Genomic DNA, 57,671 nt, shown 5'->3' with positions numbered 1-57,671 from the left:
AACGATATGTACGAATACCCAGCTCCTTCATCAGCCGGATATCCTCTTCGTAGCGATGATAGCTGTCACAGGCTACATTCCCGTTATCTCCGTTGAACACCTTGCCAGGCGTATGGGCAAAGGTATCCCAGATGGACAAACCTCTTCCCTCCTCCTCATAGGCCCCCTCGATTTGATAGGCTGCTGTTGCCGTCCCCCACATAAAGTCCTGCGGAAATTGAAAAATGGTCATATTTGCTCTTCCTCTCCATCAATAATAATCGTTTGTCTGTCCGTTATTTCCTGCTCTTTGGTAAAATTCCATGACAAAATGAATCCTCCATGCTTCGGATCAGGCTGAGCCTGCCGAGCATCTGCGCTAAACGGATGAGCACTGCGAATCGTGCAGCGTCCCGTCGGGGCGGATGCGGTAAGTTCCGCGCGGACGAGCCGGGAACCGGACCATTCCATGCCAACCGTCATCCCGCCATGCCCCCGCAATCCGCTGACCCGCCCCTCAGGCCATGCAGAAGGCAGGGCAGGCAGCAAGGTCAGCTCACCCGGACGGCTTTGTAGCAGCATTTCCGCGATACCCGCCGTCGCTCCGAAGTTGCCGTCGATCTGAAAAGGCGGATGAGCGTCGAATAAATTGGGGTAGGTCGAGCGCGACAGCAACGTGCGAACATACCGATGCGCTGCTTCGCCATCCTCCAACCGCGCGTACAGGTTAATCAACCAGGCGCAGCTCCAGCCGGTATGACCTCCGCCATGATCGAGCCGTCGGCGCAGAGATATGCGGGCCGCCTCCGCCAGCTCCGGGGTATCGCGAACATGAATTTGTCGGCCAGGGTACAATCCATACAGATGCGAAACATGTCGATGTCCCGGCTCCGCTTCCTCAAAATCGGCAAACCATTCCTGTAACTGACCGTGACGACCGATCTGATAAGGCAGCAGGCGTTGCAGCGTTTCTTCACAGCGGTTGCGGAACTCATCGTCTAATTCCAGCAGCTCCGCAGCCTGAATGCAATTGCTCAGCAACTCCCGAATTAACGTCATATCCATCGTGGAGCCCATGGATATACTGCAATCCTCTCCGTCCGGAGTTTTAAATTTGTTTTCAGGTGATGTAGACGGAGAGGTCACTAGCCAGCCATCCGGGCCTTCCACGAGCCAATCCATACAAAAGGCGGCTGCTCCCTTCATCAGCGGATAAGCTTGCTCAGCCAAATAAGCCATATCCTGAGTAAACAGATAACGTTCCCATAAATGGGCGGTTAGCCAGACACCCCCGAGCGGCCAAAAGGCCCAACTGGCATGGCCGCCTGACGGTCCGGCATACCTCCACACATCTACATTGTGATGGGCCGACCAGCCTTGCGCACCATAATGGATCGAAGCAACTCTGCGTCCCGTACGGCTGACTTCTCCAATCATGTGCAGCAAGGGTTCATGGCACTCAGCAAGATTGCATATTTCCGCCGGCCAATAGTTCATCTGGGTATTAATGTTAGTTGTATAATTGCTGTTCCACGGCGGCTGCACCCGGTCATTCCAGATACCCTGAAGATTGGCGGGCTGACTGCCTGAACGCGAACTTGCTATCAGTAAGTAGCGTCCATACTGAAACAACAGCACCTCCAAATCCGGGTCCGTCTGACCTTCGCGGTACTGCTCCAATCGCAAGTCAGTCGGAATTTGTCTTTTTGTCATTCGATCCGTCCCGATATCATTCCCAAGCTCTAACTCAACGCGGCCAAATAGTCCCCGATGATCTTGCTCATGCCGTCGCTTCACCTGCTCGTATCCAAGCGAGACTGCTTTATCCAAAGTAACTTGGCATACGCCTGTCGGTTCCGCTGCATCACTGTCCGGTTTAGTATCAAATCTCCGGAATCCGGTAGCTGCGGCTAAATACACCGTGAGTTTATCCGCACCCGATACACTCAGCACTCCGTCAGCATCCTCTGTCAGCGTCCCCCCCTCGGGGATAACCCGCGCCTGAACCGCAAAGGCCATCCCCAATTCATCCTCGTAAACAACCGACTGCGGATGATCCCCGCGATAATTTGACTCCACATGGCTGGGCGCTCGTCCGGTTAACGTAATTACGTCCCTCGTTGATTCATTAGATGGGCCATCTTCCTTGTGACTATCCCACGGGGATGAATCACCAAAATGTGCATCCTCGCCAGCCTCGGTTTCACAAGGATGCGGTGTAGTTATACGCACGATTGCATTGATCTTTCCAGGCCTATCCGCAGTCAGCGATACCATAATAATTCCATCTGGTGCACTGGCGATGACTTCACGAGTATAACGGATACCCCCGTTATGAAAAATGACCGCAGCCGTTCCGGTGGTCAAATCCAATTCGCGTTCATACTCCACAATTTCCCCAAGTTCCTGCTGTGTAATCCACAAATCTCCCAAAGGCTGATAAGCCTCCGTATCCCGCCCCAGCATATTCGTATTGATCAGATGCTCAGCATCCTTGTATTTTCCGTCCGCAATCAGTTCCCTGACGGGCTTCAAATATCTCAATGCATTATACTGAACGCCATCCCTGGGAAATCCGGACCAGAGCGTATCCTCGTTTAATTGCAAACGCTCCTCCCCGATCCCGCCAAAAACTATCGCGCCCAGCCTCCCATTGCCGACAGGCAATGCTTCCTCCCACACCTTAGCAGGCTGGCGATACCATAAACGCAGGGATTTATGCTTTTCGCGTTGTCTCACATCGAACCCTCCCCCATTGAGATCAAACAGAGCGCCAATCCCGTATGAACCACAAGGACAAGCGCTCCGTCATTCCGACAACCCATCATTTTGTTGCGCCTCGTTAAGTCAGCTCGCTATTTAGAAGCCTTGCCGCTCCACAATTCCACTCTGTCCTTCACCAATTGAGTATATTGTTGCTCCATTTGTACCGCTCCGGCGGCATCCAGCTCTTTAATCATGTTGTCGTATATCGTATCAAAATTGGAAGCCGGAGCTAAAATAGCTTCCGGTATACGTTTGCGGATAATATCTGTCGTTTTTTTGAAGGTGACGTTATAGTTGGATTCATTGTCTGTCGTCAGGTTATAGGCTGCGCCCCAAGGCTTTACATCAAATTTTTTCTTGTCCGGGAACAGTTCTTTCCACGTTTTTACGCCATACGCTTTAAGTGATTCTTTCTCCGGCTCCGAATAAGCCGCGATAATTTGCTCCGGGAATTTGGCAGTGTAGTAGTTACCCGTAGGGTCCTTCACTCCGTCGCCATAGTGTCCGCTGAGTAACGTGTACAATTCTATTCCAGTGGATTTATTGAAGTTGGTTGCATTATTCGTTTTTTGCTCCAATACATCAGCCGGGATGACGCGTTTGCCGTCTTTGGTCTCATAATGCTTGCCTTCGATGCCCCAGTTCACTAGCACCTGTCCTTCATCGGATGCTAAATAATCAAGGAATTTAATAGCCCGCACCGGGTCCTTGCAATTTTCCGTAATACCTACACCATAACCGGACGTGAAACCCGTATCCTGAAAAGAACGATCCTTGTATTCCTCGGAAAGTGTAACTGGAAAATGGGCGTAACTGGAATCGGCCTTGCCTGACGCTTTTAACGCATTTTCAGCATCCTGGTAACCCCACTCCTGGTCGATCAGACCGAGGACACGACCGCTGGCAATTTTGGATTTGTATTGATCACTTTTTTGCACAAACGAATCTTTATCCAGCAACCCTTCATTGTACATGTGGTTCAACCAACGGAAATATTCCTTTTCTTCTGGACGTTTATAATGAAGTTGGGCTTCAAATGTTTTGGGATCAATAAAATATTCACCATCATCCGGCGCTCCAGTCGTCTGGAAGGCAGGATTCGTTACGGTAATCATAATTCTCCAGTCGTCTGCATCCAGCGTGAGAGGGATCGTTTTTTTGCCATTGATCGTCGGATGCTTGGCTACATAGGTTTTGAGTACGTTTTCATAATCCTGTAGCGTTCTTACCTTTGGATAACCTAACTCCTTGAGCACCTTATGCTGAATTTCAAATCCCCCCGTCGCGTCAAAACTCTCCTGTCCCACACCTGCATACGTAGGAAGGACATAGATGGATTGATCTTTATTACTGTATTTCAAACGATCCATATAGGGTCCGTATAGCTTTTTGAGATTGGGTGCGTGATCATTAATCAGATCTGTCAGATCAATCATGGCCCCCGCATCCACGAGCTTGCTGATATTCGCTTTAGGAGAAACCAAGTCCGGGTATTCTCCACTTGCTGCCATCAAAGCAATTCGGTCATCTCCACCTCCGCCGCTGACATCAAATTCCGCATTCAAGGTTACACCTGTTTTCTTGGTGATTTCCTTGCCTATTTCATCCTTCATTCCATTCCATTGCGGGCTTGTATCTGCTCCGAAGAAGCTAAACGTAATCGGGTCTGTGCCGCTGGATGTACCTTCCTTTGCTGCTTTATCGCTTCCCCCACAACCTGCGAGTGTGGTAAGTGACACCGCGAGCAAGGGAATCAGTGCAAATCTAGACCAGTGTTTTTTCATGTATAAATCCTCCTATATTCATATGATGACTTAGCCTGCAAATAACTGTTGCTTTACACTCAGGATTCTGGCTTTTATGATTTCACCGCTCCCAGCGTCATCCCGCCTACAAAATACTTTTGCAGGAACGGATATACCATCAGAATGGGAAGTGTAACCGTAATTGTAATTGCCATTTTAATCGACTCTGGTGAAATTTGAGCCATTTGCTTAGCCATATCGTTACTATTCGCCATACTGGAGCCGCCTTGCTGCGTACTTTGCAGTATCTTCATCAGCTCATACTGCAGCGTCGTCCATTGTGGCGCCCCACCATTATACAAATACGTATCAAACCAAGCATTCCACTGACCTACTGCCAAAAAAAGAGCAATCGTTGCCAATACTGGTTTGCACAGCGGCAAAATGATTTTCCAATAAATTGTAAAATCATTCGCACCATCCAGCTTGGCAGACTCCTGTAGCGCATACGGCAAACCATCCATAAAGGAACGAATGACAAACACGTTAAATGCGCTAATTAAGCCTGGAAAAATGTACACCCAAAATGAACCCAGCAGATGCAGATCCCGCATCAAAATAAACACGGGCACCATCCCGCCGGAAAAATACATCGTCAACGCCAAAAACGTAGAAATAAACTTACGAGCGCGAAACTCGACCCGACTCAATGTAAAAGCAAGCATAGACGCGCATATCAATCCGAGTACCGTCCCGACCAATGTACGAAGAATAGATATTTGCAGACCCTGAAGAAGGCCATCGTACTGGAAAATTGTTTTGTAATTTTCAAGCGTAAATTGGCGGGGCCATATATAAATACCGCCGCGAACCGTGTCCGTTGAATTGTTCAGGGAAATCGCAAGTACGTTCAGAAACGGGTACAGCGTCAACACCACGATTAGAGCCATGAGGATATAGTTGAACAGGTCAAACAGCTTTTCAGACCGAGTAGCATTAAATGCCTTATTCGTCATTTTGCTTCTCCCTCCCTACATGATGCTTTCTTTGGTCAGTTTTTTGAATATACCGTTCGCCGTAAACAACAGCAGAATGCTGACCAGTGAGTTGAAAATACCAATTGCCGTCCCGTAAGAGAAGCGGCCCAAATTAATCCCGTAATTCAGCGCATACAGATCCAGCACCTCGGAATAATCCGTCACGAGACTATTGCCAAGCAAGAACTGCTTCTCAAAACCGTTGCTCACCAAATGTCCAATCGCCATAATGAACAGAACAGCAATCGTCGAACGGATACCTGGCAGCGTAATATGCCACATCTGTCTCCAGCGGCTCGCCCCGTCCACACGCGAGGCTTCATACTGCTCCTGGTCAATTCCGGTAATGGCGGCTAAATAAATAATCGTATTCCAGCCTGTCTCTTTCCATATATCGGAAGCGGTTACAATGTACCAGAACCAGCTCCCCTTCGCCATGAACTGAATCGGCTCATCCACAATATGAAGCGCTATCAATAAATCATTAACAATTCCTCCGTCAATGGACAGCATTTTCGTAACCAATCCGGCGACAACCACCCAGGATACAAAATGCGGGAGGTAGGATATCGTCTGCACAAATCGTTTGAACAGCATCCCCCGTAGCTCATTTAGCAGAATGGCAAAAAAGATCGGTACAACAAAACCAAATACAATACCCATCAGGCTCATCGCCAGCGTATTGCGTAATACAAGATAAAATCGTTCATCCTGAAATAGCTCAATAAAGTTATTCAGCCCTACCCATTTCTGGTCCGAAAAAGATTTGGCCGGCTTATAATTTTGAAACGCCATCGTCCAGCCCCACAGCGGAAGATAACTGAAAACAAACACCCATATGACGAAAGGAATGGACATAAAATAAAGGTACTTTTGTTGCTTTACACTGTCCCACAAGCCTTTTTCTCCACGCCCGCGCTTCGGCCCGCGTACCTTGCGCAGTCTGCCCCGGTTAGACTCAGGAATCGTAGCACCAGCATTGGAAGCGGTTTCAGTTGATGATTCCATAGCAAGCTCCTCCTTGTATATAGTTACTATTATCATACTTTGCTAGCTTGAAAGCGGATACCCAACGAATTAGGAGAAAAATCAGTTCAAAATTAGATATATGGGGAGGGAGTTGAAAATTACGTTCGTGCCACTACGTATGCGGATGGTGCTTCCCATCGCTGTTGCTTGTACAGCACCATTCCGCCTGCTCCGTTTTCCGTGTGAATTTTCAAGTTAAATTATAGAATACAAAAAGACCAGCAATGTAAGCTGGTCAAACCTCTCAATCATATTCTGCAACTAATTGGCGGGTGTACAGATGTCTGTCGGGAGCAAACAGTTCCTCCTTTACAAACTCGTCCACCAAACGGCCTTCGTGCATGACTAGCACCCGGTCACACATATATTGCACCACAGGTAGGTCGTGGGAAATAAACAGATACGAAAATCCCAGCCTCCCCTGCAACTCCTTGAGCAAGTTTAGCATTTCTGACTGAATTAAGGTATCCAGGCTGGATGTTGGTTCATCCATAATAATGAGTGCAGGCTCCACGCTGATAGCTCTTGCCATGCAAAGCCGTTGCTTTTGTCCACCGCTGATTTCATGAGGATATCTATCCAGCAATCCAGGTGATAAGCCCACAAATTCCAGCAATTTCACTGCTATTTCTCTTCTGTCTGAACCACAGTCTTTCAAAAAAGATGGAACCTTTCGTTCCAGTTGATCCAGTGGCTCCATGACGGATTCCAGTAAACGAAACCTTGGATTTAGCGCCGCAGAGGGATTTTGAAATACGGCCTGCATCTGTCCTTTATAACGTTTTAACGACTGCCTGTTGCCTGCTTGAACGGGTGTTCCCTGAAACCGGATTGTTCCTCGATCTATAGCTTGCATAAGCATAATACAGCGTGCCAAGGTGCTTTTTCCACTGCCGCTTTCTCCGATCAGCCCCACACATTCACCCGCTCGAATCGTCAACGATACCCCGCCAAGCACTTGTCCCTTTTTGCGGTAAGATTTATGAAGGTCCTGCACGACTAAAAGTTCAGGTTCAAGTATCTGGTTCATAAAGATGTTACCGCCCTCTCTATATGGACTCATGCACGGATTTCATTGATGGGCGCAAGGATGGAATAGCTTCAATCAGCCTTCGGGTGTAGGGCTGTTTCGGGTTGTTCAACAATGGCAATGTGTTCCCCGTTTCCATAAGCTGGCCTTCACGCATCACAGTGACTTGATCGGCGTAGCGCTTGACGTTTCTCAGGTCATGCGAGATGAACAAAATGCAGCATTGGGTGCGTTCTTTTAGCTCTGAAATGATCCGTAAAATTTCGTTGGCATTCGTTTGATCCAATGCTGTCGTAGGCTCGTCCATAATCAGCAGTTTGGATTCCAGCATGATGGCTACCGCAAGCGATATTCTTTGTAGCTGCCCACCGCTGAGCTGAAATGGATAACGGTTGTATATTTCTTTCGTTAATCGAACGTGTTCGAGGACTTGCTTGATGCGCTCTTTTCGGCTTTTGCGTTCTAACACATGATGTGCTTTTAGCGTTTCGTCCATTTGTTTGCCTATGGTGATAAACGGCGTAAACACGCTGGCATAGTCCTGAAAAACATAAGCGATTTCCTGCCCGCGAAGGCGTTCTCTTTCTTTCTTGGACAGGGTGAGTAACGAGCGCCCGCACAATTCGATCTTACCGGATTCTACCCAAACCGTTGCAGGAAGCAGATCGCCAATCGACAGCGAGGTCATACTTTTTCCACTACCGCTTTCACCAATCAGCGCATGGCACTGTCCCGCACTAATGGATATATGAAGATCACGTACAATCAAGCCTTGCTCGGACTTCAAATGCAGTCCGGTTATTTCCAGAATATTCATCATTTCATTTCCCCCGTGGCCTTAGTTCAAGACTGTCCCGTAGCTGATCCCCAATCAGATTGGATAAAAGAACGAACAGCATAATGGCTACACCCGGAATGACCATCGCCAGCGGAGAACTGTGAAAATAGGCCCGTCCCTCATTCAGCATCGCTCCCCATTCGGGGATAGGCGGCTGTAGCCCAAGTCCAATATAGGATAGAGCCGCGATCATTAAAATGATTTTACCCAAATCCAGTGTGGCTACGACCACAATTTCTCTGAAAGCCGCTGGGAGCAAATGCCGGATGACCAATCGAATCGTTGGTACCCCGCTCAAGCGGGCACTGCAGATATAATCCTTCTTTTTTTCTGCCATCAGGCTGATTCTCACCAGACGAGCATATGCCACCCATTTTACCGATACAATCGCAATCATCAGGTTGACGACACCCGGCCCGAGCAAGCCCGTCAGTACAATCGCAATCAAGTAATCGGGAAAAGCCAGAATGGAATCCGACACCCGCATGAACAATCGGTCTACCCCTTTTCCCATAACCCCTGCGATTACCCCGGCAGGAATGCCAATACCAAGAGACAGAAGCAAAATCAATAAGCTTGTTCCAACCGTATTTCTGCCTCCGTATACCACCCGTGACATTAAATCTCTGCCCAAACCATCCGTACCCAGCCAATGCTCGGCGCTTGGGGATTGAAGCCTACGAGTGAGCAAAACGAGCAACGGATCATTTTTCATAAACTCAGGCAGGATGAACAGTGCAGCTATTCCACCTATAAACAACCATAAAGGAAGTCGGGATGTACTCAATGTCCTCCCTCCTTCAAGCGGATTTCAGGGTTCACGTATCCCACCGTTACATCCGTCATCACGTGAAGCAGCATAATGACAGCACCCATAAATAAAATGTATCCCTGAATCATCGGGTAATCCCGGTTATGAATAGCTTCTACAATAAACTTTCCCAGACCCGGATAGGCGAATATCGTTTCTACCACGACACTTCCCCCCAGCAAGTTTCCCACACTGACGCCAAACATGGTCATTACTGGAGTCAGGCTATGGCGACACGCATGCAACCAAAAAATACGCTGCCTTCCAATCCCTCTGGACCTTGCACCCAGAATAAAATCCTGACTCAAGCTGTTTAACAGGCTGGAACGAATAAGACGTACATATACCGCAGCCATCGTAAGTCCCAGTGTCAGCGAAGGAAGCACCAGATGCATCAAAGTACCGTTCCCCATGGCTGGAAAGATCGACCACCTTACCGAAAACCCCTCAATAAGTAAAAGTCCTAGCCAAAAGCTGGGAATCGATGCTCCCATGATCGCGAGCACCCGGCTGACTCGATCAATCCACTTCTTGGGATATAAAGCTGAACAAGCGCCCAACGGTACTGCAACTCCGATCAACACCACAATGGAGGTAAACGTCAGAAGAAGCGTCGCTGGCATCCTCGTCCATATTTCTTCTATGACCGGACGATGTGTCATGTAGGAAGCTCCCAAATCCAAACGAATGAATTTCGAGAGCCATTCCCCATATTGCACGATAACCGGCTCATTCAGCCCCATGATCTCCCTTTGAATTTCCACTTGCTCATTCGTAAGCGCCACATCATCCACACGCAGCAGTTGTCGGACAGCGTCTCCCGGAGCAAGCTTGATTCCCGCGAAGCTGATGAGCGACAGAAGAAAAATAAACAGGAAAAACTCGATCAGCCTTTTCCCAAGCATTTGAATCATTTGGCTTCAACATCCAACTGGTTGGTAAGGATGTAATATTCGCTTTTGCTGGTAACCCAGTTTTTCACACGGTCTTTGTATACAACCAGCGTGTTCGGATGCACCAGATAGGAATAGTACGTCTGCTCATGAATTCTCGTGAGCGCTTGAGATATTAGTTCATCCCGTTTTGCTGTATCTACGGTTTGATCTAACTGGTAAATCAATTTATTTAACGACTCATCGTTTATTTTTCCATAATTCAGCGTTCCATCTGGCAAAAACGATACATTCAAAAAGTAGCTGGCATCACCGCGAGGCGCAATCAACGGACTGTACATACCGAGATCCCAAGTCGTATCGTTCATCAAATAGTCTTCGTAATTTTCAACCTGCTCAATTTGCAGCGTAATGCCCAATTGCTTGGCTTCCGATTGCAAAGCTTGTGAGAAGATTGGGAACTCGGCTCTGGATGCATAAGTCACCAGCTTTAAGGTTAACGGCTTCCCGTTTTGCGTTACTTTGCCATTGTCCACCTGAAATCCGGCTTCCTTAAACCACTTGAGCGCTTCTTCAGCCCCGGTTTTGCGGGTTGGATATTCCGGTACAAACGGGAAATCCGGTAAAAATGGACCTTGCGCCACTGTAGCCTGTCCGCCCATAATAGCGTCCTTCAGCTCCTCGCGGTTAACCAAAGCATCAAATGCCTTACGCAAATTCGCATTTTGGAACAAAGGCCTTTTCGTGTTAAAAATCAACTCATGTGTACGCAAGCTAACCACTGAATCCAGCTTGAGCTGGTTGTCTTGCTTCATTTTGTCCATGCTTTCAACAGGTGGGCGATAGACGATATCTGCATCACCGGATAAAATGGCGGATAAACGTGCATTCGCATCCTCGTTAAAAGCAAAAACCGCCCGATCCAGCTTGGCCGCCCCACTCCAATATGCATCATAGCGGGTAAGCTTTAATGATGTGCCTGCGGTGAAGGATTCTACTTGGAAAGGCCCTGTACCGATTGGCTTTTTATCCGGATCGGCTGCTTCTGTATCCAGAATGGCTGTATTGGGATGAACCAGTTCGGATGGGAACTGAGGGAATGGTTCTTCCGTCACCACATGCAGCGTTTGACCGGAGGCTTTCATGAATTTAATTCGCAATACCTGCTTAACCCCCGGATTCAGCTCTATTGAGCGTTCCAACGATTGCTTAACCGTCTCTGCGGTGAGTTTTTTTCCGTTTTGAAAGGTTACACCGTCACGAATCTGAAACTCCCAGTTTTGCCCGTCTTTACTCGACCATTGGGTAGCCAGCCATGGCTGGATTTTTACGTTCTCGTCCAGTTTAACCAACGTTTCTACGACATCTGCTCTTAACGGAGTATAATCCAGACCGGGATCAACGGTCTGACTAGCAAAGTTAAACAGAAAGGTCAGCTCTTTCTTTGGCTGCTGTGTTGCTTGCGTTGAACCCTCTTGAGGGCCAGAACAAGCAGCCAGTAAGACTACGGTCAAAAGCATACATACCATTGGGATAAACCTGTGTTTATTCATATTTCCCCTTCATTTCTCTATCGTTTCCTTCCATCTTACCTACCTTTGGCTTGTCATGACCTGGCCCACTTGAGCCATATATGCCTTATAACCTTGAACATTTTGTGACTATTATTATAGATACCTTGTATTAAGGCAAAAAAAATAGCCTCCCGGCAAAAATGTGCTGGAAAGCTGGTATTGATTTATTTTACCGTGATCGTCCCATAGAACATGTACATACCGCAGTTATACTCATATACACCCGGTTTCAGGTCCTTGACAGTAAAATAGTTATTTTCGTGGTCCATAAAGACGTCCATTCCAAGCTTCAACGATTGTACTTCATCTATGCAAGTAAAGGATGTCGATCTCTTAAAATTAATTTTAGTCGGGACACCAGCTTTTATTTCAATATTTTTAGGATAAAAACCGTCTCCCTCTACATTGACCGTAGCAATTTCATACTTGGCTTTGTCCGGCTCTTCTTGAACGGTTTTAGGTTGGCTAGCCGGAAACGACGACACGCTCCCCTGAAAATAAAACAAGACAAACCCGCCCACGATCAGCGCTACAAAGCCAATCAGCATCAAGTGCCAATGCTTAGAGATAAATGTTTTCATTCAGATCATTCCCCTCCAGTTGACCGTTCATGTGAAGCACGCCAACTCTAACCAGTATACAAAAGTTAATCAAAATTTAAAATACCTCATTCGAGCTATATTTTGAACTAAATGGTGTCAAAAAAACAAAGAGGCTTATGACCTGAATTTAGGATCATCAGGAACAAGCCCCATTTCCAATGCATATCTCGTCAGTTGTACACGGTTCTGTACATGCAGCTTCTGCAAAATATTTTTCAAATGGTTTTTTACTGTGTACTCGGAAATACCGTACTTTTCGGCGATTTCCTTGTTCGTCCACCCTGCGGCCACCCCATATAAAATATCCTGCTCTCTTGAGGTAAGACGGACCTGTGGTTCCTTTTTCGCTGTTATGGTGACGTCTTTCAAGATTTGAAAAGCCAGTTCCCGGCTCAGTGGTGCTTCCTCATTCACAATAGAATGCAGGTATTCCAGCCATGTGGAGGGCGCTATATTTTTTAACAGGTAGCCTTGGGCCCCCCGTTTCAAAGCTTCAAGCAGATGAATCATATCATCCGACACGGTAATCATCACTATTTTGACATATGGAAACATGAGCTTAATCCGCTGTGTAGCCTCCAGCCCGTCCATTCCAGGCATCGAAATATCCATCAGGATCAAATCTGGAAGCCACTGCTCGGTAAACTCAATTGCTTTTTCGCCGTTGTCCACCATCCCGATGATTTCAAAGCTTTGATCCATGGACAATATTTCACAGATGGCCTCGCGAGCATGAGCAGAATCGTCTACGACCAGTACACGGGTATGCGTCATTTATGTTCTCCCTCTTTGGTTATTTCCACCATGGTATACGAAGAATCCGACAGAAGCTGCAACGTCCAGTTCATATCTCCCGCTCTTTCCTTCATGATATTCAGGCCGTATCGGTCTTTAAACCGAAAAGGATCGGTCGTAAAACCTTTGCCATTATCCTTGACGATGACTTTCCAATAATCGTGGTCACCTTCTCCAATAATCCAGCCTTTGGAAGCCCCTGCGTGCTTTTCAATATTGACAACTGCCTCACGAATGCAGGCCAGAAGCTCTACTTTCTCTTTTGGAGTCAGCGCATCGTCGGGAATGTTCCACCGAATATCTACGTACACAGGAATTTCGTGAATCATTTGTTGCACCTTATAGTCCATAGATTCGTTGGTTGACTGCGTCTCGTCGATGGTCGGATCAAATCTTAAATTGGCAATCGCCTGACGAACATAACGGTTTACTTCGTGGACGGTCTTTCTGACTTTATAAATATCCTGACGATACTGCTCCTGATCTTGGTTATGCTCCAGGCGATCCATTTTGACGGACAATAAAAAAAGTGATTGGGCAATCCCGTCATGCAGCTCCCTGGCAAGATCCTCTCTGGCTTCAAGGGCTGCCTTGGCCGCGCGTTCGTGTTGCAACTCCATCTGAATACGTTCCAGCATATGAAAAAGCTTGGTCAACAGCGTCACACTGACCAAATACAAGATGACCGGAGTCAGCCAGTTTCCCAGATCCATGGATATATAGGGGAGCAAGAACTGGTGTCTTACATATTCCCAGGCTCCAACCGTTAGTGTAGGTACAAATAGGATAATCCATTTAATTTGATTATACGTCATAAGGGCCTCCTTGCAGCAGCACGAAACTTGCACTAACCGAGCAGATCAGTGGTCCAAAGCGTTCCGAGTGTCTTTATGCCTCCAAGCATAACTTTTTTGCTGATTCGGAACAAGATCAATCCTACAGCGGATAGAGAAGGAAAAAAGCCAGCATATATCCATGCCGACTCCAATGTGTATGTTCATTTTACCGAAGCCTGATCTTCTCTATTTCTTTACAGACCGGGATGATCCAGCTCATACAGGTTGCGGTATCGGGGTTGCTCCTGCCAGAGCTGCTCGTGACTGCCTCGCATGGATATGCCACCCTGCTCCATAAAGATCACCTCGTCCATATGCTCCATTCCGGTCAGATGATGTGTAATCCAGATGAGCGTTTTGCCCTCCAGCACACGAAACATCGTCTGCATCAGTTCCTGCTCTGTCAGCGGATCGAGTCCTACGGTTGGTTCATCCAGCAGAACAATGGGGTGATTCTGAAGCAAAATCCGCGCCAGTGCAATTCGCTGTCTTTCTCCACCGGAAAAGCGTAGGCCCGTTTCCTGCATCCGAGTGTCATAGCCATCTGGCAAGGAATCAATCAGCGTTCCCAGACCCACCTGCTGCGTTACTGCACGAACCTCTTCCAACGTAGCATCGGGCCGCGCCAACCGAATATTGTTCGCTACCGTTGTATCGAACAAATACGGTTGCTGGTTTAACACTGCAAACAGGCTGGAATACGCCCCGCCTGTATACACGGGCGCACCTGCGACAGTGACGCTCCCTTCATCCGGCTGCAATGCACCCTGAATCAGATTCAGCAGGGTGGACTTACCCGCACCGCTACGACCAAGCAGTGCAACCTTACCCCCTTGCGGCACACGCAGGAAAATATCGCGCACGCTCCATTCTTGCGTTGCTGTATAGCGGTAGCTCACGTTGTTCAGCAGCAGTTCACCTGCGTTGCCCGATCGCTGGGCGGTAACATGTTCCGCCTCTATTTTATCTACTATGCCTCCTGCTGCTTGCCGCCCTGTATGCACAGAAGCCGAGGTCGAAAACGGTACAGATGCGGCAGTTGTAGGTGTATGTTTTTCCGAATCTTTCAACCGTCGTAGTGAATCTTGATACTCCGGCGCATGGACCACCGCTTCTCCAGCGCGGACGAAGGCATCCAGCAATGGAAAAGCAACAAGCGCAAAGGACGCCAGCCATGTTGCCTCTATGCGGTTCTCTGCTACCAGCCCTCCAGCCCATATGGTCATCATCACAATTCCGCCACCTACGACGCACTGTGCGATCCAATGAGAGCGCCATTCGCTTCGCCGAAGTGAATTTTCTACTACAGCAGCCTTGTTTTGCCGTTGGGTGAAGGAAGCCAGAAAATGTCCAGTCCGACCGCTCAGCACCAGATCACTCATGCCGAACAATGCATCGGTCAGCTCCTGATAGGCTGTGCTCCGTTCCTGCTTGAACGTTCGTCGTTTAGCGAGCGAGGTCCACAGCGAGATGGCCGGGGCGATAAAAAGTAAAAATCCGCAATACAGTGCCATCATCAAGGCAAAGGTTCCGTCCATCCATCCGAGTGCTGAAATCCCCAGAGCATAGATGAGCAACGCCGATATCGCAGGCAGAACCAGCTTCAAATATATGTTTTGAAGCTGCTCAATATCCTCCGCCAGCAAACCCAACAGATCCCCTGTGCGAAACTTGCTTCGAATCATAAGCGCTTGCGGTTCTACTGCCCGATACAGCCGCACCCGCATACGGGACACGAGACGCAGCGCGGCATCATGCCCCACCAACCGTTCCAGATACTGAATGACCGCTTTACTAAAACCAAACGTTCGTACAAGCACAATCGGAACGTACACCATCAATATATTTTCCGGTTTTAAAGCCGAACGGGTAATCAGGTGACCGGACGTAAAGAGCAATGCGCCTGCACATCCAATTGCCAGAGCGCCCAATAGCGCCGCAGCCAGAAAGGCCCAAAAATATTGTCTCAAATAAAATACAAACCAGCCTTGGCCGCTATTGTCCGTGGCTCTCATATCTTCCGTCCCCTCCTTCCGTCATTCCCGTCAGCAAACGGTAATATCCTCCCTTACGGGCAACCAGTTGCTTATGTGATCCTGCTTCCTCCAGACGACCTTGATTCATCATCCAGACACAGTCCATATCCGGCATCCAATGGAGTCGATGAGTCGCGAGAAACACTCTTTTATGTTGCAAAACAGATAAAATCGTCTGTTTTAGCTCCCATTCCGTCTCGATATCCAAATGTGCAGTCGGCTCGTCCAGCAAAATAACCGGACGATTACTCAGCAAAGCACGCGCCAACGCTATCCGCTGCGCCTGTCCTCCACTCAGCGTCCGGCCCGCTTCACCAATCGGCTCATCCAATCCATTCGGAAGACCATCCACCAGCTCACGCAGTCCAACCGCGTCAATCGCCCATTCCACTTGCTCGTTGGATGCCTCCGGTTCATAAAACCGGATATTATCCGCCAAGGAAGCGCTGAACAGGTACGGATGCTGCGGAATATAGGCAATATGTCGCTGCCATTCGGCTTTGGTATCACCAGCCAATGCCCACCCATTCACGTTCAGCTCACCCGACGTCGGTTCAGCGAAGCCTCCAAGCAAACTGAGCAGCGTTGTTTTGCCTGCACCGCTGGCTCCGACGATGCCGATCATATTCATATGCGACTCAACACTCGCGGATATGTGGTCAAGTCGTGCGGAACCGTCCTCATTAAGAAGGCATATATCCGATAGCCTGATCGTATCCTGTCCTGTGATATTTAGGGCATTGCCGTCACCCTTAGCATTGTCTGTGCGGCCACTCCCCGTAAGGATATCCACGGAATCTGTTTGCTGAGCCGCTTCATTCTCTGTACCGCGAATGGAGCGCATCGCGCCCCAAGCCTCCTTGCCATCCAGTGAGGCATGATAGTCCGATCCCAACTGGCGTACAGGCATAAAATATTCCGGTGCCAAAATCAGTACCGCAAGTGCCGCTTCCAGTCCCACCGATCCGCTAATCAGACGCAAGCCCAAGCCTACCGCCACAAAAGCGACCGACAGCATACTAAAAAAATCGAGCGCAAAGGAGGACAGGAACGCGACCCGCAGTGTACGCATCGTAGCCGTGCGGTACTGGTCGCTGACCTTCCCGACCGTTTCTCCATGCTCCCGGCTACGGCCCAAAAACCGTAGCGTCTGTAGGCCGCGCAACGAATCCGTGAAATGATGCGACAATAGGCGATAGGAGCGCCACTGTTTATCTGCCTGCTTCCGCGCCGCCAAGCCCAGCAGGATAAAGAAGCCAATCAGGATGGGCATCGTAGCCGTCAAAATCACACCTGAAATTACATCCAATGTGAAAACAGACACGAGCACAAGTATCGTCACACACATCATGTCAATCATACGAGGAATGGACAGTTCCAAATACGTGCGAAAACGATCCACTCCATCCAGCGCCAACGTCACCAGCTTGCCGCTGCCTTCCTTGGCAGCAAAAACAGGTCCTCGCTCGAACAAACGAGCAAGCAGACGCTCCCGCAAGGAAGCGCCTGATGCTTCGGCAAAGCGGCCTGCTGTCCGGCGTTGCAGCCAGATCATCGTATGCCTCGCCGCAAAAGCCGCGAAAAACAACGCCAGTGACGGCCAAGCCATCACCAGCGGATGTTTATCAAATAAAATCGTTATAGCCTTCGCCAAAAAGATCGCTTGCACAATCACAGCGGCCCCCTGGGCCAGGGAAAGGGCGGCCAGCAGCAGCATTACCGGCCGAATGCCCTTTAATCCAAACCATGCTTTATCCATTAGTATTCCAAATGGTCCTTTTCACTGAGACGCTTATGGAAAACAAAGTAGCTCCACGCCTGATAAGCCAGCACAAAGGGTAAAAGCGTTGCTGCAACAATCGTCATGGCTTTCAGGGTGTAATGACTGGAGCTTGCATTATATATCGTCAAATCAAATGCACTGTTGATCGAGCTCACCATAAATCTCGGGAACAAGCCGACGAACAACGAAACGAATGTCAGCAAAATGATAGCTCCCGTCATCCCGAAGGCCCAACCTTCGCGGCGTTGTTTCAGGAAATACCATGACAGCACATAGGCGACGATCCCCACTGCAACTGCAGCGTACATATAAGGGCCACGACGTGCGAATAAGTCTGTTGCAAAATAAGTCCATACCACCATACCCGCGAGCAAAACACCTAATATCGGAAGAAATTTTGACGCAATCACACGAGCACGATCCCGTACTTCTCCAATCGTCCGCAGAGAAATAAACGTTAGCCCATGCATCAGGCACATCCCAACCACGGTCAGTCCAATCCATACCGTATATCCGTTAAACACATCGGAGAATCCGGCTTTCAAGTCCATGTTTTGCTGAATAGGTACACCCTTTACCAAAGCCGCAAAAGCCATACCGAACAGCATCGGCGGCAGAAAGCTACCCATCAGAATGCAGGCATCCCACGTCCCTGTCCACCATTTCCCTTCTGCCTTACCCCGGAACTCAAAGGAAACTCCGCGTAAAATCAAACCAAGCAGAATAAATACAAATACTAGATAATATCCGCTGAACATGGTCGCATACCAGTGCGGGAAAGCCGCGAACATCGCACCTGCTGCTGTGATCAACCATACTTCGTTAGCATCCCAGAATGGACCAATCGTATTGATCATCAAGCGTTTTTGCTGATCATTACGCGGTACCAGACCTGTAGCCATACCCACGCCAAAATCAAAGCCCTCCAGGAAGAAGAAGCCGGTAAACAGCACAGCAATTAATAAGAACCACAAATCATTTAACGACATTGGTGTCACCCCCTTGAGCAAATGGATCATGGATTACCGTTTCCTGATGTGGTTCGATATCCGGACCTTTGCGAGCCGTACGGACAAACAGGAACGTCAGCACACCCGTTAAAATTAAATACAATGCGGTAAACGAGATCAGTGAGAACAGCACTTCCCCTGCCACAACGGTAGGCGAAACGGAATCTTTGGTTTGAAGTAAACCAAAGACCGTCCAAGGCTGACGCCCCACTTCTGTCATGATCCAACCCGCAGTATTTCCAATGAATGGAAGAGATATACCGAGCATCATCAACCGGAAGAACCAACGATGCGAACCCTCCAATTTTTTACGGAATGTCAGATAGGCTCCATACAAAGCAAGTACAATCATGGCACATCCGGCTGCAATCATAATGCGGAAGCTCCAAAATGTAGTACGTACCGGCGGAATATAATTACCGGGGCCGTAGGCTTTTTCGTATTGTGCCTGAAGCTCATTCATCCCCAGTACCGCGCCGGACAGCTTATTATAGGACAGCAAACTGAGCGCATAAGGAACCTTAAATTCAAAGCTGTTTTCTTTCTTTTCAGGGTCAATGCCTGCAATAACTGTCCAAGGGGCCGGGTCACTACTGTTTTCCCATAACCCTTCACTGGCAGCCATTTTCATTGGCTGTGTTTCCACCAAATATTGAGCCTGTCCGTGACCAAACATCGGGATTAACATCGAACTAATCAATGCAACAATAATACTTACTTTGAAAGAAGGCTTGAAAAAGTCCAGATTCTTTTTGTGCATCAGCTTCCATGCACTAATACCTGCCACGAGAAAAGCCCCTGTCGCAATAGCTGCAAACAATGTATGTGGAAACTCCCATAACAGTTGTTCGTTCGTCAACAGAGCGAAAAAATCTTTCATTTCTGCGCGACCGTTATGAATCTCGTATCCTACCGGACGCTGCATGAATGAGTTGGCTGCCAAAATCCACAGGGCGGACAGCATCGTACCAATGGATACCAGCCACATACAGGTTAAATGGACTGCTTTGGACAGCCGTTCCCAGCCGAATACCCACAATCCGATAAAGGTTGATTCCAGGAAAAAGGCAAGCAGTGCCTCAATCGCCAGCGGCGTACCGAACACATCACCGACAAAACGGGAGAAGTCAGACCAGTTCATCCCGAACTGGAACTCCTGCAAAATCCCGGTGACCACGCCTACTGCAAAGTTAATCAGCAAAAAAGTTCCCCAGAATTGAGCCATTTTTTTGTATAAATCATTTTTTTTGATTACATACATGGTCTCCATAATTGCCACCAGCAACGACAATCCAATGGAGATCGGCACATAAACAAAGTGAAGAATTGTTGTGGTTGCAAACTGCAACCGTGCCAATTCTAATACGTCCATGATGTTATTCCTCCCCCTGCGCTTCTCTTAAGAATGAATGTTAATAATTGGATTCTGAAGCCTCCCTTCATCCTTGTGATAGTATTCACATTATTACATATGGAACGATCACTTTTTATGAATAGCCCCCTCAGGCATCTTCATTACGGAATCTCATGATCCGGCTTCAGAATATCATCATTATATAGAATAGGTTTGAATGAAATAGAATCGAAAGTGTGAACATCGTGTCAAAGCTGTGTCGTAATGATGGCGAATTTATGAAAACAACTCAAATCTTCTAGTTAGTGTGACATTTTCGATTGATCTGTCTGATTTTTTTCCAAGCAAAAAGCCTCTCTTCGTCCGGAGACTTTTGCTCCGACATCCGCAAGAGAGACTTCATCAATTTAACCCACGGGAATCCATCAACTGCCATCCGTCCCTCTGTTCTTCTGAACCCGACTACGATAAGAGGAAGGCGACATCCCCGCATATTTTTTGAATTTGCCGTGAAAATAATCGGCATTGGCATATCCGACACGTCCTGCCACCTGATGCACCCTGATTCCCTGTGCAAGCAATTCCCTTGCCCGCTCGATCCTCACCTTGTCCAGATAGGCGTTAAAAGCTTCGCCCGTATGGCTTTTGAACAATTTGCCCAAATAGCCGCTGTTGTAATTAAACATATCCGCCAACAGCTCCAAGCGCAAATTCTCATCATAATGACTATGAATGAAATCAATCAATTGTTTCATGATCGTTTCCTTACCACCTGGATCGGTCTGACCAATCCATTGCAGCACATGCTCCATTGACCGATCCACCAGCTCTCCCAAGGTTGAATAGGCATATACATCCGTAATCAAGCGGGAATGCTCTTCCAGCACCGTACGGCTCTGTTCCTGTCCAGCCGCATACTTGTTCAGCGCCAAGGTAAATGTCTGTGCAAACGCCGCCTTGATTTCAGCCTCTGAACGATAGAGCTGTGGAAATTGGACCTCCATTTCCTTCAATACACGTATTGCAGCTTCACGATTGGACATATCCAGCGCGTAGTACAGCTTCTCTGCATAACGCATGGGGTCTGATGCTTTGTCAGTCGTTTCGCACATTTCCTCGTCCGAAGTTTCCAAATCGTGCAGGTCACTGGTAAGCATCACCCTTTCCGCCCGGAAAAGAAAAGTACGCTCCAGTAGACGCAGCGCCTGTTCAAAAGAACTCGAAATATCATGAAGTCTCTCCACCGGATCACCAGCAGCTACGTATATTTTCGTTGCCCACGGCTTTAGCGCCTGTCGCCAGGAAGCCAGCAATCGAACAGCATTTTCTTCTGTGTCCACCGTGGAGGGAAGTAGCAAGCCTGTATATATTCCTGCCTCGAATACAATCCCCCTGCCCTGCTCCCCGCACATTTCCGTTAGCCGCAGCTTTGCTGCCGACTGCCGAGCTTGCCGATCCCAGTCGGGTATCCGAAGATCCAGCAGTACGACCTGATAGCTTCTCCAATCCAAAGAGGGTGGCGCCGGATGCTGGCCATGATGTTCAGCTTGCTCCGTTCCTCCGTGGAGAGGGTCGCTGTGTTCCAATGCACCACGATTAGCCCGATCTTCCTGAACCGGAAACAGCAGGATTTCGATCCAATCGCTCTCATGGGCAGGCGGGTTCCCCCACTTGCCGTCTTCTTTTTCGCTCTCAATGCTTCGCCTTACCCGTTTCAGCTCTGTCGTCATTTCTTCTTCGTCCACAGGCTTCAATAAATAACCATCCACGCCAAAGCCCATCGCCTGCCGCGCATAATCAAAGTCCGCATATCCACTTAAAATGAGAAAATGAAAAGGCTCGCCGTTCATTTCGCGTATGCTCCGTATGACCTCCAGCCCGCTCATCCCCGGCATACGAATATCAACAATGACCAGCTCCGGCCGGTGCTCCTTAAATTTATCCAATGCCTCGCGCCCGTTCCCTGCGGTATCTACAATATGAAAGCCGCAGTCTCTCCAATCAATAATGGAGGTTAATCCTTCACGAATCGCAGGCTCATCATCCACAATCATCGCTTTATACATTCGACCCCTCCTCCTTGGGTATTGAAAAGGTTACGGTTGTTCCTGCCTGCGGTACGCTCTCCATGTGCAGACCACAATGTTCACCATACATCAGCGTCAGACGCTGGTGAACATTGCGCAGACCAATACTGCTCCCTTCCGGCTCTTCCGTGCCTGTGATACGGTCAAGCAGACGGGCCAACTGTTCTGCCTCCATGCCAACTCCATCGTCGGCTACTTTTATTTGCAACTCTCGCAGCTCCATCGAAATATCGACTTTCACGGTAACCGGTTCTTCCTTGTTTTCCAGGCCATGAATAACTGCGTTCTCCACCAGCGGCTGTATAATTAATGGAGGAATGGACATTTCCTCAGCGCTTTCTGCCAGATTCACTTCATAGACCAAACGATTTCCAAACCGAAACTGCTGAATTTGTAAATAGGATCGCACCATATCCAGTTCCTGACGCACTGTCGTTTTACCGCTGCCAATCTCCAGATTCCGCCGCATCAATCGGCCAAGCAAACGCACCGTCGTTGCAATCTCGGCTTCCCCGTTCAGATGCGCCTTCATTCGAATAGACTCCAGCGCATTAAACAGGAAGTGCGGGTTAATCTGACTGGCCATCATTTTCAGCTTGATATCCTTTTGTGCCATTTCGAGCCTGTTGTTTTTCTCACTCGCTTCATACACTTGCCCCATCAACTGGCGGATGCTGGCAACCATATAGTTGAAGCGACGGGACAAGTCCCCGATTTCGTCCATCCCCTCCACGCTCGACACGACATGGAAATCCCCTGCAGCCACCTTACCCAGCTCATAACTCAATCGCTGTAGCCGTTTGGTGATCAGCCAGGAAATCATCGTAATCAGAATCAAAGCCATGACCAGCACCGCAAGAACACACAATGCGCCGATCAAGCTGATTCGGTTCGCTCCCTGTACAATGTGTTCCGTCGAAAACACTGAAATAATCGTCAATCCGCTCACACTTGAGGCTGGCAGCAGCTCATCCACAATAATGTTCGAGGATTTCCCGTTTATTTTTGCTTCATATATCCCCTTACCCCTACCCTGTACATCAAAGCCCAAATGCAAATCCGTCAATGTTTGACCCACGGACTGTGTATGGGTAGCCGCGACCACAATTCCGTTACGATCCACAATCAACGTTTCAAACGGCTCCTTGCTGAGCATATGGTTCAGCTCCGTCTGACTCAGTGCAATCATCAGAACTCCCTTGGTATTGTATTCGGGAAAGGGAATTTGCCTCACCAGACTCAGCCGATTAACCGGGTTGTCCTCTTTATCCTGAATATAAAACCAGTTAATCGCCGTCCCCTTCAAGGCCGTCTCGAACCACTTCTGCTGCTCAATGCCAGAATCTACAGGGACAAATTCCAGATTATTAACAAGCGTCGGATTATACGAATAAAACCGGATGGTCGCAATCTCTCTATACTGCTGTACATACTCATTAAAGTCTTTGTATTGATGATACGCATTCATCAGCTCTACCATGCCCGAATAACGGCGATTCGCCATCTCCCTCAGCCTTTTATCGAACATCAGCCCATTTGAAATATCCGTGGGTACGCGCAGTAAATTCGCAGTCTGGCTCTTGATCTTTTCCACATTGTTCACCGTTTGGGCAATCGCACTGTCCAAAGCCTGCTCCCGCAAATAAAACGTGACACAGCCGCCCACCACCAGCACCGGGATCATGACAATCAGCACGTAGGAGAACAGCAGCTTATTTCGCATACGCATATTATTCATCAGATGTCGAACTCCACGATACATGCCATCCCCCCGTTAGATAAGCGCTTACATTAATATGTATTACTTACTCACCGCATCACGATATACATGATTTCAGTTTAAAGCTTCGCAACATCTATATCTATATTTTTTGCAAAATAAAAATGTGGCGAACGGAGTCACCACACTTTACGGATCATGAACTATTCACGCACAAAAGGTTCGATATGCACACCCTGCGGCAGCTTTTGAGGATCGTCCGGGTTAATACGGTCATAGAACATAATGCCATCCAAATGGTCCATCTCGTGCTGTACCACAATCGCCGGATAGCCTTTGAAAGTCAGCAGTTCCTGCGTTCCGTCCGGCAAATTGGCCTTAATGCGAATTTTTTCATAACGCGGGACATATCCGGGTATGTAACGATCCACTGACAAGCAGCCTTCGCCCTGTTCCAAATAAATCATGGACGTCGAGTGGCTGACCAGCTTCGGATTAAACAGCGCATACTCAACCGTTTTGTCTCCATCCTGATAATAGACAGCACACATTCTTTTGTTCAGACCTACCTGATTGGCTGATAATCCCACACCCGGACGCAGATCATAACGGGTTGCCAGCTCTTCATTTTGACTATTTTTCAGATAATCCATCATCCACCGCATCTGTTGAAGATCCTCTTCACGCAGCGGCAAGCATACCGGATCAACCTTCGTACGCAAAATCGGTTCCCCTTCGCGCACGATATCCTTCGTGAGAAGCATGTCCATTGGTTGATTGCTCATTCGTCAGCCTCGATTCTACTGCAAGTTTTATCCCATAAATTATATCTATTCATGAAATGAATTGTCAAAAAGATAAACAAGAAAAGAGACTTACATATCACACTAAGTGATTTGTAAGTCTCCTGATCTATGACAGCCATACAAGCCCTGCTATAAATAAGTCGATACCAAAGAACTGAATGGGCACAATAACGATAATGCGCCCCTCCGACCATGTAGTGGCTTTTTTCTTAATCCAATAGCTCGAACGCAGCTTCCTGGACGTCTCTTGAATTAGTGCCGATCCATACTTTAAAATCTCCAGATTCTGCCTGAAAGGAGCCATCCGAAGTGTTGAATTTCAAATCATCCTCTGTAATGGTGAATATAACCTGCTGACTTTCACCCGCAGTCAGGGAAATCCGCTTAAAACCTTTAAGCTCTTTTACAGGCCTTACGACACTGCCGACCAAATCCCGAATGTACATCTGTACAATTTCTTCCCCGCAGTATTCGCCTGTATTAGTAACGGTGACACTCGCTGTGATACTACCTCCGCGATGTAGATGCTCGGAATTAAGGACTACTTCAGAATATTTAAAAGTCGTGTAGCTCAAGCCATATCCGAAAGGATATAAAGGCTCATTGGACGCATCCAAATATTTTGAAGCATATTTTCCTTTTCGTTCTGTAGCAGGTCTACCGGTATTGTAGTGATTATAATAAATCGGAATTTGCCCCTCATTATACGGAAAACTCATGGTGAGCTTGCCAGACGGGGTATAGTCTCCATACAATACATCGGCGATGGCATGTCCAGCCTGTGAACCGAGGTACCATGTCTCGACGATGGCATCCATATGCGTCTCAAACCAGTCTAACAACACAGGACGACCATTTGTAAGTACCAATACCGTCGGTTTGCCCAGCTTTACGATTTCTTGAGCTAGCTCCAGTTGTGCTTCTGGCAGCGAAATTTTCGTTTTGGAAGCCGCTTCGCCGGAATGCTCGCTTTCCTCACCGAGAGCCAAAACGATGACATCGCTATAAGCAGCGGCTTCAAGCGCTTCGGTAATTCCACCCTCAATTTTATGTTCAACGGCACAGCCTGCCACCACTGTAACAGAATCGTTCGCCGCAAGCTTGGATAATACCCCTTCCAGCAGACTTACCGTTTGTTCTCCATAATTGGAGAATTGCCAGGAGCCCAACAAATCTTTACTTAGGGCAAACGGTCCAATTAAAGCGAGCTTTTGACCCGTCTTCTGTAAAGGCAGCACTTGTTTGTTTTTTAACAGCACAATGGACTTTCTCGCCAACGATCGGCTCTCCTCCAAATGTGCTTGAGACATGTATAGCCGTTCAGCCTCTTCCGGCCGAATGTAACGATACGGATCGTCCATAATTCCAATCTTGTATTTATAAGTAAGGATTCTGCTTACTGCTGCATTGATATGTTCTTCCGAAACCTGGCCTTCTGCCACCAGTTCAGGCAAAAACTTGGCATACATCTGTGTGACCATTTCGATGTCCAGCGTAGCATCCAGAGCTTGCTTGGCGGCTTGCTTGTTATCTTTGGCAACCCCGTGGACTGCAAGCTCCGAGATGGAACCATAGTCGGAAATAACCATGCCCTCAAAACCAAGCTCTTTTCTTAATAGCGTATTTAATATCTGTTTATTTCCGGCAATCGGTATGCCATTATACGTGTTAAACGAGTTCATAACAGAGCCTGCGCCAGCAGCTAATCCAGCCTCAAAAGGAGGAAGATAGGTCTCTCTTAACCGCTGTTCCGATATATCTACCGTATTGTAATCTCGACCACCCTCAACAGCACCGTATGCGATGAAATGCTTGAGGCAGGCAATGATAGAGTCCCTGTCGGATAAATCTTCGCCCTGGAAGCCTTCGACCTGAGCTTTGGCTATTTGTGAGCCCAAATAGGGATCTTCGCCCGCCCCTTCTACTACACGGCCCCAACGAGGGTCGCGCGTAATATCCACCATGGGTCCATGGTTATAGGTCACGCCGGAGGCCGAGGCTTCCTTCGCTGAAATCGCAGTCGCCCGTTTGATCGCCTCCAAATCCCAGCTACAGGACCAAGCCAAGGGAACCGGAAAAATCGTTTGATAACCATGAATAACATCGGCATTGAAAAACAGCGGAATTTTCAGGCGTGATTTCTCTACTGCAATTTTTTGCAGTTCATACACCTTGTTCATATCAAAGGCTCCAAGGATGGAGCCTACTTTACCTTCTTCCACCAGTTTCTGCGGTGTGTCTGAAATGACCGTGTTGCCAAAGGAAAAAGCTGAGGCTACCGTTTGGCTCATTTGGCCGATTTTTTCTTCTAACGTCATTCGGTCTAGCCATTCCTTAACGGCTGCATCAATTTCCGCAGCACTTCTCTGAACGGGTTCGGAGTGTTTTTCTTCCTTAATTTTCTGTTTGAGTCCTTCGAGCAACGAGGGTCCTTCCCCTACAGTTCCCGCCAGTTTGATGCTTCCTAACTTGGGAAAATCAATAGAACCGCTGCATTTTTCCGCCTCAAAGCCCAGTTCCAAGGTCACTTCTTTGCCAGCCAGCAGAGCAGACCGTCCGACGGCCTTCAACTTTCTCTGATCCACCGAAACTTTAAAGAACTCCACGTTAAAGTTCATAGGCTCCATTTTCATATTTACGGTATAGCCATGGTCGTTGATAATTCTAAAAATGAACTTCATATTCAATACATCAGTTTGTACAATACAGTTCCAAATTCCTAACATATTCAGGCTGCACCTCCCAATTCTTCCTTCTTCGCGTGCTTATCAAGTGACTTGAAGAAAGGATAATAAGTAGCAAGAGATATGAGGATCAAAAATACCTGAAACAAAGCAACCCTCCAGCCACCGGACATAAAACCGTTAATAATAGGTGGAAGACCCAAAGGTACTTGCAGTCCCAGACGAGGCAATACATCCATCGTAGTTAGGAAGTAGGCCAGTGTGTAACTGATGATTGGACTGACGATGAAAGGAATCGCCAATACCGGGTTTAAAATAATCGGAGCACCAAAAATGGTCGGTTCACTGATCCCAAATATAGCCGATGGAAAAGCAATCTTGCCCAACGCTTTATAACGTTCACTTTTAGCCACAACCAGAAGAATAGCCAGTCCAATCGAACAGCCTGCTCCAATTCCGTACACAAACATGAAGTTCATGCCCACAATGTTCGGAAGAGGTTGTCCTGCGGAGTAGGCGGACAAATTCTGTAAATCCAAGGCCATAAAGATGGGCATCATCACCGACAAACAAACCATTCCTCCGTGAATCCCTACGACCCACAAGATTTGACTCAAAAGCCCGATCGTCAGAATAAAAGCCCAATACGTTCCTCCCAGATTTTGAAGAGGGGTCTGCAGGAGATGATAAACAAAGTTATGAATATTTCCATAGGAAGTTACATTGAACAAGCCATTAATACACAAATCAACCGCGATAATCACGAGTCCCGGGATCAGCCCGGCAAAAGATTTTGCAACGGACGGTGGAACGCCATCCGGCATCTTAATGGATATTCCCTTTTTAAGAAGCAAAGCATATAATCTGCCTACCATTAAACCCATAATAATAGATATAAATAATCCGGTTGCTCCCAGCCACTGAAACGGTAAGGAAAATGCTCCATCCTTACTCATATCCAATGGAGTGACGACTAAAAAGCTCAGCAAGGCCAGTATGCCTGCATTCAGTCCGTCTTGCTTATAATTTTTGGACATGCTGTATGCAATACTAAATACGGCATAGAGAGCGATCATGTCTGTAGTCAACTTGGTCGCCAACTGAAGGTAATTTTTCAATCCCGTGTCTGTAATAAAGCTTTGATAGGCATCTATGGGTAGGGCATTAACTAACGCCGCAATGGAGCCTACGAAAATAATCGGCATCGTCCCCATTAAGCCCTTGGAAATAGCATCGAAGTATTTATTATCTTGTAATACTCCCGCAAATTGCTGTAGTTTTTCAGTGAAGGACTCTATTGAAATTGCCATATGGCTGCGCCTTCTTTCTCGATGTTTGTATATTTTTAATGGTGCAATTCATAAAATACTTCAATTAATTCCTCAATTAAATCAATGGTTAATAAAGAGTTCATTAAATGATCCTGTGCATGTACAACCAGCAGATTCATTTCCAGCTTTTGATCGTCGGCTTCCTGCTGCATCAGCTTGGTCTGCACTTTATGTGCTTGAACCGATTCCTTGGAGGCTTCCTTAATCAGTGCTCTGGCTTGTTCAAAATTCCGTTTTCTCACTTCACCGAGTGCGGAAAATGCCTTTTTGTTGGCTTCGCCGGAGTGTAGAATAATTCCCATAATATGTTGTTCTGTCTCTGTCTCCATATTCCATCCCTCTTCTTTCTTTTTTATTTCTCACATATTTGGATCATAAATTGTTTTTATGAACTAACTCAATTGCAAACTCAACTACTTTTTTTCCGTTACCCATTCCGTAATCCAGAGAATTAATGACAGCAATCGGCTTACCGTAAGAACCGTACTCCTTCTCGACTCCCTTGAGCTTGTGGCTCACCTGCGGTCCCAATAAAACCACATTAAAGTTGTTAATGTAATCAGATAACTCTCCAATCGGATGAGCCTCAATGACCCAATCCTGTTGATCTGGCTCAAGGGACTTTTTCATTTTGCTGACCAATATACTGGTAGACATTCCTGCGGCACAAACTAATAAAATATTCATAATAAACGATCTCCTTTTATATTAAATTTGCCATAAAAGCCTGAAAATTTTCCGCGCTTGTGAGCGCTTTGACATGGTCTGTTTCCAAAATTCGTTCAATCATGCTGTACAATCGGTTCAGCTCTTCTTTTTCCTTCGGATTAATGGCCACCAGCATCACCAGTTTGATTTTTCTGCCTTCATGCTTGATCGGCTCCTCCAGCACCCCTACCGAAATAGCTGTTTTGGTGGAGATATAATCCATCGCATGTGGCAGAGCAATTAAATTTGCCAAAACAGTGGACTGCATCTGCTCCCGCTCAATGACAGATTGATAGAACTCTTCACCATCGCTAATCATGTGCTGCTCTAGCAAATTTGCTGTTAATGTACGTAGAACTTGAAAGTAATCACCCGGCTGTCTAACGTATTCAAATAATCCCTCGCTGAAAAAAGAATGGCCGTTCCCTGATTCGTGACTGTTCTGGCTGTGAATACGAATAGGACTTTGTAAATATTTCTCGATTTTATTCAGGTCTGACCGGTTCAGCAACGGATTGACCTGCAACACAGGAATGCTTGTGTCCGCTTCTATGGGTACCGTAGTCACTATAAAATCAACCTGCCCCAAGTCCCCATTCAATACCTGTTCAAGCTGATACATAGAGTACCATCCCAAAATGTTCAGCCGTTCACCATAATAGGACAACAGCTTGCGGTATAAAAGCTGAGCCGTTCCCAAGCCTGAGCCACACATAATGGCAACCGCAGGCTTGTCAAATACTTCTTCCAGCGCCACGGCAAGGTGTAATGAAATGTAGGTCAGCTCTGATTCATTAATCGTTAGCCCGTACCTTTCTTTAATGATAGGTACAAGGACATTCGATAGCTCAAAGGCAAAAGGATACTTTCTTCGCGTTTCCTCTTTTAAGGGATTAATCTCAAAAGTATGCGTTTTCAAACGATAGATCAGCGGACTTATATGTTGAATAAGATTATGGGTCAAATTCTCATTGTTCAGAAAATTAATACCAAATTTACTTCGTATCTCGACCAATAAGTGCTTCACAATGTCAACAGCTTCTTGGTTCTGTGTATATGAATCATCATTTTTCACATTTAACAGCCGCTTGGATTGGAAGCGTTGCTGTAGATACTTCAGTTCATTTTCCTCCGGTTCAGCCATAAGCTTGCTCATACCTGCCAAGACAATTTTCACAATATCCGGGTCCAGCTCTTCCTCAATCTGTTGATCTATAATAAATCCCGTCTGGCTGCGCTTCATGCTGATATAAAAATCTATAAACAAGGAGAAAATGTCCTGATCGGTTAGGAAGTACCCGTAAGAATTAAGCATATTCATAACTAGCTTCTGGAACTCAATAAGATCATCATAGACATGGGGTTCCTTGAACAGATATTTTATGCGATTCATAATTTCCAAGTGCTTGCCTGTTGTCCCCTGCTGTAGAGCATGGTATAGAAGCGCCCGCTTGGAAATTTCATTTCCCGACAGCAATAAGCCTTTGGTTTGAGATACCGTTAACTGCAAGCTTGAAAAGCTATGAACGACTTCACTCACTCGCTTGATATCATAATTAATGGTCGTCTTGGAAACGTAGATATCATCGGCTATAGTTTCCATCGTTATATAGTCGGTTGAAAACAAGAGCTTGAGCACGATATACACGGTTCTTTCAATAGGCGTATTCGGTACATCCGTCTCCTGATCCGTGAGATTGAACTCCTCGAAAATACCTCTAATGATTTTCTTATCTCTGGGCTCGATATAATAGCCGACTTGCTTCGATGAATGAATCTGGACTTTATATTTAGACAATTCGTTATTCAGCAGCTTAATATCCGAACGAACGGTTCTGGCACTGACCAAAAATTCTTTCGCAATGGAACTGCCGGTAAGTGGATCGTTTCCAAAGAGAATACGAAGAAGTATACTGATTTGACGATTGTTCATTTATGATCTCCCCCCCTTTCACCACACTTTGCCCATATCACCCTCCCTGTAAACTCTATGAATTCATTGTAAACGACAAAGGATGTCAGAGATATTAAACGAATTTCCTATGACATTAGGAAATGATAAATAATCAGCTTTCCAAAGTAAAAGGCCCCCTGAACCAGTAAATGGTCAGGAGGCTTTTTGCGAGTTTATGGTGCGGAGGAATAGAGATTAAGAAAGCTGCTCCAGCGCATCAGGTGTATCGATGAACAGCTTCGCCTTGGGATTGGGCTGTGTCCAGGTGTTATAATACTGCGAGTTTTTGCCGTACGAATTATCAATGACGACATGCGGCATATCGAGCAGGCAGGCTAGAATATGACCGTGCAGCCGTGAGGTGCGAACCTCGCGGTAAGAGCTGAACAGCGTAACCGCCTTGTTCATGAGATGATCGGTATACTTGTACCAGAAGGTACGCGTTGGCAGCGGACCGCCGATTTTCTTGTCCAGACGGTAAAACTTCTGGAAGTAGACGATCCCTTTTACTTCCAGCGGAGTGAACAGAGTGTCCCAGTCCAGACGGTGGGCGGCATCTGCTTCGTCGTCGAATTGCTTTTGCCCCCCTACGGTTTCAATATCCGTACGCAGGAAGTACAGTACGTCCTTGACCGTTTCTGTCGTCGGCTTCAACGGCCAGAGCTGGTGTGCCATGTCCGGGCATAGCGTGATGCTGCACTGATTCAGCTTTTCCTTGGCCCACTGATAAGAACGTGTATCCCGCACAAACATATGTAAATCCGGGTGACCATTGAACAGCGCAGCGACCTCATTCCCCTTCTGTTCGGATTGAAAATGGATCGTCTGCGGCATGATTACAATGCGGTGGCTCGGGAAATCCCGCACGATACGTTCCCGCAAATTTTGGTGATTTGAATATAAATCGCCGAAATTGCCGCCTCCATGACACACGATAATCCAGTCGCCCGGAATTTGAAGCTGATCGGGAATATCCATAGCACTGTAACGGGCACGAACTCGGATACCGTTATCCTTGAAGAACGCCTCGGTGCCTTTCATGATGAGTACGTCCCCACCGTTGTTATACACGGGGTAGTCAACATAAATGATATTCGAACCTTGGGGGACTACGTCGAGAATGACGCTCAGCTTATTTTTCAGTTTAGCCATGGGATGCGAATTCGGCATCTTTCAGTTCTCCCTTCCTGCGCTTCTTTTGTATGGTCTGAATAACAAATGTGATATCACTTTTATCAAAAATGATCCGTGATAACGGAACATCGAAAAACATCGGGAATGAAAACAGAGAGAATGCCAACCGTACACAAGCGCCTACGAGCAAAGCAATGGCAATGCCGTCCAGACCGAAGATCGGGGTACAAATAAAGAACAGCCCGACGGTAATCGCATATGCCACAATTTGCCGAAACAGCACTAGCCCCGGCCGACCCAGTGCGTTGAAGGCCGAAGCCAGAATCCATGAGCCACCTCCGATGATGCACTCCAGTGACAGCAGGTAGAAGGTTAACGATGCTTCCAGAAAAGCGGGGCCATACAGCAAGCCCAGCATGTATCGTCCAATGAACAAAGCCGGCACGATGACGATCAGCATAGCAGCCATGGAGATGCGAAAAGCACGACCGACGGTTTCGACAATTTTGCTGTGCTCCATTCCAGTCACCTTCGGAAAGGTTACATTCGTAACAGCGTTCTGCACCACATTGAACACACGCGACAGAGCATAGACGACAGAGTACAGACCGAATGCTTTGGGTGACAGCAGCGCCACGATGACAATTTTGTCCGTTTGTGTGGACAGCGTCCCCATCAACTCCATCCCGTAGACTCTCGCTCCATAGCTATAATAAGGGCGGAGCACCTGGCGGCTGGTGAACGGGCGGAAAGTACGCAAATTCATATGCTTGCGCAAACGGAGGAACGCCCATACCAGCGCAAGGAAACTCGCGGCAAAATTCACGGCCCCCGCCAGCTGCACATTGAGCAGCCCCATCAGCCACAGCGTCACCAGACCGATGAAGTTCAGCAGCGGATAGTAAAACAACAGTCCATTATATACGCTAAACCGATCCAGCCCTTGCGATAATGCTGTTGTCAGCGCCGTAAGCACCGCCAGCGGTACCGCAGCCGCACAATAGAGCTGTGACAGGTGGACGATATCCGCACCATAGCCATTCAGCCACAGCGGCATACATATCCAGGCCACCGCCCCCGCCAGCAAGCTGGCAGGCAACTGAATCCACAGCGACAACGCCAGTAATTGTTCCGTCGTGCCTGTTTTCTTTTTGAGGTTATAAATCAGCGACGTTGGCAAGCCGAAGCTCAGCACGCTGCCGATTAGCGTAGGCCAGAACAGAACTGCCGCCAGTTCTCCTTTCCCCTCGACTCCGAGCATACGTGCGGTCAGGATCGAAGTCAGGGTCGTGACGATCAGCACAAAAAAATTGTTAAAGCTCGTGCGCATGATCGTTTTGGCGAGACTGTCACCCGTGAATACTTTCCTTGCTGCTGTCCATGTGCTCATGTTACGTCCAACTCCTGTTCCTTATTAAGCCTCTCGTCTCTATGCTCACATCAAGTCTCCTGCCGCACCTCCATCAGCCTACCGTTTTTTTGGAATTGCGTTCAGGTAGCTGCCCTCCGCCCATAGGCTCCTTCTGACTTGAAAAAATCGCCTTCAGTGCTTTTCTGTAGCCTTGAATGGCAGTATGATTTTTCTTGGGCTTCTCTCTCAAAATTTGATACAGCGTCGTCCAATACAGCGCAGCATAGCCAATCGGCCCAGATCGCTCGTCCCGCAACAGATAAATATGATTCATCACCCGCATATAAGTGACCTGCTCCATATTGTCGCGCGAGGACGGCGATTCGTGGTGAAGGAGCGTAAGCGCCGGGTTAATGTACAGCGAGCCGCTTTTCATGGCAATTCGTGAAAGTAACAGGTCTTCCCCTACGCTATAGCTTTGCAACCAAGGTACCGGCTCCAGACTGCGAATCGCCTCACGGCGAAATGACATATTGCAACCATGAAAGAACTCGGTTCGAAACGTCTTCTTCGCCTTGTGCCAGTTGTACATCGAGCCGGACTGACCGCTGAGAGACAGCTTTCCTTTGGACAAGGACTGCTGGAATGACAGCAGGCAACGAATGGTTCCCATGAAGCTGTTGCTCATGCCCTGCGCAATCCCGCCGACACCAGCGGCCTGCGGGTAAGCCTCATAGGTACGTATCAGCTCGTTCAAATAGTTGTTCGGCAGCTCAACATCATCGTCAAGAAACAAAATGATATCGCCCTGCGCCAGCTCAACTGTTTTTACACGTGAAAGCCATAAGCCCGGCTGCTCCTTGCGATGGTATCGGTAGGTAATCCCCGCTCTGCCCAATTGACGCTTATAGCGTTCCAGCACATGCCTCGGCAGTTCTCCATCATCAATAATCCACAGCTCGGTTTCACATGCCTCCGGTGCCCCACCAATAGCTATTGAATTAATGCATCGGGTCAGATCGTCAACCCGATTTCGGGTGCACAGGGCAATGGACAAGCTTAACATCATACTCCCCCTTTATCCTGAAAATGTGTGTGGAATCAGATTACTGAACCGCCGGGCCTAAATATTCGTTATATTTTTGCTTGCGCGGATTCAGAATGAACAGCACCCCCTGCTTGTATCCTTCTGCTGCATTAAAGTTACGACGTAGTATCTCCTTGAACATCAGGTAGGACAAGGTCCATAAAAGCGCCCCGTACTGGATGGCTCCCGCCTTTTTCAGAGCAAGGAAATAATAGTGATTGATCGCTGTAGCCTTGGCTACTTTGCCCGCCTTATCGCGCGAGCTTGAAGATTCGTGATGAATGATTGTTAAGTCGGGATTGATAACCAGCTTGCCGTAACGGCTCGCTAACTGGCACATATACAAATCGTCAGCCACGGCATAGCTGGTCATCCACGGATACGGCTTCATATCTCGAAGCGCAACCCGCCGGAATGACATGTTGCAGCCATGAAAAAATTCCGTGTCAAAAACCTCCGTCGCTTCTCCCCAACGCAGCAATGAACCTGCCAGACTACTGGGCGAAAGCTTGCCGAGAGACGGGGACATCTGAAATGTCAAAATGCCCAGCAGCTTCCCTGCCCGGCTCGAATGTAGTCCCTTTGCAATCCCTCCAACACCCACAATCGTTTCATCCTGATCATAGGTATCGAGCAAGCGCCGGATATAGAGTTTATCATCCAGTTCGGCATCATCGTCAAAATACAGCACGATATCATACCGTACGAGAGACAACGCTTCATAGCGGGATAACCAAACGCCGGGACGACTTTTTTTATGATACTTCAAAACGCCTTGAGGCAAGCCGGATACCATGTCACGGTACAGCTCGACCTGTTGGTCGGAAATATCGCCGTCATCCACAATCAGCAGCTCTACAGCCGTATGCTCCAGCTGCTGCTGTCCTGCGATAGATTGTATACAGCGTGTCAGATCTTCGATCCGATTGCGGGTACAAATGATGATGGAGACATCGGACATGCCATTACCTCCTGTGTGTGTATTCAGATGCTTTGGAAGAGATATTCAAAGTTTTTCCAATTGCTGGATGATATATGTTTATTGTATCTTTGACAGCGTTTGAGTGTATATACCTCTTTTGTATACTTTTTCAGTCTCCAAAAGGGTAGACAATACTCGAAAAAGGGCAAAAAAATAGGATCGGCTTCTAGCGCCAATCCTGATCTACCCTTGAAAGTCCAGAAACAACGTCGCATTCACATACCTGCGTGCTATGGACAAAAAATAACTATTTTGCACCGATACCGCAGCTACCAGCAATGTATTCCGAACGGCTTGACACTGGTTAGGGGTCAAATGCTGCAAACGGCTGGTGTATTGATCTGCCGCCTGAATCAGCAATTCCTCTGTCGCACCTTCCTGACGCTGCTGCCCTGTAGCGGAATTCCCGTTTTCTTTTGCAACCCCGGCGCCTGCCACATCCAGCAGTTGATCTCCATTCGCATCCAGCTCCTCAAACAAGGTTGAATAAGCAGCGTACAAATCGACCGGCTGGATTAGATCATCCGTATCATCCTCTGGCTGTTGGAACAGGATATGAAATAACTGACGGATGGATTCAAAATCAAGACACGATTTCAAATCCTCCACAATGAGCAGCAGTGCGGCCTGGTTGACTGAATATTTTTTACCGATCTTCGGTGATCCGAGAAATTCCTTGAAGTCGCGTTTGACCCAATTTTGCATAGAGGCCAATGAAACATGGCTATATTCGACCAGTTGACCAAGAGAAACAATCTCCTGTAACGAAAAGGCTGCGCTGTGCTTGCCCTTGATAATTTTATCCAGCACAGGCGTTACCTCAGTATACAAAAATGTCGGCATCGTGCTGCCGGGACGGCCCGGATGGATATGGGTGCGTCTCCAGGCATCCTGAAGAACGGCCAATGGCTGCAATTCGCGGCGACCTTCCATCGCCAGCAGCAAATGGGCCATATCACGGCGTGTGAGGGTAAAAGACTCCATCTGCTTTCCTCCCTTTAAACCATTTCAAGTTCATTTGAACTCATCATACGCCCATAAACTAGGCTTGTAAAGTGAAGCAATGATCCGTGCGGGTTCTGTTTTGCCTTATTTTCCGTGCAAATTGGAGGTAGGTGACCTGCTATGATTGGATATGAACCTTGTATATTTGCTTTTAAGTTCTTAAAATAAGTTCAAGTGAACTTAAAATGGAGTTCATTAAAAATTGAACGAAAAAGGGATGAGTGAAAATTACATGGGTATAGGTGTCAGTCTATTTTTGTTCGCGGTGTTGATTATATTTAGTGCTTTCTTCGTGGCTACCGAGTTTGCGATTATTAAAATCCGTTCCAGCCGGGTCGATCAGCTGGTAGTGGAGAACCGTAAAAACGCACTGGCGCTACAAAAGGTCGTCAATAATCTGGACGGCTACCTGTCCGCCTGTCAGCTTGGTATTACGATTACAGCGTTGGGACTCGGCTGGCTCGGTGAACCGACCGTGGTCAAATTGCTGGAGCCTCTCTTTCAACAGCTCAACATCAATGGGGAATTTTCACATATCCTGGCCTTTATTATTTCATTTGTCATTGTAACTTACCTGCACGTGGTTATCGGTGAGCTGGCTCCCAAAACGCTGGCGATCCGCAAAGCGGAAGCAGTAAGCTTGTTGACCTCCCCGGTCATCGTATGGTTTAACCGGATTATGTATCCGTTTATCTGGCTCCTAAATGGCTCGGCCAACCGTTTGGTTCGTTTGTTTGGTCTTCAACCGGCAAGCGAGCATGAGGAAGCGCATTCTCAGGAGGAAATTCAGATCATTTTGTCCGAAAGCGTGGAAAGTGGTAAGATCAATAACACCGAATATGGCTACGTGAATCGTATCTTTGCTTTTGACGAGACCGTTGCCAAAGAAATTATGGTGCCACGTACAGATATGGTATGCTTGTTTACGAATCGCTCGCTGAAAGAAAACATGCTGACCATTCACGAAGAGCAGTATACCCGTTTTCCGGTGGCGACAGAGAACAAGGATCAGATCATCGGTATGATTAATACCAAGCAGTTGTTCCTTGAGTATGACCGCAACCCTGAGCTTGATTTCAATAGTCTGATTCAACCGATCCTGACTGTTCCGGAAGTTATACCTGTCAACACGCTGCTCAAACGCATGCAGAAGGAGCAGGTTCATATCGCCCTACTCGTCGATGAATACGGCGGAACCTCCGGTCTGATTACTATTGAGGATATTTTGGAGGAAATTGTTGGCGAAATCCGTGACGAATTTGATAAGGATGAACGGAAGGAAATCGAGAAATTGACGGAGAACAGTTATTTGATGGATGGCAAGGTGATGCTTTCCGATTTGAGTGATCTGACTGGCTTGACGTTGGACGATGAGGACGTGGATACTGTCGGAGGGTGGGTGTATAGTCGGGTTCCGGAACCGAGACAGGGCAAGGAATTCATAGAAGATGATGTGAAATTTATCATTCGTGAAATGGGTAAAAATCGTATTCGACGGGTGGAGATTATTCTGCACAATGAATCTCCTGTATCCGAGTTGGAAGCGGAATCTGACACTTCTCCCCAGGAGTGAACCGCTGTGACCTGAGCGGCTTGCACTGTGCACTTGACACTTGCGTTCACTCCTACTGAAATGACATACTTCCAGGGCAAACGGCTTAGGCCGTTTGCCCTGCACGCGTGTAAGGAGGAACTAATAAAGTGGATATTTTATCATCTATTATTATGGGTATTATTGAAGGGCTGACAGAGTTTTTGCCGGTCTCTTCGACGGGTCATATGATCCTGACGGCTGATCTTCTCGGGTTAAACACGGAGAATGATACAGTCAAAACGTTCGAGGTTATTGTGCAGTTGGGTGCTGTGCTGGCGGTTGTCGTATTGTACTGGCGCAGGTTCCTGAGCTTATTTGATTTCAGACGCAGAATCTCGACCCAGCCGCGCCTGAACCTGCTCCATATTATTTTGGCCATGATCCCTGCGGGTGTGATTGGCGTGTTGTTCCGTGATGTAATCAAGCAATACCTGTTTGGCCCTCAAACTGTTCTGTACAGTCTGGTCATCGGAGGCTTGCTAATGATCGCGGCTGAAAAATTCCATCCGCCTATTAGATCACATACGCTGGATGAGATCACATACAAACAAGCATTTACCATTGGTATGTTCCAAGTCCTAGCTCTATGGCCAGGATTCTCCCGTTCAGGCTCAACTATGTCCGGGGGCCTATTCGCACGTGTAAGTCATACGGCAGCCGCGGAATTTACATTCCTTGTATCTGTTCCGGTCATGCTGGGCGCATCGGGTATTGATATGATCAAAAGCATGGATCATCTGTCTATGAGTGATTTCCCAGTGTTCGCGGCCGGCTTTATTACTGCCTTTATCGTCGGAATGCTGGCGATCAAAACGTTCCTCGGTCTGCTCAAACGCTTGAGCCTGACTTCATTCGCCATCTACCGCTTCGTATTGGCGGCTGTGTTCTTCTTCATTATTTTGTAAGCTGTTGTTTGTTGCCGCAAAGCCTTCATGCTTTTCAGCAATTACAGCTCGTTTCGTATGACAAAAAAGGGTTATCCCATAGGCTTGATTTGTCAGCCATGGGATAACCCTTTTTCTATTTCAGCATTTTGCATCATTCATTATTGTTTTGATTCCAACGTGGTCAGGTATTCGGAAATTTGTGCTGGCGTCTTGGCATATTTGCTGTGCAAATGAGCGATTTTTTCGCCGTTACGGAAAACGAGCAGGCTCGGAATTCCACGCACCTGGTTTTCTTCGGCAATCGGCTGGAATTTCTCAGCATCAAGTGCAAAGAAGCGCTTATCTGCATTTTCCTCGATAATGCCACCCATAAATTTATCCAGTGTCTTGCAATCCGGACACCAGGTTGTATCAAATTTTACGACCGTCAAGCCGTCACCGTTAATCAAATCCTGATACTGCTGCTGTGATTCGATGCGTTCCATTTGTTGGTTCCTCCTAGAGTATATTTATGAACGTCTCCATAACCAAATATGGATTATAAACCTGAGCTTATTCTTATATTGTAATGATTCTTTCATATATTGCAACTATGGCAAGTACACGTTCAAAAGTATGAGCCAATTTATCGGCTGGCAAATCGCATTTCCGACCGTGTGACAAAGATCCCCTCTGCCCTACCTGTGCTCATATTAACGGTATTGCGCACCATAGCGGTTAGCCCGGCTAATTTGCTGTAGTGCCTCCCGCTCCTGCTTGGATAACGGCGGGATACTGGCTGCTGCGATATTATGCTCCAATTGTCCCCGTGAGCTTGCACCCGGGATGACAGCAGCAACAGCCGGGTGAGACAGGCTATAACGGATAGCTGTCTGCCCCATGCTGCGCTCTGCACTCGTAAATGCCTTTAATTGCTTGCGTAAGTCCAGCAGCTCTGCCTCTTCGTAGTCCAGATAGCCCTTGGCTACCTTGCCTTCTCCTTCGTCGGTCAATACGCCGCTGGCGACAGGCCCGCGTGCAATGACGCTGATTCCCCGCTCCTGAAGTAATGACAGTACCTCTTCCTCTGCCCGACGGTCCAGCAAGCTATATTGATTCATGACGCTGACGATATTCGAACGCTCGACATATTCACGGATGACGTGAGGACGAATCGAGGAAATGCCATAATAACGGATGACCCCCTCCCTTTTGAGCTGTTCAAAAGCCTCAATCGTTTCGTCGATGGGGTCGTCAATCGTCCCACCGTGAAGCTGATACAGGTCGATATAATCCGTTCCCAGGCGGCGCAGGCTTTCTTTGACCGCAGACAGAATATACTCCTTGGACGGGTCCCACCCCCAGCCCTCTTGGCCCGGCATACGCCGATTACCGACCTTGGTCGCCAAAACGACATCTTGACGCCGTCCACGAATCGCTGCCCCCACAATTTCCTCATTACGTCCGTGATGGTACAAATCCGCTGTATCCAGCAGGTTCACGCCCCGATCCAACGCTTCATGGATCAGGTAAACACCTTGCTGTTCCTCCGTACCGACCGACATACAGCCCAAGCCAATCTCGCCTACCAGCAGATCCGAAGACCCCAGACGATTTTTCTTCATATATGGGTTCCCTCACTTTCATTAGCGTGTAACATTAAATTTTGAATATTACTCTATTATACGCAAAAAATAACCCCAAAGGGCATAGAGACTCCACGATCTCCAATCCTTTGGGATTATTGTATAAAGTCCATATTCCAATCGTGCTATCGGAACAACCACTTGACGGCCTCGGGGAATTGACGCTGGAAATCCAGATGACCTTTCATCGTATGCAAATCTCCATCATGTACAAGTTATCCATTACAGCGCGGCATCAATTTCCTTGATCATTTCGGACACGGATTCCAGACCGTTACCTGACAAGTACCAGTAGTTCGGGTCAAGATACACAATATGACCGTTTTTAAACGCATTGGTTTTCTTCACCAGCTCGTTTTCAATCGTTTGTTTGCCTGTAACCTGTTCCTTGCCTTTCTCTACCACGACTGCTCCACGGTCAACGACAAAGATGTAATCCGGATTTTTTTGCTGTACATATTCAAAAGAAACCTTTTGTCCATGCGTGGATACTTTAATGCTAGGGTCCACAGGTGTGACGCCCAGAGCGTCATGAATGATACCGAAGCGGGATTGCTCGCCATATGCGCTCAAGCTACCTTCATTCGTCAGAACGATCAGTCCTTTGGCTTTGCTCGCTACAGCCTTGTCATGTACGGCCTTGATGGAGCTATCAATCGTAGCCAATTCCTGTTTGGCAGCATCCTCTTTATCGAAGATTTGACCCAGTGTTTCAACGTTTTTCTTAAAGGAATTCACAAAATCCTTGGTGTCTACAGCTAACGAAATGGTCGGTGCAATTTTGCTCAATTCTTTGTACGCATCTGCCTGTCTGCCACCAATGATGATCAATTCAGGAGACAGATCGCTGATTTTCTCGTAATCCGGTTCAAACAGCGTGCCTGCACTTGCATATTTGGAATCTTTATATTTGCTCAAATACGTAGGAAGATCCTGCTGCGCTACCGCCGCAACGTCGACACCCAGCTTATCCAACGTATCCAATGAGCCAAAATCAAAAACAACGACATTTTTTGGATTAACTTTGACTTGGACCGGGTTTTCATCCAGTGCGTGTTTGACCGAGATGGTTTTCGATTCCGTTGTTGCAGCAGAAGATGAGCCGTTGCCAGTCGCTTCCTGAGTGGCTGGAGCCGCTTTGCCGCAGGCTGACACGATCAGTACCAGCGCCAGCATCAGCGTTAAAAACATCATATTTTTCTTCATTTTACATTCCCCCTATGTGAAATAAACGCAAATTTTATGATCACCGATCTGTTGAATCGGAATATCCATATCGTACAAATCCTTTAATACCTGACTATCAATCATCTCGTCAGCCGTTCCCTGCTTCAGTAGCCTGCCGTCCTTCATCCCCACAATATAGTCCGAATAGCAGGAGGCAAAGTTAATGTCGTGAAGCACGACCAGAATCGTTTTGCCGAGATCATCCACCAAAGCGCGCAGCGTCTTCATAATCTGAACCGAATGCTTCATATCCAGATTGTTCAGCGGCTCGTCCAACAGTATGTATTCCGTGTCCTGAGCCAAAATCATCGCAATAAAAGCCCGCTGTCGCTGTCCACCGCTAAGCAAATCAATATGCTTGTCTTTCATGTCCTCCAGCCCCATGTAGGCCATGGACTGCTCGACCATTTGGCGATCCTCGCTGTTCAATCTGCCTTGGGAATACGGAAAACGGCCGAAGCTGACCAGTTCCTTCACGGTTAAGCGGATGTTGACATCATTGGTCTGTTTTAAAATGGATATCTTCCGGGCCAGCTCCTCACTTTTCGTCAGGCTCACGGCCTGTCCGTCAATCAGGATTTCTCCCTCATCGCTGTCTGTCAGACGACTGATCATCGACAACAACGTGCTTTTTCCCGCGCCATTAGGTCCAATAAAGGAGGTAATGGTGCCTTTCGGTACGGTGACGGATACCTGATCCACCACATTTTTATTCCCGTAGCGTTTGGATACGTTTTTGACTTCTACCATGATTTATTCTCCCGCAGCAAAAGGTACAGGAAGTACACCCCCCCGATAAAGTTAATAATGACGCTGACCGTTGTCGATAAGTCGAATACTCTCTCTGCCAGCAGTTGGCAGCCTGCCAATGCAATGACACTGACACAGATGGAGGCTGGAATAATATATCGATGCCGATAAGTCTTCATCACTTGATAGGCCACATTCGCCACAATCAACCCGAGAAAAGTAATCGGTCCGACGAGCGCCGTGGAAATGGAGATGAGAATCGCCACGATCACCAGCAATCTTTTAATAATAAATCCGTATGGAAGCCCCAAGTTAATCGCATGCTCCCGTCCGAGCGACAGCACATCCAGATACTTGATGAACCTCCACGCATAAGCGAATACGAGCACTAGAATCACGACGGATAGCCACAGCAGCTCGGTATTCACATTACTGAAGCTGGCAAAGCTTTTGTCCTGAATTTTTGCATATTCGTTCGGATCAATCAGCACTTCCATAAAGGTAGATAAACTGTTGAAAAGCGTGCCGAACACCAGGCCGATCAGCAGAAGAACATAAATCCCGCGTCCGTCCTTGCGAAAAATTAATTTGTACAATAAACCCGCGAACAGTACCATCAGTCCCACAGATAATAAGAAATTCAGCTCTCTGCTGGTCGAAATGAACGGTACAGAGCCAAACGCAAAAACAATGGTCGTCTGAATCAGCATATACAGTGAATCCAGCCCGATAATGCCCGGGGTCAAAATTTTGTTATTGGTAATCGTCTGGAAAATAACCGTTGCAAAAGCAATCGATCCACCTGTCAGGATGAAGGCTGCTATCTTTTTCAATCTTCGTGGCAGCGCGTAGTGCCAGGTATGCGGAAGATCTATAAACACGAAAGCAGCAATCAACAGAAGCGCGGCAGCGGCTAATATGCCGATTTTTAATTTAGGATTCATAGGCCCTTCTCCTCAACAGCAAATACAAGAACAACGCGCTCCCGATCACACCAACCGTAAGCCCTACAGATATTTCATACGGATAAATGATGACCCGTCCCAAAATATCGCAAAACAACACAAAGACGGCGCCCAAGGTCGCGGTGTGGGCCAAACTTTTTTTCAGATTATCGCCCATATACATGCTGACCAGATTGGGTACAACCAGCCCCAGAAAAGGGATCGTTCCCACGGTCAATATGACGACGGAGGAAACCAAAGCCACGATCACCAGACCAACATTGACGGTGCGCTTGTAATGTACGCCCAAATTTGCCGCAAAATCCTCGCCCATGCCTGCAATTGTGAAACGATTCGCATATATGTACGCCAATACAACCAAAGGAACACTAAGATACAGCATCTCATAGCGACCACTCATCACCAGTGAAAAATCACCCTGCATCCACGAGGAAATACTCTGGATCAGATTGTATTTATAGGCGAAAAAGGTCGTCACCGAATTTAAAATGCCCCCGAACATTAAACCGACCAGCGGGATAAATACCGGGTCCTTGAAACGGATTTTATCCAGTATTTTCATGAAAATCAGTGTCCCCGCTAGGGCAAACCCGAAAGCCGTCAGCATCTTCGTCCAAAATCCAGCCGCTCCAAACACCATAATAGCCATCAGCACACCTAATCGTGCCGCATCCATCGTCCCTGCGGTGGTGGGCGATACAAATCGGTTCCGGGTAAGCTGCTGCATAATAAGCCCACAGATACTCATACTCGCTCCTGCGATGATGATGCTGATCAAACGCGGTAGTCTGCTAATCAGGAGCACCTGCGCCTGATCATTGGTTAAGTGGAACAAATCAAGTGGAGTTACATCATGAACACCGATAAAAACCGAGGCGAAGGCCAGTACCAGAAAAGCCAGTATTAAATAACGCAATTTCATGTTCTAACCAAGGGAGCCTGTTCTCCAACAACCTGTACCAAGCTTCGGCCCTGTCCTCCCCTCCAATAATGATAATCATTATCAAAAATCAACTAGCATAAATTATATCAGTCATCTCGTATCTGTCAAATTTTTTGAAATGAACAAAACATGCAAAAAAAGCCGTCGGGAGCATCCCGACAGCTTGATCTACTTGATTTTAAAAATTTTGAATTAGGAGCTTACGACTTCCACTCTTCCCGCAAAAGCCCCATTCGGATCGAATCATAATACTGTCCATTATAATATCTGCACTTTCGAAGCCGGGCCTCCAAGGTCATCCCCAGCTTCTCCCCAACCTTCATCATCCGATGGTTTCCTGACCAGGTTGTAAAGCCTACTCTAACTAGAGGTAGTGTATTAAATAAATGCGTGATCCACAGTCGCAATGCTCTGGTACCAAACCCACCGCTCCAATACTGCGAATCATAAATGCCAATTCCCATTTCAAGCCATTGGGAAGGCTTATGCTCCCAATAGTAGCTAACCGATCCAATGATCTTACCTTCCACTTCAATGAGCCAAAAGTCATCTTGCCCGATTCGCTTTTCCTTATCTTTTAAATAATCATCAAAAGAAAGTGTCTTATGTTCATAATAAGGCGCATCCCATTGTTTCCATTCCGGCGATTCTTCTTTATAGGTTAGCGTCCAAAGAGCATGTAAGTCTTCTTCTGTAACGGGCCTAATGGTTAAATCCTTATCCGCATACATCGAGTACACTCCTTTTATAATAAAATTCATTCTATCTACATTGGGCTATATCGGGCTTTATTGTATCTGCTTTTGCACTATTTCGAATTTCTATTTTTGTCCGTCTTTGGAGTCAGTGTATAATTCAAGTTGACAAACAATCCAAAATAATATATCTTAATATCAAGATAATAAATAATAAAGAAAAGTTTACGACTGTTTATTTTGCTTTGAAAAACCTAATCATATAAAAACCAAGGAGGATAATGACATGAAACTGTTAGGATTGCATCACGTTTCGGCGATTACGGCGGCGGCGGCTAAGAATGTTGATTTTTATACTCAGGTAATGGGACTTCGGCTCATTAAGAAAACGGTGAATCAGGATGATGTTAGCGTCTATCACCTCTTTTATGGAGATGAGCGCGGAACGACTGGTACCGAAGTCACTTTCTTTGAAATCCCACATGCGGGGCAAACTCGTACGGGGAATAACAGCATTTCGGCGCTTTCCCTGCGGGTACCGAATGACAAAGCACTGGATTACTGGAAAGACCGTTTCGAGCAATTGGATGTAAAACATGGTGAAATTACGGATCAAGCGGGACGTTTGGCGCTTTCGTTTGAGGATTTTGAAGGGCAGCGCTTCTTCCTGGTTTCGGATGAGCATGACAACGGAGTGCGGGGCGGTACGCCTTGGGAGAAAAGCCCTGTCCCTGCTGAATACGGCATCGTCGGACTTGGCCCAGTTCATCTGACCATTCCAAAAGCGGAGAACACGATCCTCATTCTGGAGCAGGTGATGGGCTTCCGCAAAAAGGGCTCCTATTCTTCCACCGTTGCCGGGCAGCCTGATGTGGTCATCTATGAAACCGGCGAAGGCGGTACCGGAACTGAGATTCATCTGGAAGAACGTAACGATCTTCCACAAGAGCGCCCGGGACGAGGCAGTGTGCATCATGTAGCCTTCCGTGTTGCGACTGAGGAAGAACTTAGACAGTGGGTTGATCGTATTAACCAACTGCAAATTTCCAGCTCAGGGTTCGTGGATCGCTTTTACTTCCGTTCATTGTATTTCCGTGAGCCGAACGGCATTTTGTTTGAATTGGCAACCGATGGACCCGGCTTTGATACAGATGAAGAACTGGAGTTTCTGGGTGAATCGCTGGCGTTACCGCCATTTTTGGAATCGCGTCGCGCTTCCATTGAGGCCAACCTCAAACCGCTGAATACCAAGCTTTAATAGAGCTATATTTGCTCTAAAAACACACAAAGCCGGGACTTCTACATCATGTAGAGGTTCCCGGCTTTTTCCGTGCAACAGCTCTGTTTCCATCCCAAAGGACATCTCATTTGCAAGCCTTTCAGCTTTTACTGGTAAGTGAAATGCCCTTTTGGGTTAAGCTTAAAGCTTTTTATCATCCACGCTGTTCAGCCAAGCTTCAATTTCTCCGATCACAGAGGCGATACATCCATCCTGGAACGGCGAAATCAGACCAGCCAGCTTCACCAATCCGGTAAATGAATGACTCCCCCCGGCACGGCACAGCTTCAAATAATCTTCCCACGCAGCTGTCCGGTCGATACTCATGCGTTTCCAGAATTGGAATGCGCACAATTGTGCAAGTGTGTAGTCGATATAGTAGAACGGGGATTGGAAAATATGTCCCTGCTTATGCCAGAACCCGCCCTGCTCCAGATACTCGTTGCCTTCATAGTCCAAATGCGGTTTATACTTGCGTTCAATGGAGCGCCATGCGCTTTTACGTTCGGCTGGCGTCCAGTCTGGATGTTCATATACTGCATGCTGAAATTCATCCACAGCTACGCCGTAAGGGACAAACAACAACGATGAGGACAAATGTTCAAAGTGATATTTATCCGTATCGTCCTCGAAGAACTGCTTCATCCAGGGCCATGCGAAAAACTCCATACTCATGGAATGAATTTCAGCCGCCTCCATGGTTGGCCAGTGGTACTCGGGGATTTCAAAATGTCGACTTTCATACACCTGGAAGGCATGACCCGCTTCATGCGTCAGCACATCGATATCACCGGATGTACCATTGAAATTGGAGAAAATAAACGGCGTGCCATACTCACTCAAAAACGTGCAATAGCCACCGCTTTGCTTGCCCTTTTTGCTAGTCAGGTCCATCAGCCCACGTTCGATCATAAAGCTGAAAAATTCATGTGTTTCCGGTGAAAGCTCCTCATACATACGCGCTCCATTACGAATGATCCACTCCGGGTCGCCTTTGGGTGTAGGATTGCCTGACAAAAAGTTAAAGCCTTCATCATAATAGCGAAGCTGATCCACGCCGATCCGCTCGCGTTGGCGTTCCTTGAGCTTTGTTGCCAGCGGAACGATATGTTTCAGCACTTGTTCGCGAAAATTGGCAACCATAGCGGCATTGTAATCGGTACGACCCAAACGGGCATAGCCCAGCTCTACAAAGTTATCGTAGCCCAGCTTGTGCGCTATGCGCGTGCGTACCTTAACCAGTTCATCGTAAATTCGATCCAGCTCATCCTCATGCTCGCTCATAAATTGATACTTGGCCTCGGAGGCCTGTTTGCGTGTCTCCCGGTTTGTCGCCATTTCAAAAGGCAGGAGCTGCGACAATGTACGTTCTTCTCCCTCGAACGGGATCTTCGCTGAAGCAATCAATTGGGAGTATTCGGAGGTCAGCTTATTCTCCTGCTGTAAATCCTCAATAATATCCGGGTGGAACGACTTGAGTGATACCTCGGCGATACTGAAAAGCTGGCTACCCCACTGGCTCTCCAGCTCGGCTCTGAACGGCGAGTCCACCAAGGCCCGGTAGTAATCGGTTACATACTCCTGAATGACCGGCATGAAATCATCAGCGTACTCTTGCTCTGCTTTGTAAAATGCGTCCTCCGTATCAATGGAGTGCCGAACCTCTACTAATTGCAATTGCGTTTCCACGTTACTGCGCAGCTTATTAATGGCATGAATGACTTCATTTTGACGCTCTACGCTGTCCGCTTCACGAAATTGCTGCAAAAGCGTTTTAAACCGCTGTTCAATTTCAGTTTGCTCTGGTCGGATATAAGCCATTTGGCTGAATAATGTCATTGCTTCGAGTCCTCCCTAAATTTAATAAATCTGATGCCTATTATACAGTACGATTAGAGCAAACTGGAAGATATAATTCCAAAAAAATACAACGTTAAAAACCGCAATACCCTGTATTGCGGCTTAAAACTCTAGCCTAACGCTAAATATCGTAGATGCACTGCCTATAGCAGCCGTTTTATAAATGCATTCATGCTTTACTGATTTTGCAAACGATGTGCCGCATGCAGAGTCGGGCCGACGAATTCGTTCAGCTTGAAGCTGCCTTCAATCGCCTGTGTAATAAATTTTTTGGCCTGATCCACCGCTTCACGTACGGTCAGCCCTTGGGCCAAGCCAGCCGTTACCGCTGCCGAAGTTGTGCAGCCTGCACCATGGGTGAAGCTTGTTTTCACAACATCCGCCTCGAACCAGTCGAAGGTAATTCCATCATAAAGCAGATCCATCGCTTTACCTGCGCGGATTTTACCACGGTCCTTAATCAGCACGTGCTTCGCCCCGCGCTCATGGATAATCGCAGCCGCTTCCTGCATCTGTTCCAGCGTCGTAATCGGTCCGTTCTTCGCCAATTGCGAAGCCTCGAACAAATTCGGCGTTACCAGATCAGCGCCCGGGATCAGAAATTCCAGCATCGCTTCTGTATTTTCCGGCTGAAGCACTTCATCCGTGCCTTTGCAGACCATAACCGGATCAATAACGACCCGTTTAAGATCATGCTTGCGCAGATGGCTGGCAACCAGTTCGATAATATCAACAGAACCGAGCATACCCGTTTTCATCGCGTCAAAGCCGATACCTTCCAATACCGTGCGCAGCTGTGCTTCTACCACATCCAGCGCAACAGGATATACAAGATGGTTCCATGTTTGGGGTTCCATCGCAACTACGGTTGTCAATACATTCATTCCATATACACCAAGCTCCTGAAAGGTTTTCAGGTCTGCCTGAATACCCGCGCCGCCGCTGGTGTCGGAGCCGGCTATCGTTAATGTTTTGGGAATCGTCATTTTCACATGCTCTCCTTCACTTACTGTGCTGCATTTATCCTAATCCCGCATGCGAAACTTGTCAACGCGCAATGCGTTCTTCCTATGCTAAAAGTCACAGAAAACAGTAGCATTAAAAAACGAGAACGTTCCCTTTTGACCGGGAACATCCTCACAAGAATAGGATCTATGAAGGTTTGAATGACAAAGATTACAAATACCCGCCGGTGCTGTGATCATAAGCATGATTCTTTTCATTTTCACGCACGCCCAGACAAAACTTCTGATACAAATGCTGCTGTTCCGGGGTAGCAAAATTCCGGTGCTGCTCAAACAAAGCCATGCAACCGATAATATGCTCAGTATAGCTATTGTCTACAGACAGCTGCAAGCAATGCAGTGTTTGCCCCAGTCCCTTCGCATAATCACCCTTCCGAAAATGATATTCGGCATACACCTTGCAAAAGGAGGCGAAGCGGAATGCATTAAAATGCTTGCGGTAGTGAGTGTCCCATTGATCCGGGGCAAGCTCCCAGAAGCTCTTGAGTTGCTCGCTGAATAGCCCCAGCTCGGCATCCGCAAAGTAACCGAACCTGTTCGCTGATTCCAGCAGCGTATTCAAGCCTTCCAGTGTCTCGTCCGGATGCTCGCGCAAATACGTAATATATTCATAAATTGCAGAGGTATTGCCCATTTTAATTTCGATACAGAGCCGATTGCCTTGAGCATACACACGATGCATGTCCACTACTTTCCGGCCTTCCTCGTCCAATCCTTCAAACCAGCTCAAATCTGCATACCCATCAATCCATTTCTTGGATTCCTCATACCTGCCCTGAAACTCATAGCAGCTGGCCTTGAGCAGATGACCCTGTGCATAATAGTAGACAAGCGGTTTGAGCAACTCCAGATGCTCATCTCCAAAGCGGTTCCGATTGCGGTATAGCGCCTGAGCCAATTCTCGCAGCTCGTCCGCATACATTTCCATCTCGGACCATTGCATTTTTAACGCAAACACTTGAGATAGCATATGTAAGCCTTCCAATGCGTAAGTTTCCGGCAACCGACCACGGTACAAATGGAATTGTACAGCAGCCTTCAAGCTCCGTTTGTTATCCTTGATCTGAACCTGGAATATACGGAAATAGCTGATCGCTAACCGCTCGGAGTGGGTATATTTTTCACTCTCGATGACGCAATTGTACAGCAGCATAGCGGCTTCATATCTGTCGTCTTCAAACATCGCTTCTGCGGTCTCAAAAATAGCCGGAATGTTCGATAAATCATCCATCAGATAGCCAAGTACGCTGCAAATACATTCCAGCTTGTTCAGCTCTGAACAACGGAGAAGAAACGGACGTAACCTCCTCCAGTGCGGTAAGGAATGAATAAAACATTCATCCACATACATCTCGAACAAGGCCCCTTCTTCCAATCCCATAGCCCCGGTAATCAGATCAAGCTGATTAACTGAAATCGGCCGTGGGGGATTCCGGTTAAGTATACCACTAAGTGTACCCGGATTTACCTTGGAAGCGTCTGCGAAACATTGCATGGAAATACCTTCACGCTGAATATACTTTTCAATTTCTGCACGAATCGTGGTGTTTTTTTCCAAAGGGACACCCCCTCCATCAAATGATGGTGACTTTTTCATTACCTTTTAAACCAAAATTTGTTTAATCAAAGTATATGTCTAATTATAACGGAGGTCAATAACTTAAACGCGACTCAGGACATATAAAATTACGAATTTCGTACGATTTCAAATAATCCGTGTGCAAAAAAACCACCCCCGAAGGGACAGTCTTTGCTCAACATTTGATGCCATAGGCTCATAAAGAATGGAAATGAGTCCGCTTTTCCCTCGTTGGATATGTTGTCATGTGTTGCTTACATACCGTATAACGGGGGAGCTTTCCGTTTGGATCACTTTGGATTCAATTTTTAAAAAAAAGAATTCAGGATCGTCCGAAATCCAGGGCAAACTTGGCGTATCCCTCTGCGGTCAATCCTTCATAAAGCAACTCCGAATAGGCTTGGGCGGCATCTGTTGCTTGCGGTGAGGTCAGGAATGTCACGTGCGGGCGGCCCGGCCATGGTGAGAGGGACCAGTGACCGTCTGCTTTGGGCGTCAACGTCTTCATATGCCGCACATATTCAGTCAGCACATGCCGATTTTCATCCGGTGAAGCGAGTACGATTCGTTCCCCACCCGGATTGACCAATGTAGAAGAAAACGCACGATAATTGTTCGTGACAACCAAATAGCTTCGCTGCATATCCATCGGCGCTCCATCCAAGGACATATGAATGATTCTGTGCGCATCCGGTTCCTTCAATATTCCAGCAGCATCATATCTGGCGGGCTGCGTCACATCAATCTGATACCTAATCCCGTCAATGATATCGAAGTTAAAGCTCGGAAAATCCGAATCAATCAGCTCTTGCTCCTGTTCTGCATAAGGATCAATTTGTCGGAATTGTCCGGCAGACCATTCGAGCCATTCCCGAATTTCTCCCCCGGTCAGTCGGACGACATGCAGTGTGTTTGGAAAATTGTACAGATCGGCGATATGCTTGATTGCCAAAGTCCCCGCCGGAATATCGGTATAATACGAGGGCCCGTATCTGCCGCCTGTTTTAAAGGGAGCCGCTGCCGACAAAACGGGCAGACCTTCGTACTCACTCCCCTGCATCTGCTGCTTCACATACCAAATTTGCGCGTCGTTCACGAGTTGAACGGAAGCATCGTCTATCACCTGGGCAAAAAAGCTGTTTACTGCTAATGTCGTCTGGCCAACAGGTGCGCGAATATAGTCCAGCGTTCCGGCATGCTCTTCCGCAACCGCCTGCTGAATGGCAGTATCCGGCTGCACCAGCGCTTGCTTGCGTACTGGATCATACACCGGACGTACCTCTGCAGAAGAGGCAGCCACTTGCCACGCTCCGTCCATAAGGGTCAGGTCCAGATCTATGACACCCAGATGATCTCCCCAAAAGCCCGGCTCTACCGCCGGAATATCATGTATGGTGCCTCGCTCCACGTCAACACGAGTTTTACCAACAAACGAAGGGCCGGGGAATACTTTATGCGCATGACCAAACAAAATAGCGTCGATCCCTTCTACATTGCTCAGATGCAGCACCGCATTTTCCATATATGGCGTTTCAGGAATATCTTCGAAGCCCGCGTGAGGCATGGCAATAATCAAATCTGCTCCCTCTGCCTTCATTTGCGGAATAAACCGTCTTGCTGTCTCCAGCATATCCTTGACGATGATTTTTCCTTCCAGCCACGCCTTGTCCCATTGCATAATTTGCGGAGGCACAAACCCGATAATCCCCACCTTCAACAAATGCTTGCCGCCTGCTTCATCCTCCACCGTCTTATCCAGTATCAGATAAGGTGTAAAGTAATTTCGTTCTTTTTCCACGACTGTATGGCTATCTGTAAAAATATCTTTCTTCGTATCTATATCTGTATCCGCCTGCATATAGATGTTGGCATTGATAAAAGGAAACTTGGCTCCTTGAATGCAAGTCTGTAAATATTCCAATCCATAGTTAAATTCGTGATTCCCGATATTGCCCGCTTCGTACCCAAGCAGATTCATCGCTTTGTAGGCAGGATGCACGGCGTTCGGGTCCTGTTGGAGAAGCTGTACAGCATAATCCCCCATCGGATTGCCTTGAATAACATCCCCGTTATCCAGCAGCAGGTGGTTAGGTACCTCGGACCGAGCTGCCTGGATTAGACTGGCTGTTTGCGCAAGACCGTACTGTAACGTTTCCCGATCCGTATAATAATCGTAATTCCACAAGCTGACATGCAGATCGGTCGTAACCATAACACGGAATTTCACCCTCACAGGACATAGCGTCTGCTGTTGTACCTCTTTATTGATATCTGAAATATCCAATCCTGTTCTCTCCTTCAGCTTCGGTCATAGAGCTTGAACAAGTCTAACAGGGTACTGTTAAGAGAATGTTAAATGAATAGAAATGAGAGAGTATAAGATATATTTTACATACTTTTTACCAAAGTCAGGAATAGTTTTTACCCTAGTGACCGGACTAGCTGTTAAGATTCTGTTTGTCACAGAATTTACAGACTTTTTCAATTTTTCGTTATTACTATTTTTAGGGGGAAATTATTTTGTTTAAAAAAGCACTGACCTTGTGCATGACCTTCACACTGGCGGCAGGTCTGGCCGCTTGCAGCTCCAATGCAAGCAATAACAACAGCGCGTCCACTCCAGGCACAGATGGCACGAAAAGCGAAAGCACAGCCTATGTTCCTACAGAGTTAAAAGTACAGTTCGTTCCTTCCCAAAATGCAGATACGCTCGAAGCCAAAGCCAAGCCGCTCGAAAAGCTGCTGGGCGACAAGCTCGGAATTCCGGTAAAAGTAACCGTGTCCCCCGACTACAACACAATTGTGGAAGCCATGTCTTCCAAACAGGTAGATGTAGGATTCCTTCCGCCGAATGCCTATGTATTGGCCCACGATAACCGTAAAGCGGCTGACTTGCTCCTGCAAGCCCAACGCTACGGCATTGAAGACGGTACAGGCAAGGATACAACTGAAAAAGTAAACTTTTATAAAGCGATGATCGTGGTGAAAAAGGATTCTCCGATTCAAAGCCTGGCTGATCTGAAGGGTAAAAAAGTTGGCTGGCAAAATGTAACCTCCTCCGCAGGCTATGTGTATCCGGCAGCAGAGCTGAAAAAAGCCGGCGTGGACCCGGACACAGATGTCCAGGGTGTAACGATCAAAGGCCATGATGCTGCTATTCTGGCGCTACTGAACGGTCAGGTTGATGCTGTAGCTGTTTTCCAGGATGCACGCAACACGGTAAAGAAGGAAATTCCGGATGTATTTGAAAAAACTCGTGTCATTCATTACACAGCTAAAATTCCGAATGATACGGTCAGCGTACGTTCCGATATGGATCAGGCGTGGAGAGACAAAATCAGCCAAGCCTTTATAGATATCGCCAAAGACCCTGAAGGCGGTCAAATCATTAAAGAAATTTATACGCATGTAGGCTATGAAAAAGGTGACGATAAAAACTTCGATTCTGTTCGTGAATATGCCGAAGCCGTCGGCCAAGCAGTTAAGTAATAGGAGCAAACGCGTAATTGTAATGAGGCAGTAGCTACGAAACAGGCTTTACGAATGACAGGGCAGCACCGTCCATGTATTCATGGCGGTGTTGTTTTCATTCCACCCCATCGGGGGGAGAAAGTTGGGAGCATATGATCGAATTCCGCAATGTATCGAAAACATACCCGAACGGCACCAAAGGGTTGAACAATATTAATCTGACAATTAAAGAGGGCGAAATGGTCGTCATTGTTGGCTTGTCCGGTGCGGGCAAGTCTACTCTGCTGCGTTCCATTAATCGACTGCATGACATTACCTCCGGCGACATTGTCGTGGGCGGCAGGTCTGTCACGTCTGCCGGAAGCAGCGAGCTGCGCCGCATTCGCCGCGATATCGGCATGATCTTTCAAAGCTTCAATCTGGTTAAGCGGTCCACCGTGCTCCGCAATGTACTTTCCGGCCGAGTCGGCTATCATTCGACGCTCAGAACCATTCTTGGCCTCTTTCCGAAGGAGGATGTCGAGCTGGCCCTAACGGCACTGGAACGCGTGAACATCCGCGAAAAGGCCTACAGCCGGGCCGATGAGCTGTCCGGCGGTCAACAGCAGCGCGTATCCATCGCCCGCGCTCTGGCGCAGGAGGCCAAGATTATTCTGGCGGACGAGCCTGTCGCATCGCTTGATCCGCTGACCACCCGCCAGGTCATGGACGACCTCCATCGGATTAATCGTGAAATGCAGATTACGACCATCGTCAATCTGCATTTCATTGATCTGGCGCGCGAATATGCGACGCGGATCATTGGATTGCGTGCCGGAGAGGTCGTCTTTGACGGCACGCCGGAGGAAGCTACGGATGATGCCTTTGCGGAAATCTACGGCCGGGCCATCAAGCATGATGAGCTGCTGGGAGTGGGATCATGAAGCCCGACTCCACTGTCCAGCCGCTCTCTTCGACGCCGCCGTCACCGCAAGCCGGACCGCCGCAGCCATCAAAGCCGACCGCAGGGCCAGCCCTGCCGGGTCGTTACAAGCGTTACGCCACCTGGATGATCTTTATTGTGGTGCTGGTGGCATGCTCCATTCATACGAATGCTACGCCTTACCAGTTGATCGTCGGCTTGCCGGAGATGGGCAAATTGCTGGGCGAAATGTTTCCTCCTGACTGGAGTTACCTGCCTACCATCTGGAAGCCGATGCTGGAAACCATCCAGATTGCCATTGTCGGCACGACACTGGGTGCGTTGCTGGCTATTCCTGTTGCGTTGCTGTGCGCCTACAATGTCATGCCGCGCAAGCTGATCTCGCTGCCGATGCGCACAATCCTGAACCTCGTGCGGACCGTTCCCGATCTGCTGTTTGCCTCCATCTTTGTGGCGGTGTTCGGCATCGGGCCGTTCGCAGGGATGCTCGCCCTGCTCTTCTTCTCCTTCGGCATCATTGCGAAGCTGACGTTCGAGGCCATTGAAGCCATTGATCCCGGCCCGCTGGAAGCCATGACCGCCGTTGGCGCGAGCCGCATTCAGGTGATTGCCTTCGGAGTCGTACCGCAGGCATTGCCCTATTTTGTGTCCTACTTGCTGTACACCTTTGAGGTCAATGTACGTGCGGCCTCTGTTCTGGGGCTGGTCGGCGCGGGCGGTATCGGCCTGCTGCTCGACCGTTCGCTTGGCCTGTTCCGGTATGACCGGGCAAGCATCATCATTCTACTGACCCTCGTCATCGTTTTGGCGATTGATTACGGCAGTAACATGCTACGGAGGAAACTATTATGAATGATTCCACACTTCGCAGACCTCTTCGCTCCAGACTGCGTTTATGGGCGATAGCCATTCTGCTGATCATCATTTATATTTGGGCTTTCCGTGGGATGCAGTTCGAAGGATTGCAGGGAACCGCCAAAAACGTCTCTCTCGCTATACTGGACGGCTTTCTTCATCCTGACTGGTCATTCGTGTACATTCCTGAAGGAGAGGACTTGCTGCGCGGGCTACTGGATACGCTGGTTATCTCCGTTCTCGGAACCTTCGTATCCGCATTTGTCTGTCTTCCGTTTGCCTTCTGGGCATCCAGCAACATGACTCGGTTACGCCCCTTGTCAGGCAGCGGTAAATTTGTACTCAGCGTCATTCGGGTATTTCCTGAAATGATCGTCGCGATCCTGTTCATCAAGGCCGTTGGACCCGGCTCATTCGCGGGTGTGCTTGCCCTCGGTATTCACTCGATCGGCATGCTGGCGAAGCTTTTTTCAGAAACGATCGAAAGCGTCGATCACGGGCCGCAGGAAGCCTTGATCGCCTGTGGTGCCAACCGTTTGCAGGTGATTTTCTTCGCTGTGCTGCCGCAAGTGATTCCACAGTTCCTTTCGTATTCGCTCTACCGTTTTGAAATTAACATCCGTTCCGCAACCACGCTCGGTCTGGTCGGGGCAGGCGGTATCGGTACTCCGCTGCTGTTTGCGCTCCAAATGCGCAACTGGAACCGTGTAGGTGTCATTTTGCTAGGCATTGTGGTCCTGATCATATTAACGGATTTAATTTCCGGCTGGCTGCGCAAGCGGATTGTATAATCAACAAGATTGAAAATGCCAAAAAAGCCTCTCCTGTGTAAAAGGGACAACATTACGCTCCCGTTACGCAGAAGAGGCTTTTTAGATTCATCAAATGGCCGCTACCTCGTCCATCACCCGCCGGATTTCCTCTGCTGTATTGTAAAAATGCGGAGCCACGCGGATCACATCCTTCCGTGCCGAAACGATGATATTTTGTCTTCTCAAGCGCCTCTCAACCGCCGATGCATCGGCTA

The 57,671-nt window shown here is 47.7% G+C and carries 49 protein-coding genes (2 of these 49 cut by a window edge); 7 read left to right on the top strand and 42 right to left on the bottom strand.

Going from position 1 to position 57,671, the window contains the following annotated elements; translation table 11 throughout:
* From ABH897_RS21760 to ABH897_RS21615, 30 genes are all read right to left on the bottom strand, one after another.
* Positions 1 to 232, bottom strand: the 5' end (the start) of a protein-coding gene (locus ABH897_RS21760; protein WP_283653335.1) for a GH1 family beta-glucosidase. Its footprint begins 1,115 nt before the window's first position; 232 of the gene's 1,347 nt are visible here — the first part of the coding sequence; the start codon lies at positions 230 to 232; the stop codon falls past the left edge of the window.
* Positions 229 to 2,718: a glycoside hydrolase family 95 protein gene (locus ABH897_RS21755; RefSeq protein ID WP_404581220.1), complete on the bottom strand. Its 2,490-nt coding sequence runs from the start codon at positions 2,716 to 2,718 to the stop codon at positions 229 to 231. Before ABH897_RS21755 ends, ABH897_RS21760 begins: the two co-directional genes overlap by 4 nt.
* 116 nt (positions 2,719 to 2,834) lie before the next feature.
* Positions 2,835 to 4,529: an ABC transporter substrate-binding protein gene (locus ABH897_RS21750; protein WP_404581219.1), complete on the bottom strand. Its 1,695-nt coding sequence runs from the start codon at positions 4,527 to 4,529 to the stop codon at positions 2,835 to 2,837.
* Between the two features lie 74 nt (positions 4,530 to 4,603).
* Complete coding sequence (locus ABH897_RS21745) at positions 4,604 to 5,506, bottom strand: carbohydrate ABC transporter permease (RefSeq protein ID WP_404581218.1); 903 nt, start codon at positions 5,504 to 5,506, stop codon at positions 4,604 to 4,606.
* 15 nt (positions 5,507 to 5,521) lie between these two features.
* Entirely contained in the window at positions 5,522 to 6,535 is a 1,014-nt protein-coding gene (locus ABH897_RS21740) for an ABC transporter permease (protein WP_283653338.1), read from the bottom strand.
* 265 nt (positions 6,536 to 6,800) lie between these two features.
* Positions 6,801 to 7,586: an ABC transporter ATP-binding protein gene (locus tag ABH897_RS21735; RefSeq protein ID WP_404581217.1), complete on the bottom strand. Its 786-nt coding sequence runs from the start codon at positions 7,584 to 7,586 to the stop codon at positions 6,801 to 6,803.
* 19 nt (positions 7,587 to 7,605) lie between these two features.
* Positions 7,606 to 8,406 (bottom strand): ABC transporter ATP-binding protein, encoded by an 801-nt coding sequence (locus tag ABH897_RS21730; protein ID WP_404520769.1) that lies wholly within the window; start codon positions 8,404 to 8,406, stop codon positions 7,606 to 7,608.
* 1 nt (position 8,407) lies between these two features.
* Positions 8,408 to 9,211, bottom strand: a complete 804-nt coding sequence (gene nikC / locus ABH897_RS21725; RefSeq protein WP_404520768.1) for a nickel transporter permease — start codon at positions 9,209 to 9,211, stop codon at positions 8,408 to 8,410.
* The gene (nikB, locus tag ABH897_RS21720) at positions 9,208 to 10,149 is read right to left on the bottom strand and encodes a nickel ABC transporter permease (RefSeq protein WP_404592694.1); all 942 of its coding nucleotides are present in this window, start codon (positions 10,147 to 10,149) and stop codon (positions 9,208 to 9,210) included. Before nikB ends, nikC begins: the two co-directional genes overlap by 4 nt.
* Positions 10,146 to 11,657: a nickel ABC transporter substrate-binding protein gene (gene nikA / locus ABH897_RS21715; RefSeq protein WP_404592701.1), complete on the bottom strand. Its 1,512-nt coding sequence runs from the start codon at positions 11,655 to 11,657 to the stop codon at positions 10,146 to 10,148. Before nikA ends, nikB begins: the two co-directional genes overlap by 4 nt.
* A 209-nt stretch (positions 11,658 to 11,866) precedes the next feature.
* Entirely contained in the window at positions 11,867 to 12,283 is a 417-nt protein-coding gene (locus tag ABH897_RS21710) for a cupredoxin domain-containing protein (protein ID WP_283653342.1), read from the bottom strand.
* Between the two features lie 135 nt (positions 12,284 to 12,418).
* Positions 12,419 to 13,078 (bottom strand): response regulator, encoded by a 660-nt coding sequence (locus ABH897_RS21705; protein WP_404520766.1) that lies wholly within the window; start codon positions 13,076 to 13,078, stop codon positions 12,419 to 12,421.
* Positions 13,075 to 13,914: a sensor histidine kinase gene (locus ABH897_RS21700; RefSeq protein WP_404592693.1), complete on the bottom strand. Its 840-nt coding sequence runs from the start codon at positions 13,912 to 13,914 to the stop codon at positions 13,075 to 13,077. The genes ABH897_RS21705 and ABH897_RS21700 overlap by 4 nt, the downstream gene beginning before the upstream one ends.
* A gap of 215 nt (positions 13,915 to 14,129) precedes the next feature.
* Positions 14,130 to 15,950: a thiol reductant ABC exporter subunit CydC gene (gene cydC, locus ABH897_RS21695; protein ID WP_283653343.1), complete on the bottom strand. Its 1,821-nt coding sequence runs from the start codon at positions 15,948 to 15,950 to the stop codon at positions 14,130 to 14,132.
* Positions 15,931 to 17,730 (bottom strand): thiol reductant ABC exporter subunit CydD, encoded by a 1,800-nt coding sequence (gene cydD, locus ABH897_RS21690; RefSeq protein WP_283653344.1) that lies wholly within the window; start codon positions 17,728 to 17,730, stop codon positions 15,931 to 15,933. Before cydD ends, cydC begins: the two co-directional genes overlap by 20 nt.
* On the bottom strand, positions 17,730 to 18,743 hold the full coding sequence (gene cydB, locus ABH897_RS21685; RefSeq protein WP_283653345.1) for a cytochrome d ubiquinol oxidase subunit II: 1,014 nt from the start codon (positions 18,741 to 18,743) through the stop codon (positions 17,730 to 17,732). The genes cydD and cydB overlap by 1 nt, the downstream gene beginning before the upstream one ends.
* Positions 18,730 to 20,136, bottom strand: a complete 1,407-nt coding sequence (locus ABH897_RS21680; RefSeq protein ID WP_404520764.1) for a cytochrome ubiquinol oxidase subunit I — start codon at positions 20,134 to 20,136, stop codon at positions 18,730 to 18,732. Before ABH897_RS21680 ends, cydB begins: the two co-directional genes overlap by 14 nt.
* A 407-nt stretch (positions 20,137 to 20,543) precedes the next feature.
* A complete protein-coding gene (locus ABH897_RS21675) occupies positions 20,544 to 22,184 on the bottom strand; it encodes a response regulator (RefSeq protein ID WP_404592692.1) in 1,641 nt (546 codons plus the stop codon).
* Positions 22,177 to 23,967 carry a cache domain-containing sensor histidine kinase gene (locus ABH897_RS21670; RefSeq protein ID WP_283653348.1) on the bottom strand — a complete coding sequence of 597 codons (1,791 nt, stop codon included), beginning with the start codon at positions 23,965 to 23,967 and terminating at the stop codon, positions 22,177 to 22,179. Before ABH897_RS21670 ends, ABH897_RS21675 begins: the two co-directional genes overlap by 8 nt.
* Positions 23,968 to 24,128: 161 nt before the next feature.
* On the bottom strand, positions 24,129 to 24,710 hold the full coding sequence (def, locus tag ABH897_RS21665) for a peptide deformylase (RefSeq protein ID WP_283653349.1): 582 nt from the start codon (positions 24,708 to 24,710) through the stop codon (positions 24,129 to 24,131).
* Positions 24,711 to 24,940: 230 nt separating this feature from the next.
* Positions 24,941 to 27,457, bottom strand: coding sequence for a glycoside hydrolase family 3 N-terminal domain-containing protein (locus ABH897_RS21660; protein WP_283653350.1), 2,517 nt, complete (start codon positions 27,455 to 27,457; stop codon positions 24,941 to 24,943).
* Between the two features lie 2 nt (positions 27,458 to 27,459).
* Positions 27,460 to 28,725 carry a PTS sugar transporter subunit IIC gene (locus ABH897_RS21655; protein WP_283653351.1) on the bottom strand — a complete coding sequence of 422 codons (1,266 nt, stop codon included), beginning with the start codon at positions 28,723 to 28,725 and terminating at the stop codon, positions 27,460 to 27,462.
* 35 nt (positions 28,726 to 28,760) lie between these two features.
* Positions 28,761 to 29,075: a PTS lactose/cellobiose transporter subunit IIA gene (locus ABH897_RS21650; protein WP_283653352.1), complete on the bottom strand. Its 315-nt coding sequence runs from the start codon at positions 29,073 to 29,075 to the stop codon at positions 28,761 to 28,763.
* Between the two features lie 43 nt (positions 29,076 to 29,118).
* Positions 29,119 to 29,433 carry a PTS sugar transporter subunit IIB gene (locus ABH897_RS21645; RefSeq protein WP_404592691.1) on the bottom strand — a complete coding sequence of 105 codons (315 nt, stop codon included), beginning with the start codon at positions 29,431 to 29,433 and terminating at the stop codon, positions 29,119 to 29,121.
* A gap of 16 nt (positions 29,434 to 29,449) precedes the next feature.
* Entirely contained in the window at positions 29,450 to 31,387 is a 1,938-nt protein-coding gene (locus tag ABH897_RS21640; protein ID WP_283653353.1) for a BglG family transcription antiterminator, read from the bottom strand.
* A 216-nt stretch (positions 31,388 to 31,603) separates the two neighbouring features.
* Positions 31,604 to 32,578, bottom strand: coding sequence for a polysaccharide pyruvyl transferase family protein (locus ABH897_RS21635; RefSeq protein ID WP_283653354.1), 975 nt, complete (start codon positions 32,576 to 32,578; stop codon positions 31,604 to 31,606).
* On the bottom strand, positions 32,553 to 33,932 hold the full coding sequence (locus ABH897_RS21630; RefSeq protein ID WP_283653355.1) for a lipopolysaccharide biosynthesis protein: 1,380 nt from the start codon (positions 33,930 to 33,932) through the stop codon (positions 32,553 to 32,555). Before ABH897_RS21630 ends, ABH897_RS21635 begins: the two co-directional genes overlap by 26 nt.
* Before the next feature lie 73 nt (positions 33,933 to 34,005).
* Positions 34,006 to 34,959, bottom strand: a complete 954-nt coding sequence (locus tag ABH897_RS21625; RefSeq protein WP_349361973.1) for a glycosyltransferase family 2 protein — start codon at positions 34,957 to 34,959, stop codon at positions 34,006 to 34,008.
* A gap of 40 nt (positions 34,960 to 34,999) precedes the next feature.
* Positions 35,000 to 35,941 carry a glycosyltransferase family 2 protein gene (locus ABH897_RS21620; RefSeq protein ID WP_283653357.1) on the bottom strand — a complete coding sequence of 314 codons (942 nt, stop codon included), beginning with the start codon at positions 35,939 to 35,941 and terminating at the stop codon, positions 35,000 to 35,002.
* Between the two features lie 204 nt (positions 35,942 to 36,145).
* On the bottom strand, positions 36,146 to 36,946 hold the full coding sequence (locus ABH897_RS21615) for a DUF1836 domain-containing protein (protein WP_283653358.1): 801 nt from the start codon (positions 36,944 to 36,946) through the stop codon (positions 36,146 to 36,148).
* A 223-nt stretch (positions 36,947 to 37,169) separates the two neighbouring features.
* Here ABH897_RS21615 and ABH897_RS21610 point away from each other — a divergent pair, with 223 nt between their 5' ends.
* Entirely contained in the window at positions 37,170 to 38,540 is a 1,371-nt protein-coding gene (locus tag ABH897_RS21610; protein WP_283653359.1) for a hemolysin family protein, read from the top strand.
* A gap of 128 nt (positions 38,541 to 38,668) precedes the next feature.
* A complete protein-coding gene (bacA, locus tag ABH897_RS21605; protein WP_404520760.1) occupies positions 38,669 to 39,466 on the top strand; it encodes an undecaprenyl-diphosphate phosphatase in 798 nt (265 codons plus the stop codon).
* A gap of 140 nt (positions 39,467 to 39,606) precedes the next feature.
* Here the strand turns inward: bacA and ABH897_RS21600 are convergent, their stop codons facing one another.
* The 7 genes from ABH897_RS21600 to ABH897_RS21570 all read right to left on the bottom strand — a co-directional run bounded on the left by ABH897_RS21600 (position 39,607) and on the right by ABH897_RS21570 (position 45,689).
* On the bottom strand, positions 39,607 to 39,933 hold the full coding sequence (locus ABH897_RS21600; protein ID WP_044644532.1) for a thioredoxin family protein: 327 nt from the start codon (positions 39,931 to 39,933) through the stop codon (positions 39,607 to 39,609).
* A gap of 207 nt (positions 39,934 to 40,140) precedes the next feature.
* On the bottom strand, positions 40,141 to 41,052 hold the full coding sequence (locus ABH897_RS21595) for an aldo/keto reductase (protein WP_283653361.1): 912 nt from the start codon (positions 41,050 to 41,052) through the stop codon (positions 40,141 to 40,143).
* Between the two features lie 243 nt (positions 41,053 to 41,295).
* Positions 41,296 to 42,279 (bottom strand): siderophore ABC transporter substrate-binding protein, encoded by a 984-nt coding sequence (locus ABH897_RS21590; protein WP_283653362.1) that lies wholly within the window; start codon positions 42,277 to 42,279, stop codon positions 41,296 to 41,298.
* A 12-nt stretch (positions 42,280 to 42,291) separates the two neighbouring features.
* Complete coding sequence (locus tag ABH897_RS21585) at positions 42,292 to 43,050, bottom strand: iron ABC transporter ATP-binding protein (RefSeq protein WP_283653363.1); 759 nt, start codon at positions 43,048 to 43,050, stop codon at positions 42,292 to 42,294.
* Positions 43,044 to 43,994, bottom strand: coding sequence for an iron chelate uptake ABC transporter family permease subunit (locus ABH897_RS21580; protein WP_283653364.1), 951 nt, complete (start codon positions 43,992 to 43,994; stop codon positions 43,044 to 43,046). The genes ABH897_RS21585 and ABH897_RS21580 overlap by 7 nt, the downstream gene beginning before the upstream one ends.
* Positions 43,984 to 44,937 carry an ABC transporter permease gene (locus ABH897_RS21575; RefSeq protein ID WP_404592690.1) on the bottom strand — a complete coding sequence of 318 codons (954 nt, stop codon included), beginning with the start codon at positions 44,935 to 44,937 and terminating at the stop codon, positions 43,984 to 43,986. The genes ABH897_RS21580 and ABH897_RS21575 overlap by 11 nt, the downstream gene beginning before the upstream one ends.
* A 221-nt stretch (positions 44,938 to 45,158) precedes the next feature.
* Positions 45,159 to 45,689 carry a GNAT family N-acetyltransferase gene (locus ABH897_RS21570; protein WP_404520758.1) on the bottom strand — a complete coding sequence of 177 codons (531 nt, stop codon included), beginning with the start codon at positions 45,687 to 45,689 and terminating at the stop codon, positions 45,159 to 45,161.
* A gap of 250 nt (positions 45,690 to 45,939) precedes the next feature.
* On the opposite strand from ABH897_RS21570, the gene ABH897_RS21565 reads away from it, so the two are divergent.
* Positions 45,940 to 46,911: a ring-cleaving dioxygenase gene (locus tag ABH897_RS21565; RefSeq protein ID WP_404592689.1), complete on the top strand. Its 972-nt coding sequence runs from the start codon at positions 45,940 to 45,942 to the stop codon at positions 46,909 to 46,911.
* A gap of 162 nt (positions 46,912 to 47,073) precedes the next feature.
* Here ABH897_RS21565 and ABH897_RS21560 read toward each other — a convergent pair whose 3' ends face one another.
* The 4 genes from ABH897_RS21560 to ABH897_RS21545 form a co-directional block, all read right to left on the bottom strand.
* A complete protein-coding gene (locus ABH897_RS21560; RefSeq protein WP_404592688.1) occupies positions 47,074 to 48,771 on the bottom strand; it encodes a M3 family oligoendopeptidase in 1,698 nt (565 codons plus the stop codon).
* A gap of 197 nt (positions 48,772 to 48,968) precedes the next feature.
* Positions 48,969 to 49,778, bottom strand: a complete 810-nt coding sequence (thiD, locus tag ABH897_RS21555) for a bifunctional hydroxymethylpyrimidine kinase/phosphomethylpyrimidine kinase (protein WP_044644540.1) — start codon at positions 49,776 to 49,778, stop codon at positions 48,969 to 48,971.
* Between the two features lie 190 nt (positions 49,779 to 49,968).
* Positions 49,969 to 51,375 (bottom strand): DNA-binding protein, encoded by a 1,407-nt coding sequence (locus ABH897_RS21550; RefSeq protein WP_283653367.1) that lies wholly within the window; start codon positions 51,373 to 51,375, stop codon positions 49,969 to 49,971.
* 343 nt (positions 51,376 to 51,718) lie between these two features.
* Complete coding sequence (locus ABH897_RS21545; protein ID WP_404592687.1) at positions 51,719 to 53,680, bottom strand: bifunctional 2',3'-cyclic-nucleotide 2'-phosphodiesterase/3'-nucleotidase; 1,962 nt, start codon at positions 53,678 to 53,680, stop codon at positions 51,719 to 51,721.
* A 236-nt stretch (positions 53,681 to 53,916) separates the two neighbouring features.
* On the opposite strand from ABH897_RS21545, the gene ABH897_RS21540 reads away from it, so the two are divergent.
* The 4 genes from ABH897_RS21540 (at position 53,917) to phnE (ABH897_RS21525) (ending at position 57,435) form a co-directional block, all read left to right on the top strand.
* Positions 53,917 to 54,885, top strand: coding sequence for a phosphate/phosphite/phosphonate ABC transporter substrate-binding protein (locus ABH897_RS21540; protein ID WP_404520754.1), 969 nt, complete (start codon positions 53,917 to 53,919; stop codon positions 54,883 to 54,885).
* Between the two features lie 134 nt (positions 54,886 to 55,019).
* On the top strand, positions 55,020 to 55,790 hold the full coding sequence (gene phnC / locus ABH897_RS21535) for a phosphonate ABC transporter ATP-binding protein (RefSeq protein ID WP_404592686.1): 771 nt from the start codon (positions 55,020 to 55,022) through the stop codon (positions 55,788 to 55,790).
* Entirely contained in the window at positions 55,787 to 56,641 is an 855-nt protein-coding gene (gene phnE / locus ABH897_RS21530; protein WP_283653370.1) for a phosphonate ABC transporter, permease protein PhnE, read from the top strand. Before phnC ends, phnE (ABH897_RS21530) begins: the two co-directional genes overlap by 4 nt.
* Entirely contained in the window at positions 56,638 to 57,435 is a 798-nt protein-coding gene (phnE, locus tag ABH897_RS21525; RefSeq protein WP_283653371.1) for a phosphonate ABC transporter, permease protein PhnE, read from the top strand. Before phnE (ABH897_RS21530) ends, phnE (ABH897_RS21525) begins: the two co-directional genes overlap by 4 nt.
* A 90-nt stretch (positions 57,436 to 57,525) precedes the next feature.
* On the opposite strand, the gene ABH897_RS21520 is transcribed toward phnE (ABH897_RS21525), so the two are convergent.
* Positions 57,526 to 57,671, bottom strand: partial view of an aminotransferase class V-fold PLP-dependent enzyme gene (locus ABH897_RS21520; RefSeq protein WP_404581206.1) — the end only. The gene runs 982 nt beyond the window's last position; 146 of the gene's 1,128 nt are visible here — the last part of the coding sequence; its start codon lies beyond the right edge, outside the window; its stop codon occupies positions 57,526 to 57,528.

It is taken from the genome of Paenibacillus sp. RC73 (assembly GCF_044908085.1).
Lineage (GTDB): Bacteria > Bacillota > Bacilli > Paenibacillales > Paenibacillaceae > Paenibacillus > Paenibacillus terrae_A.
The sequence above is the reverse complement of the archived record's forward strand: the minus strand, read 5'-3'. Positions and strand labels throughout refer to the sequence as shown.

Excerpts from the sequence above, each read along its gene's own strand:
- ABH897_RS21600 (WP_044644532.1), bottom strand. The coding sequence starts at position 39,933 with ATGGAACGCATCGAATCACAGCAGCAGTATCAGGATTTGATTAACGGT.
- ABH897_RS21680 (WP_404520764.1), bottom strand. The coding sequence starts at position 20,136 with ATGGACGTATTAGAATTGGCACGGTTGCAGTTTGCAACCACAACAATT.
- ABH897_RS21655 (WP_283653351.1), bottom strand. The coding sequence starts at position 28,725 with ATGGCAATTTCAATAGAGTCCTTCACTGAAAAACTACAGCAATTTGCG.
- ABH897_RS21670 (WP_283653348.1), bottom strand. The coding sequence starts at position 23,967 with ATGTATCGTGGAGTTCGACATCTGATGAATAATATGCGTATGCGAAAT.
- ABH897_RS21750 (WP_404581219.1), bottom strand. The coding sequence starts at position 4,529 with ATGAAAAAACACTGGTCTAGATTTGCACTGATTCCCTTGCTCGCGGTG.
- nikA (WP_404592701.1), bottom strand. The coding sequence starts at position 11,657 with ATGGTATGTATGCTTTTGACCGTAGTCTTACTGGCTGCTTGTTCTGGC.
- ABH897_RS21585 (WP_283653363.1), bottom strand. The coding sequence starts at position 43,050 with ATGGTAGAAGTCAAAAACGTATCCAAACGCTACGGGAATAAAAATGTG.
- ABH897_RS21730 (WP_404520769.1), bottom strand. The coding sequence starts at position 8,406 with ATGATGAATATTCTGGAAATAACCGGACTGCATTTGAAGTCCGAGCAA.
- ABH897_RS21595 (WP_283653361.1), bottom strand. The coding sequence starts at position 41,052 with ATGAAGAAAAATCGTCTGGGGTCTTCGGATCTGCTGGTAGGCGAGATT.
- ABH897_RS21700 (WP_404592693.1), bottom strand. The coding sequence starts at position 13,914 with ATGACGTATAATCAAATTAAATGGATTATCCTATTTGTACCTACACTA.
- ABH897_RS21745 (WP_404581218.1), bottom strand. The coding sequence starts at position 5,506 with ATGACGAATAAGGCATTTAATGCTACTCGGTCTGAAAAGCTGTTTGAC.
- ABH897_RS21560 (WP_404592688.1), bottom strand. The coding sequence starts at position 48,771 with ATGACATTATTCAGCCAAATGGCTTATATCCGACCAGAGCAAACTGAA.
- nikB (WP_404592694.1), bottom strand. The coding sequence starts at position 10,149 with ATGATTCAAATGCTTGGGAAAAGGCTGATCGAGTTTTTCCTGTTTATT.
- ABH897_RS21615 (WP_283653358.1), bottom strand. The coding sequence starts at position 36,946 with ATGGAGTCTTTTACCCTCACACGCCGTGATATGGCCCATTTGCTGCTG.
- ABH897_RS21630 (WP_283653355.1), bottom strand. The coding sequence starts at position 33,932 with ATGAGCACATGGACAGCAGCAAGGAAAGTATTCACGGGTGACAGTCTC.
- ABH897_RS21570 (WP_404520758.1), bottom strand. The coding sequence starts at position 45,689 with ATGTATGCGGATAAGGATTTAACCATTAGGCCCGTTACAGAAGAAGAC.
- ABH897_RS21640 (WP_283653353.1), bottom strand. The coding sequence starts at position 31,387 with ATGAACAATCGTCAAATCAGTATACTTCTTCGTATTCTCTTTGGAAAC.
- def (WP_283653349.1), bottom strand. The coding sequence starts at position 24,710 with ATGAGCAATCAACCAATGGACATGCTTCTCACGAAGGATATCGTGCGC.
- cydB (WP_283653345.1), bottom strand. The coding sequence starts at position 18,743 with ATGTCGTTAAATGATTTGTGGTTCTTATTAATTGCTGTGCTGTTTACC.
- phnE (WP_283653371.1), top strand. The coding sequence starts at position 56,638 with ATGAATGATTCCACACTTCGCAGACCTCTTCGCTCCAGACTGCGTTTA.
- phnC (WP_404592686.1), top strand. The coding sequence starts at position 55,020 with ATGATCGAATTCCGCAATGTATCGAAAACATACCCGAACGGCACCAAA.
- ABH897_RS21705 (WP_404520766.1), bottom strand. The coding sequence starts at position 13,078 with ATGACGCATACCCGTGTACTGGTCGTAGACGATTCTGCTCATGCTCGC.
- ABH897_RS21635 (WP_283653354.1), bottom strand. The coding sequence starts at position 32,578 with ATGCCGAATTCGCATCCCATGGCTAAACTGAAAAATAAGCTGAGCGTC.
- ABH897_RS21710 (WP_283653342.1), bottom strand. The coding sequence starts at position 12,283 with ATGAAAACATTTATCTCTAAGCATTGGCACTTGATGCTGATTGGCTTT.
- thiD (WP_044644540.1), bottom strand. The coding sequence starts at position 49,778 with ATGACGATTCCCAAAACATTAACGATAGCCGGCTCCGACACCAGCGGC.
- ABH897_RS21565 (WP_404592689.1), top strand. The coding sequence starts at position 45,940 with ATGAAACTGTTAGGATTGCATCACGTTTCGGCGATTACGGCGGCGGCG.
- cydC (WP_283653343.1), bottom strand. The coding sequence starts at position 15,950 with ATGAGAGCCACGGACAATAGCGGCCAAGGCTGGTTTGTATTTTATTTG.
- ABH897_RS21660 (WP_283653350.1), bottom strand. The coding sequence starts at position 27,457 with ATGTTAGGAATTTGGAACTGTATTGTACAAACTGATGTATTGAATATG.
- ABH897_RS21590 (WP_283653362.1), bottom strand. The coding sequence starts at position 42,279 with ATGAAGAAAAATATGATGTTTTTAACGCTGATGCTGGCGCTGGTACTG.
- ABH897_RS21740 (WP_283653338.1), bottom strand. The coding sequence starts at position 6,535 with ATGGAATCATCAACTGAAACCGCTTCCAATGCTGGTGCTACGATTCCT.
- ABH897_RS21675 (WP_404592692.1), bottom strand. The coding sequence starts at position 22,184 with ATGTATAAAGCGATGATTGTGGATGATGAGCCTGCGATTCGTGAAGGA.
- ABH897_RS21625 (WP_349361973.1), bottom strand. The coding sequence starts at position 34,959 with ATGTTAAGCTTGTCCATTGCCCTGTGCACCCGAAATCGGGTTGACGAT.
- ABH897_RS21620 (WP_283653357.1), bottom strand. The coding sequence starts at position 35,941 with ATGTCCGATGTCTCCATCATCATTTGTACCCGCAATCGGATCGAAGAT.
- phnE (WP_283653370.1), top strand. The coding sequence starts at position 55,787 with ATGAAGCCCGACTCCACTGTCCAGCCGCTCTCTTCGACGCCGCCGTCA.
- ABH897_RS21645 (WP_404592691.1), bottom strand. The coding sequence starts at position 29,433 with ATGAATATTTTATTAGTTTGTGCCGCAGGAATGTCTACCAGTATATTG.
- ABH897_RS21735 (WP_404581217.1), bottom strand. The coding sequence starts at position 7,586 with ATGAACCAGATACTTGAACCTGAACTTTTAGTCGTGCAGGACCTTCAT.
- cydD (WP_283653344.1), bottom strand. The coding sequence starts at position 17,730 with ATGGATAAAGCATGGTTTGGATTAAAGGGCATTCGGCCGGTAATGCTG.
- ABH897_RS21575 (WP_404592690.1), bottom strand. The coding sequence starts at position 44,937 with ATGAAATTGCGTTATTTAATACTGGCTTTTCTGGTACTGGCCTTCGCC.
- ABH897_RS21650 (WP_283653352.1), bottom strand. The coding sequence starts at position 29,075 with ATGGAGACAGAGACAGAACAACATATTATGGGAATTATTCTACACTCC.
- ABH897_RS21580 (WP_283653364.1), bottom strand. The coding sequence starts at position 43,994 with ATGAATCCTAAATTAAAAATCGGCATATTAGCCGCTGCCGCGCTTCTG.